This is a genomic window from Rhodospirillaceae bacterium, from assembly GCA_018660465.1.
GTDB lineage: Bacteria > Pseudomonadota > Alphaproteobacteria > Rhodospirillales > JABJKH01 > JABJKH01.
In genome coordinates this window covers 1-47,060 of sequence record JABJKH010000104.1, presented here as the reverse complement: position 1 = coordinate 47,060, position 47,060 = coordinate 1, and the positions used below count along the sequence as shown (strand labels likewise).

40 protein-coding genes are annotated in these 47,060 nt (G+C 50.9%); 21 read left to right on the top strand and 19 right to left on the bottom strand.

The features are described from left to right. Positions 1-37 precede the first annotated feature (37 nt). Positions 38-787, bottom strand: coding sequence for a serine O-acetyltransferase (gene cysE / locus HOM51_18190; GenBank protein ID MBT5036448.1), 750 nt, complete (start codon positions 785-787; stop codon positions 38-40). A gap of 237 nt (positions 788-1,024) precedes the next feature. Between cysE and HOM51_18185 the strand changes: the two genes are divergently transcribed. Genes HOM51_18185 through HOM51_18175 form a run of 3 tightly spaced genes read left to right on the top strand, consistent with a single transcriptional unit; the run spans position 1,025 to position 2,965 of the window. Next, positions 1,025-1,672, top strand: a complete 648-nt coding sequence (locus HOM51_18185) for an alpha/beta hydrolase (protein ID MBT5036447.1) — start codon at positions 1,025-1,027, stop codon at positions 1,670-1,672. A gap of 36 nt (positions 1,673-1,708) precedes the next feature. Beyond that, a complete protein-coding gene (locus tag HOM51_18180; GenBank protein ID MBT5036446.1) occupies positions 1,709-2,173 on the top strand; it encodes a selenoprotein B glycine/betaine/sarcosine/D-proline reductase in 465 nt (154 codons plus the stop codon). Positions 2,174-2,191: 18 nt separating this feature from the next. After that, positions 2,192-2,965 (top strand): hypothetical protein, encoded by a 774-nt coding sequence (locus tag HOM51_18175; GenBank protein MBT5036445.1) that lies wholly within the window; start codon positions 2,192-2,194, stop codon positions 2,963-2,965. Between the two features lie 32 nt (positions 2,966-2,997). Here the strand turns inward: HOM51_18175 and HOM51_18170 are convergent, their stop codons facing one another. Continuing rightward, positions 2,998-3,978, bottom strand: a complete 981-nt coding sequence (locus HOM51_18170) for a glycosyltransferase (protein MBT5036444.1) — start codon at positions 3,976-3,978, stop codon at positions 2,998-3,000. Between the two features lie 59 nt (positions 3,979-4,037). Further along, a complete protein-coding gene (locus HOM51_18165) occupies positions 4,038-5,159 on the bottom strand; it encodes an anhydro-N-acetylmuramic acid kinase (protein MBT5036443.1) in 1,122 nt (373 codons plus the stop codon). A 116-nt stretch (positions 5,160-5,275) separates the two neighbouring features. On the opposite strand from HOM51_18165, the gene HOM51_18160 reads away from it, so the two are divergent. After that, positions 5,276-6,529, top strand: a complete 1,254-nt coding sequence (locus tag HOM51_18160) for a tyrosine--tRNA ligase (GenBank protein ID MBT5036442.1) — start codon at positions 5,276-5,278, stop codon at positions 6,527-6,529. Between the two features lie 11 nt (positions 6,530-6,540). Here HOM51_18160 and HOM51_18155 read toward each other — a convergent pair whose 3' ends face one another. Continuing rightward, positions 6,541-9,840, bottom strand: a complete 3,300-nt coding sequence (locus HOM51_18155) for a hypothetical protein (GenBank protein ID MBT5036441.1) — start codon at positions 9,838-9,840, stop codon at positions 6,541-6,543. A gap of 80 nt (positions 9,841-9,920) precedes the next feature. Here HOM51_18155 and HOM51_18150 point away from each other — a divergent pair, with 80 nt between their 5' ends. After that, a complete protein-coding gene (locus HOM51_18150) occupies positions 9,921-12,929 on the top strand; it encodes a bifunctional [glutamine synthetase] adenylyltransferase/[glutamine synthetase]-adenylyl-L-tyrosine phosphorylase (GenBank protein ID MBT5036440.1) in 3,009 nt (1,002 codons plus the stop codon). A 1-nt stretch (position 12,930) separates the two neighbouring features. After that, positions 12,931-13,443 carry a hypothetical protein gene (locus tag HOM51_18145; GenBank protein MBT5036439.1) on the top strand — a complete coding sequence of 171 codons (513 nt, stop codon included), beginning with the start codon at positions 12,931-12,933 and terminating at the stop codon, positions 13,441-13,443. Position 13,444: 1 nt separating this feature from the next. Here the strand turns inward: HOM51_18145 and HOM51_18140 are convergent. The 3 genes from HOM51_18140 to HOM51_18130 all read right to left on the bottom strand — a co-directional run bounded on the left by HOM51_18140 (position 13,445) and on the right by HOM51_18130 (position 18,443). Beyond that, positions 13,445-14,573, bottom strand: a protein-coding gene (locus HOM51_18140; GenBank protein ID MBT5036438.1) for a peptide chain release factor 2 whose coding sequence is annotated in 2 segments (ribosomal slippage) — positions 13,445-14,503 and positions 14,505-14,573 — 1,128 coding nt in all. Because the reading frame shifts where the segments join, the coding sequence is not laid out codon by codon here. A gap of 64 nt (positions 14,574-14,637) precedes the next feature. After that, a complete protein-coding gene (locus HOM51_18135; GenBank protein MBT5036437.1) occupies positions 14,638-17,052 on the bottom strand; it encodes a penicillin-binding protein 1A in 2,415 nt (804 codons plus the stop codon). Between the two features lie 146 nt (positions 17,053-17,198). Beyond that, complete coding sequence (locus tag HOM51_18130) at positions 17,199-18,443, bottom strand: N-acetylmuramoyl-L-alanine amidase (protein ID MBT5036436.1); 1,245 nt, start codon at positions 18,441-18,443, stop codon at positions 17,199-17,201. Between the two features lie 502 nt (positions 18,444-18,945). On the opposite strand from HOM51_18130, the gene HOM51_18125 reads away from it, so the two are divergent. Next, on the top strand, positions 18,946-21,522 hold the full coding sequence (locus HOM51_18125) for an Rne/Rng family ribonuclease (protein ID MBT5036435.1): 2,577 nt from the start codon (positions 18,946-18,948) through the stop codon (positions 21,520-21,522). A gap of 145 nt (positions 21,523-21,667) precedes the next feature. Here HOM51_18125 and HOM51_18120 read toward each other — a convergent pair whose 3' ends face one another. Further along, a complete protein-coding gene (locus HOM51_18120) occupies positions 21,668-22,816 on the bottom strand; it encodes a pyridoxal phosphate-dependent aminotransferase (GenBank protein ID MBT5036434.1) in 1,149 nt (382 codons plus the stop codon). 114 nt (positions 22,817-22,930) lie between these two features. Here HOM51_18120 and HOM51_18115 point away from each other — a divergent pair, with 114 nt between their 5' ends. The 3 genes from HOM51_18115 (at position 22,931) to HOM51_18105 (ending at position 25,988) form a co-directional block, all read left to right on the top strand. Next, on the top strand, positions 22,931-24,283 hold the full coding sequence (locus HOM51_18115; GenBank protein ID MBT5036433.1) for a M48 family metalloprotease: 1,353 nt from the start codon (positions 22,931-22,933) through the stop codon (positions 24,281-24,283). Between the two features lie 22 nt (positions 24,284-24,305). Beyond that, positions 24,306-25,091: a DUF3047 domain-containing protein gene (locus HOM51_18110; protein MBT5036432.1), complete on the top strand. Its 786-nt coding sequence runs from the start codon at positions 24,306-24,308 to the stop codon at positions 25,089-25,091. Between the two features lie 108 nt (positions 25,092-25,199). After that, entirely contained in the window at positions 25,200-25,988 is a 789-nt protein-coding gene (locus HOM51_18105; protein MBT5036431.1) for a DsbA family protein, read from the top strand. A gap of 19 nt (positions 25,989-26,007) precedes the next feature. On the opposite strand, the gene HOM51_18100 is transcribed toward HOM51_18105, so the two are convergent. Together HOM51_18100 and HOM51_18095 are read right to left on the bottom strand one after the other, a co-directional pair. Beyond that, complete coding sequence (locus HOM51_18100) at positions 26,008-26,739, bottom strand: PDZ domain-containing protein (GenBank protein ID MBT5036430.1); 732 nt, start codon at positions 26,737-26,739, stop codon at positions 26,008-26,010. Positions 26,740-26,858: 119 nt separating this feature from the next. Then, positions 26,859-27,674, bottom strand: coding sequence for a DUF1849 family protein (locus HOM51_18095; GenBank protein ID MBT5036429.1), 816 nt, complete (start codon positions 27,672-27,674; stop codon positions 26,859-26,861). 112 nt (positions 27,675-27,786) lie between these two features. Here HOM51_18095 and wecB point away from each other — a divergent pair, with 112 nt between their 5' ends. From wecB to HOM51_18080, 3 genes are read left to right on the top strand one after another with little or no spacing between them, the layout of a single operon-like run. Further along, a complete protein-coding gene (gene wecB, locus HOM51_18090; protein MBT5036428.1) occupies positions 27,787-28,902 on the top strand; it encodes a UDP-N-acetylglucosamine 2-epimerase (non-hydrolyzing) in 1,116 nt (371 codons plus the stop codon). Then, positions 28,841-30,136, top strand: coding sequence for a UDP-N-acetyl-D-mannosamine dehydrogenase (gene wecC / locus HOM51_18085; GenBank protein ID MBT5036427.1), 1,296 nt, complete (start codon positions 28,841-28,843; stop codon positions 30,134-30,136). Before wecB ends, wecC begins: the two co-directional genes overlap by 62 nt. 3 nt (positions 30,137-30,139) lie before the next feature. Further along, the gene (locus tag HOM51_18080) at positions 30,140-30,865 is read left to right on the top strand and encodes a hypothetical protein (protein ID MBT5036426.1); all 726 of its coding nucleotides are present in this window, start codon (positions 30,140-30,142) and stop codon (positions 30,863-30,865) included. Here the strand turns inward: HOM51_18080 and HOM51_18075 are convergent. The 3 genes from HOM51_18075 to HOM51_18065 all read right to left on the bottom strand — a co-directional run bounded on the left by HOM51_18075 (position 30,862) and on the right by HOM51_18065 (position 34,599). Next, positions 30,862-32,364 (bottom strand): M81 family metallopeptidase, encoded by a 1,503-nt coding sequence (locus tag HOM51_18075; GenBank protein ID MBT5036425.1) that lies wholly within the window; start codon positions 32,362-32,364, stop codon positions 30,862-30,864. The two genes, HOM51_18080 and HOM51_18075, sit on opposite strands and share 4 nt — an antisense overlap. Next, entirely contained in the window at positions 32,357-33,106 is a 750-nt protein-coding gene (locus HOM51_18070) for a DUF4126 family protein (protein MBT5036424.1), read from the bottom strand. The genes HOM51_18075 and HOM51_18070 overlap by 8 nt, the downstream gene beginning before the upstream one ends. A gap of 83 nt (positions 33,107-33,189) precedes the next feature. Further along, positions 33,190-34,599, bottom strand: a complete 1,410-nt coding sequence (locus HOM51_18065; GenBank protein MBT5036423.1) for a hypothetical protein — start codon at positions 34,597-34,599, stop codon at positions 33,190-33,192. Between the two features lie 240 nt (positions 34,600-34,839). On the opposite strand from HOM51_18065, the gene HOM51_18060 reads away from it, so the two are divergent. Continuing rightward, positions 34,840-35,301 (top strand): hypothetical protein, encoded by a 462-nt coding sequence (locus HOM51_18060; protein ID MBT5036422.1) that lies wholly within the window; start codon positions 34,840-34,842, stop codon positions 35,299-35,301. A gap of 59 nt (positions 35,302-35,360) precedes the next feature. Here the strand turns inward: HOM51_18060 and HOM51_18055 are convergent, their stop codons facing one another. Continuing rightward, on the bottom strand, positions 35,361-35,876 hold the full coding sequence (locus tag HOM51_18055; protein ID MBT5036421.1) for a heme-binding protein: 516 nt from the start codon (positions 35,874-35,876) through the stop codon (positions 35,361-35,363). 11 nt (positions 35,877-35,887) lie between these two features. After that, positions 35,888-36,262 carry a hypothetical protein gene (locus tag HOM51_18050; GenBank protein ID MBT5036420.1) on the bottom strand — a complete coding sequence of 125 codons (375 nt, stop codon included), beginning with the start codon at positions 36,260-36,262 and terminating at the stop codon, positions 35,888-35,890. A gap of 178 nt (positions 36,263-36,440) precedes the next feature. On the opposite strand from HOM51_18050, the gene HOM51_18045 reads away from it, so the two are divergent. Beyond that, positions 36,441-37,544 (top strand): YeeE/YedE family protein, encoded by a 1,104-nt coding sequence (locus tag HOM51_18045; GenBank protein MBT5036419.1) that lies wholly within the window; start codon positions 36,441-36,443, stop codon positions 37,542-37,544. Between the two features lie 8 nt (positions 37,545-37,552). Here the strand turns inward: HOM51_18045 and HOM51_18040 are convergent, their stop codons facing one another. Further along, the gene (locus tag HOM51_18040) at positions 37,553-38,134 is read right to left on the bottom strand and encodes a thioredoxin fold domain-containing protein (GenBank protein ID MBT5036418.1); all 582 of its coding nucleotides are present in this window, start codon (positions 38,132-38,134) and stop codon (positions 37,553-37,555) included. Positions 38,135-38,734: 600 nt separating this feature from the next. Here HOM51_18040 and soxX point away from each other — a divergent pair. From soxX to HOM51_18010, 6 genes are all read left to right on the top strand, one after another. Continuing rightward, entirely contained in the window at positions 38,735-39,241 is a 507-nt protein-coding gene (gene soxX, locus HOM51_18035; protein ID MBT5036417.1) for a sulfur oxidation c-type cytochrome SoxX, read from the top strand. A 55-nt stretch (positions 39,242-39,296) separates the two neighbouring features. After that, on the top strand, positions 39,297-39,785 hold the full coding sequence (gene soxY / locus HOM51_18030) for a thiosulfate oxidation carrier protein SoxY (GenBank protein ID MBT5036416.1): 489 nt from the start codon (positions 39,297-39,299) through the stop codon (positions 39,783-39,785). Between the two features lie 25 nt (positions 39,786-39,810). Then, positions 39,811-40,137 (top strand): thiosulfate oxidation carrier complex protein SoxZ, encoded by a 327-nt coding sequence (gene soxZ, locus HOM51_18025; GenBank protein MBT5036415.1) that lies wholly within the window; start codon positions 39,811-39,813, stop codon positions 40,135-40,137. Between the two features lie 30 nt (positions 40,138-40,167). After that, entirely contained in the window at positions 40,168-41,019 is an 852-nt protein-coding gene (gene soxA, locus HOM51_18020) for a sulfur oxidation c-type cytochrome SoxA (GenBank protein MBT5036414.1), read from the top strand. An 85-nt stretch (positions 41,020-41,104) separates the two neighbouring features. Next, positions 41,105-42,790, top strand: coding sequence for a thiosulfohydrolase SoxB (soxB, locus tag HOM51_18015; GenBank protein MBT5036413.1), 1,686 nt, complete (start codon positions 41,105-41,107; stop codon positions 42,788-42,790). 14 nt (positions 42,791-42,804) lie between these two features. Further along, positions 42,805-43,545, top strand: coding sequence for a cytochrome c biogenesis protein CcdA (locus HOM51_18010; protein MBT5036412.1), 741 nt, complete (start codon positions 42,805-42,807; stop codon positions 43,543-43,545). Here the strand turns inward: HOM51_18010 and HOM51_18005 are convergent. The 3 genes from HOM51_18005 to HOM51_17995 all read right to left on the bottom strand — a co-directional run bounded on the left by HOM51_18005 (position 43,542) and on the right by HOM51_17995 (position 47,060). Continuing rightward, on the bottom strand, positions 43,542-44,168 hold the full coding sequence (locus HOM51_18005; protein MBT5036411.1) for a thioredoxin fold domain-containing protein: 627 nt from the start codon (positions 44,166-44,168) through the stop codon (positions 43,542-43,544). The two genes, HOM51_18010 and HOM51_18005, sit on opposite strands and share 4 nt — an antisense overlap. A 123-nt stretch (positions 44,169-44,291) precedes the next feature. After that, on the bottom strand, positions 44,292-45,617 hold the full coding sequence (locus tag HOM51_18000; protein MBT5036410.1) for an FAD-dependent oxidoreductase: 1,326 nt from the start codon (positions 45,615-45,617) through the stop codon (positions 44,292-44,294). A gap of 21 nt (positions 45,618-45,638) precedes the next feature. Further along, the gene (locus HOM51_17995; GenBank protein ID MBT5036409.1) at positions 45,639-47,060 is read right to left on the bottom strand and encodes a cobyrinate a,c-diamide synthase; all 1,422 of its coding nucleotides are present in this window, start codon (positions 47,058-47,060) and stop codon (positions 45,639-45,641) included.

Here is a 47,060-nt window from a genome sequence, read left to right as displayed (position 1 = left end):
TTCCATGCATCTGGCGATAATGCCTGTAGCCGATAGATCAGGACTTACCGCCGGATACGATTTTGTTTTGTTTGTCACCGTCCGAAGGTTCTTCTCCGTCAAATTCTTGCAGCCTGCTCTCAAGTTCACCGACCTTGCCAATTAAAGACGCGACCTGACCCCGTAGTTCTTCGATGGTCGTCAGCACCACATCAGGGCAGCCATCAGCCGGTTCGCCATAGGCAACGAACTCATGAGATTTTGATTTATCCTTTGGCATTACAACTCGCGCCGGAATGCCAACCGCCGTCATGCCATTAGGCACATCTTTGGTCACCACAGCGTTAGAGCCGACACGGGCTTCTTTGCCCACCGTGATGGGGCCTAAAATCTGCGCGCCTGATCCGACGATAGCACCATCCATCAGGGTCGGATGGCGCTTCACATTGACCTGCGAGGCAGAGTCCACAGAAGGGGCAATTCCGCCTAGGGTCACGTCGTGATAGATCGTAACATCATCACCGACTTCAGACGTTTCACCAATGACGACACCTGTGCCATGATCGATAACAAACCGCCGCCCGATCTTGGCTGCTGGATGAATCTCAATTGCAGTAAATACTTTCCCAATATGCGAGACCAACCGCCCCAACACGCGCCAACCGCGCCGCCATAATCCGTGAGACAGCCGGTAATACATCAAGGCGTGTAGACCCGGATAACACAAAACCACCTCTAACTTAGAGTGTGCGGCAGGGTCACGGGCCATAAAGGCATCTATATCTTCTCGAATCCGCTTGAAAATCATGGGCTCTGCTATATCTTACTGAAACACATAAAAATTTTGCGCCTGAAGGCTTTCCGCGCGAGAGTTCGTTTGCGAATACCTTCAGTCACTCTATGCGGTATATAGGATGTCCGACTTAATTGGTCAAGTATCGCACTTAAATCTTCGGAAAATTAACGTATTTATATCCTAGTGAGAAAATCAGGTATTCACCCCCAATGGTTTCAATACCATTCCTTTAGAAAACAGTAGAGAAACATGCCGGAAGTCATATTTAACGGCCCTGAAGGGCGCTTAGAAGGTCGCTATCACCACTCTAAGGTTGCGAACGCACCCATTGCCTTGCTTCTTCACCCGCACCCACAGCACGGCGGGACCATGAACAACAAGGTCGTCCACACAATGTTCCAGACCTTTGTAAAACGGGGTTTCTCGGTTCTTCGGTTTAATTTCCGCGGCGTCGGTCGGTCGCAAGGACGATTCGATAACGGTCAGGGCGAATTAAGCGATGCCGCTGCCGCAATTGATTGGATGCAAACCCACAACGCCAATGCGTCAGATTGCTGGACCGGTGGATTTTCGTTTGGCGCTTGGATTTCCATGCAGCTGATGATGCGTCGGCCTGAAATCAACGGCTTCATTTCCATTGCACCGCCGGCGAGCTTGCACGATTTTTCATTTCTGGCACCTTGCCCGTCGTCTGGCATGATCATCCACGGGTCGACCGATGATATTATCCCCATAGAATCCGTCGATAAACTGGCGCAAAAAGTCTCGGCTCAGAAGAACATCAAAATCGATTACCGCGTCATTGACGGCGGCGATCATTTCTTTGCCGAACACATTGATGTTCTGAGTGAACACGTGGAAGATTATCTGGATAAGGCGTTGAAGACGGCAGCTTAGGGCGTACCGTATCGCAAACCAAATTCGGGGCATTCAATGGCGCGTTTAGACTCCATACCGGGTGGCGAAAAAAAGATGATGATCGAACTTGACTGCTCCGGGTTCGAAAATAGACGGCCTTTTGTTGCACCCAAGCCCCTAAAAGATCGTCGGATCTCGATCCTCTCCACCGCCGCCTTAAACATGAGAGATGATGCGGTCTATCAGCGGGGTGCTACGGATTTCCGCGTCATCCCGGGTGATGTCGATCCCGGCGACGTCGTCATGAGCCATGTTTCGGTGAATTTTGATCGGACTGGTTTTCAGCAAGATATTAACATCTGTTTTCCAATTGAACGCCTGCACGAAATGGCCGGCGATGGCATCATTGGTTCGGTCGCGAATTTTCATTTTACCGTATCCGGTGCGGCGCACCCGCTTGAATTGGAAGACTCCGCACACGCCATAGCTCAGACAATGAAGGCGGATGCAGTTGATACCGTCTTGCTTGTTCCCATCTGACCAAAATGCACGCGCGCCGTGGGCGGGCTGGCAACAATTTTTGAAGAAGAAGGGTTGGCGACCACCCAGATCAGCTTAATTCGCCTCCATACTGAAAAAACAAATCCACCACGCGCTCTATGGGTTCCCTTTGAGTTGGGGCGTCCCCTCGGTGTCCCCAATGACGCCGCCTTTCAAACCCGCGTTCTCACGGCCGCGTTTGAACTTTTGGACGCAGATTCTGGCCCATTATTAACCGATTATTTGGAAGAAGCCCCAGAAGGCGATCCGGAAACTGATGAGGAGGCAATGACCGGCATGGTTTGTCCGATTAGCCTTCCCAAAGTGGAAGGTGCCGGCGCATTAATGAATGAGCTCAGCCAGTCCCTAACAAGAGAAATCAACAGTCTGGCACCCTGGTATGACCTCGCGGTTCGGAAACGTGGGCGGACAACCATTGGGCCAAGTGGTTTGGAAATTGAGGATGCCGCTAAGTTCTTCGCGGCATTTATCGAAAACCAGCAGGCGCCCGCGCCACGGGACGACTTGGCTAAAGGCCGGGTCTTAAAGCTCGCGTACGAAGATTTGAAGGCATACTACACAGAGGCGATCACGGCACAGCCGGGATACGGTGCCAGTCTCCGCGTGGAAAACTGGCTTTTCAATGAAACCGTTTTCGGTCAAGCCTTGTGGAAATTGCGGGAAATCTGCCGCGCCAGTGATGATGAATACTACATTTATCTTGGTCGCAATTCTATTATCCCAGATCGGCAGATCAATGCCCCAGAAGATTCTACTGAACGAGCTGGGTAAAACAGGAAAGCCTGCGGCTTAAGCTCGCGGGCTCAACTTATTTTCGGCTTGCCAAGCGGAACGTCTGGTTGGACGCGAAGAGACTCATTAAGTTCTTTTTTCTCGCGTTCTTGTTTATCGATCCATGTTGGGGAAAAACCTGCCAAATCCAGTGATACCCGGCACCGTGTCCATCGTAGAGTTAGCTCCATAATTGCCGTTTCCAGATCGCGGTTTATCAGGCCCATTTGCTTAGAATCATTTTGCCCTTTTCTAAACTGAGCAAATTCCTCGGCCATATAAATAAGTGCTCCGACGTCATAGGCGATGCTGGTTTCAGAGAACATCAGCTCTGAGCCTGTTTTATCGGCCACCCGATCCGTGCCGTTATTTTCATGTTTACGCCACTGAATTAAGGGCTCCTCCAAATAATATATACCTTCAAGCAATGCGGCGCGGAATGGCAAGATGTGATCATCCGCGCCGGTGATTCTTTTCCCATCAATCGCATCGAACTGAGAAAATACATTTCTATCCCACCCAAACGTCGCACCAAGCCGTGTATTATCCCAAGTTATATAAATAACTTTCTTCAGGGGAACCTCTCTGTCTGTATCTTCCTTACTCAATTTACCGAGGGGTTGGGATTTCGAATCAACAATAATGGCGTTGGAGGACACCAGAGACACCTTCTTATCAATCCATGTTTCAACCATTCTGGAGGTTCTGTTTGGCAAGGACACATCATCGCCATGTGCAATTATGACGAAGTCCCCACTCGCCAGCGACATAACTTTGTTTAAATGTTCGATGCCGAGGTTGGTAGAATTTCGATTGGTAATAACTTTATGTGGGCCTGAGTATTTTACGCTTTCCTCTTCGATTATTGAGAAAGTGGAATCTGTTGAGCAATCGTCTGAAAGTATAATTTCGAGCGGTTCGTATTCTTGCGCGAAGGCCGCAAGAATGGCCTCCCGAACATAACTTTCCTGTTGATAGCAAATCATTGCAAATGAGACTTTCGGCTGAGGCAATATCAAATCTCCTGACTTAAAAAAGCGCGCCCTTAATTATAAACAACTCGGTTTGAAAATTAGAATTCACCTATGTGCCCTGGCGGGAGATGTAATCTGCCACCCGTTGCCGGACGCGCCACCCCGGTCGTTGTCGGCACACTAAGAGGAAGACCAGCTACAGAGCGGACGCCGAGGAAAGCAAAGGCCTGAGCTTCTAGGTTATCGCCATCCCAACCAACCTGCTCTACAGGTTCGACGGACACACCCACTTCATCGGCGATGAGTTTCATCATTGTCGGATTCTTTCGTCCACCCCCAGTGACCACCCATTGCTTGGCAGGCTGGGGGAAATGAGCCCGGGCCGCGGCCACGGACTTGGCGGTAAAAGCGGTTAACGTTGCGGCCCCATCAGCTGCATTTAAAGGTCTTACTCGGTCTAGATTAAAGTCTCCTCGATCCAAAGATTTTGGCGGCTTTTTAGCAAAGTAAGACTGATCCAACATTTTAGATAGGACCGCATGGTCGACAGTTCCCGATGCTGCCAGCTTTCCATCGACATCCATGGATTGGCCTAGTTTTTGGGCGACCCAATCATCAATCAAGGCGCTGGCGGGGCCGGTATCGAAAGCGAGAATGTCCTCGCCTGCACCAATCCCCCCACCAACCCAAGTCACGTTCGCAACCCCCCCGAGGTTGAGAATAACAGTCGGTTTATCCAACTCATGTGCCAAAGCCTGATGGTACAGCGATGCGAAAGGAGCACCTTCGCCGCCACGGGCAACATCATTAGAGCGGAAGTCATTCACCACGGGGATGCCCGTTTCCAAGGCCAGCCGCGCACCGTCACCAATTTGGAGCGTAATGCCTTCATTGGGTCGGTGGTCAAGGGTCTGGCCATGAAAGCCGATGAGATCAATTGTATCGGTCGCGATCTCGTTTTCCATTATCAAACGTTCGACCACGCGGGCATGCAAATCCGTGAGATCAAGTTCAATATCAATGAGGCGCGGGTCGGAAGCATCGCATCGTAGAACGCTGCGAAGGCGGTCTCTAAACGCCTCATCATAGTCGAAGCTCAGGCAGGGGCCGAATTCTTTGATGGTTTGACCGTCAGTTCGGATTAATGCCGCATCAATCCCATCCATGGATGTCCCGCTCATCAAGCCAATCGCCGTTCGTACTTTCTGATCCAGCGCCATTGTGGGTTTACCTAACTGAGCGTTGTCGCAACGTGCACGATTGTGATAAGACATCGCCCTTCCTGCAAGGCTTCGCGGAATTAAGTTGAATACACCCAATGGGACCGAATTTAGGCATGACAACGTACCAATCTGATTTCATCCGTACCGTCGTCGAACGCGGCTATCTGCACCAGTGCACAGATGCCGACGCGCTCGACACCTTAGCAACGGAAAAGACCCTTACCGCCTATATCGGTTTTGACTGCACAGCCCCAAGCCTGCATGCCGGCAGCTTGGTGCCAATCATGCTGCTGCGCATCCTGCAACAAAACGGCCATAAGCCAATCGTCCTGATGGGCGGGGGTACGTCGATGGTGGGCGACCCGTCCGGTAAAGATGAAAGCCGCCAATTGCTGACTGAGGAAACCATCAATCAGAATATGGCGGGCATAAAACAAATATTCTCCAAGTTCCTAACCTTTGGCGACGGCCCAACGGATGCCGTCATGGTCAACAATGCCGACTGGCTGAAAGGCTTGGAATACATCGAATTTCTACGTGACTATGGGCAGCATTTTTCGATTAACCGAATGCTCGCATTTGACAGCGTGAAATTGCGCTTGGGTCGCGAGCATCATCTGTCATTTCTGGAATTCAATTATATGATTCTCCAGGCCTACGACTTCCTGGAATTATCCAGGCGGCACACCTGTGAATTGCAGATGGGCGGTTCCGACCAATGGGGCAACATCGTAAATGGTGTCGAACTGGGTCGGCGGATCGATGGGACGGCGCTGTTCGGATTGACCACACCGCTGTTGACCACCGCATCTGGTGCGAAAATGGGCAAGACGGCGGAAGGCGCTGTTTGGCTCAATGCAGATAAATTATCGGCGTACGATTACTGGCAGTACTGGCGCAACACCGAAGATGCAGACGTGGCCCGGTTCCTAAAATTATTTACCGACTTGCCCCTGGATGAAATCGCCAGACTGGAACAATTGCAAGATTCAGATATCAACGAAGCCAAAAAAATCCTCGCCAACGAAGCAACCAAGCTTTGCCATGGTGAAGAAGCTGCATTGGCCGCAGCGGAAACCGCTGCCAAGACATTTGAGCAAGGCAAGGTCGGCGATCAGCTTCCGGTCATTGAGCTTGCCAAAGGTGACCTCGACGCTGGTATTCCGGCTTTTGAAATCTTGTGTCGAGCCGGCCTCGCCAATAGCAACGGCGAAGCCAGGCGCCTGATTAAGGGCGGCGGAGGTCGCGTCAACGACAAGGCATTTGAGAATGAAAAGCAGATTGTCGGCAATAGCGACATGACGGATGACGGCGTTATAAAGTTATCAGCGGGGAAAAAGCGTCACGTGCTGGTACGTGCGGTTTAAGCATTAAAGAATTACAAGCTATCCGGTTTTTCCGAGGGGTCATCGTCAGGATTCCCCAGCACATCAGGCAGGCGTGCGCCGGGTTTGAAAATTTTAAAAATGTTCCTGAAAAACCCTGGAGCGAAGACCGTCAAAGGATTGATACCAACGTCTGGTTCTTTTACCGGCCCCTTCAATGTATAACTTACAGCAAAGACTCCCCCGTCTTTTTCACCGCCCGAAAGAAGTTTTCCGAGGACGGGTATATTTGAGAAGAAGCTGTTGACGATGTACATCGGCACGAAAGTGCCTTCAATATTTACTTTGTCCGTCTTCATTGAAATATTGCCTGACGCGGTCAGGCCCAATGATATGCTCTTGGCGCTGGCATCTTTTAGTGTCAGCAGACCTTCGTTCAACTTGAACGGAAGCTCCAAGGATAAAAATCGCAGGCCCTTGCCACTCAAATTCTCGAGTATTCCTACAATGGAAGCCACACTGGCCAATTTCGCCAGCACGGGGGCTTTTACAATTCGATAATTCTCAATATAGAGTCGGCCCTTTAGAGGACGAGACGGTAATGAGTCATTGTACTCAGCTTTAAGGTCTAAGGACCCATTGAGCATATTTTCATAATAATCGAATAGCTTAAGGGTTGACCCCGCATCGTCTGCTTTAATAACCAATCGTCGGTTGCCGTTTTTGCCTGGGCGGATATCAAGACTAAATGCGTTCTTGCCTGGTGTGCCAATTTTACTGGTTAGATTGGCGCGGGTCCATATATCCCCTTCCCGAGTAAAATTACTCTTCACATCTGGAAGCGACCGTTCATCATCCAACCACACGCGCTCAAAATTTGCGGAGAGCTGAATTTTGGGGCCGTCCTTCGCTTTTTCTTTTTCTTCTTCGGTATCCGTCTTGTTTCTATTTTCCCAATGAGAGGATAGGTCGAAGCTTTTACCACCGAAGCTCGCCGCCCAAGCGCCTCGTGGAAGAGGCTTCATAATACCCGTCATGTCGGTTTTACCGACCTTCACCTTGCTAAAGACAATATGCTTCAAATCACCGCCAGGTGCTTTAAATTCAACCGTTCCATCAACGGCTAAGTCGCCAGCCCCAACGGTAAACTTGGAAATTTTTGCAAGCTCTCCATCCTTGAGAACCATGAAGACACGACCGGTGCCAGGATCACCGCCCGCTTTCTCCCAGCCCAACGGTGCCACGGCAAACGTGGTTCGGGTCAGATCTGCAGAAATTTCCACCACACTGGTGCCATCGATGAAGTCCGTCAGGTTGACTTCTGTATCGATCGGGCCGTTAAGGTATTCGTTGGTGAAAGGTGCGAAATTAAGCCGCAGTTGACCGGTGCGATGATGATCGTCTACCCGACCTTTAAGCGCAAACTTTTGGCGGAACGACGACTTGTCTTTAAAATTGGAACGCCAATTCAACGTTGCTGGTATCACCCCATATTTTACCAACCCGACGACGTCCATCCCGGTCTTATCCAACTTCAGATCAAGCTGCCCCTCTGAAATATCTCCGCGGGACCCACCAGGCAGAGCAACCTCGCGCAGCTTTGCCGTCACCAGTACATCGATATCGTCTCTCTTTAGAGTTTCTTCCATGGGGAATGTGAGCTTAAGGTGGGTCGTTGCATCACCGCTGGTTTTTTCCGGATTGATCCCCTGCTGCGTGGAAAAGCCCAACGGCTGATGATCAATCAGTCGCAAGTGATTCTGCAGTCCCCCTTCGATGGAGAGATCAATATCCGCACGTTGATCAGGTTCATCCAGACCGCTCATCAGGATAACGCCCTTGGTAATGCGCAGCCCTTCGGTCTTGCCTTTCTCAACAAATATATCAAACCGTTCGCGGTTGAACTTTGCCGTGCCACTCACCGCTTTCACGAGCGGCATGCCTTCCATATAGCGGACGTCGATATTTTTGAGTTGCATATCCCCGGTGAGTGATTCGACTTTCACCTTCCCGGCTTTCGAAATACGCAGGACAACATCTGCCAAAGTTTCTTTCACGATCCCTTTGGAAAGATGGGTCGTCGTCCATTTCCAGGGTACGGTCCCCATCGCTCTCGGCCAATATCGACGAAAATCATCAATTTTTAAGTTATGGACAATACCCCTGGACATCACAATGGTTTCCCCTCCGATGCCATCAATCAAAGAGGTCAGATTGACCTTGGGACCATCCAAATCAAACTTTAGGGACGAGAGGTTCAGCCGTCTTCGCTCGGCTGTATAGTGGCCCTTGGCCCGCACCGAGGCGATCGGCATTTCATGGCTGATGGGGGCTGGCAAAAAAACCGTCTGCCCGTGACCAAAATCGACGAACAGATTGTCGATATTAATTTCCTGCGCTGTCCCGTCGAACTGTCCCCTTATCTCAAGTTTTCGAACACCGAGATACTGATCAAACGGCGGCGGGACAACCACATGACCGATACCACCGTTGATATCAAAACCCATGGCGAGCACGGTACCACTGGCCAGCATGCTCATGGTTATTGTCCCCTGAAGGGGCATATTAACCGACTTCAGGACCGCGACTTTTTCCGACAGATTTGAAAACAAAGCCGGGCGAATTTCATTAAAGCTGAGTCCAATTTCAATGCGTTTTTTAACTGCCTGATATTCGCCTTCGATGTTAAATTGCGCCTGCTGACCATCAATATTGAGGTTCAGCTCCATCGCGCCTTTGATATCTTGACCTACTCTATTTAGCTGCACCTGTGTCGCAGGTGCCGACCAGGAGGTTCCGAGAGTCTCATCAACAATCGTCAGACCCGCGTCTACAATGCTGATCCGAGACAGATAGGCCATGACGTCTGATTTATCTGAATCTCCGCCAAACTCATCGAGAAGATTTTGTAAGGATCGCATCTTGGTTTTCGAACCGTCAGCAAACCCGACACTGAATGTTCTATCCTTATTGCGAACCAAATGAATGTTTGGGCGGAACAGTTCAATACTTCGCGGTGCCACCTTACCTTTCAACATCGCCTTCACGCTTAACGATAGCGAGACTTCAGGCACACTGGCGATCACCTTTCCATCGCCCCCCAAAGCGCGCACATTAACCACGCGGATGTCCAGTGTCCGGTCCCACCCAGCCCACGTCAGGACCGTGTCGTCCAGGCGCACATCGACGACGGCTTGAAAACTTCGAAACGCGGATTCAATGTGGGGGGAGAGGAAGGCCAGGGATACCGGCCCCGCGGACAATCGCCACGACAATAGAACGACGACGATCACCAAACCGGCGACCAGTCCGCCCAAAATATGTAATATGCCTCTAAAGGTCCTTTTTAACACAAAATTTCCCTTTGGAGCAGACGCATTGTCACGCCACACTGCAATTTCGTACAGTGTGGGCTAGAAATAGTAAATTTGAAATGAACCATTTGGATTATTCGTTGGAAACTAAAGGCCTTCCCGCACCGGCGGACCTGGATTTATGCGCACGCGGCCACGAACGATGGATCGAGGCGCTTCATTCAACAGGAGATAGCGATTGCCAAGCCTTTGCGCAAGGAACCCCTGAAAATCCTTCCGTCAGCACATTACTTGATGCCCTTTTCGGCAACAGTCCCTATTTGACCCAGTGCGCGATTTCCAATCCAAAATTTATCCTTGAAGTAATAAACCAGGGTCCAGAATGGGCCTGCGCTGACATACAGGACCGCCTCACACATCTCAGGAGTGATCTTAATGCGGACGAGGTGCGCGTGATGTGCGACCTCAGACAAGCCAAACGCGATCTTTCCCTAGCTGTCGCAATTGCTGATATCACCAATATTTGGTCTGTCGAACAGATTACCCATGCACTTTCTGATTTTGCCGACAAAACACTCTCTTGCGCGGCATCTTACGCCCTTCGAAAAGCGGCAGACTCGGGAGCCATCACACTTGCCTATGAAGATGATCCCGAACGCGACTCCGGGTACATCATCTTAGGCATGGGGAAACTCGGTGCGGGCGAATTAAATTACTCAAGCGACATTGATTTGATCATTTTATTCGATCCGGAAGTGATCCAAAGCGAAAAGCCCGCCGACCTGCAGCGCCAATTTGTTCGCATTACCCGTAATCTCGTGAAGGTAATGGATGAGCGCACGGCTGACGGGTATGTCTTTCGAACTGATCTCAGACTTCGCCCCGACCCCAGTGCAACACCAATCGCCGTATCTGTCCAAGCAGCGGAAGTTTACTACGAAAGCCTGGGGCAAAATTGGGAGCGCGCCGCCATGATTAAGGCCCGCCCCGTTGCTGGCGATCTCAAAGCAGGGACGGCACTCATCGATTGGCTGACGTCTTTTGTCTGGCGGAAGAACCTCGACTTCGAAGCGATCCGAGATATTCATTCCATCAAGCGCCAAATCAACGCACACCGGGGCGGCAATACCATCGCACTGGCGGGTCATAACATTAAACTCGGACGCGGCGGCATTCGAGAAATAGAATTTTTCACTCAAACTCAGCAACTTATCTGGGGCGGACGAACCCAAGAGCTGCGAAAAATAAAAACCGTGGACGCATTGGCAACTCTGGCTGAACACGAACGAATTGATCCTTCGGTCGCAACCGAAATGACGACGTCCTATCGCTTTCTGCGGCGCGTTGAACATAGATTGCAAATGGTCAATGATGCCCAAACCCACACCCTTCCGGCAGACCACGAGGGGCTCAATAAAATCGCTATTTTCTTGGGTTATGAGAATACCGAGATGTTTGGTGAAGACCTCCTCCGTCATTTGCGTAATGTTGAGACGCACTACGCCGCTTTGTTTGAAGAGTCTGAGCCTCTCAGCATCCAAGGAGATGTCCGTGGAAACCTTGTCTTTACCGGTGCCGACACGGACCCAGAAACACTGAGCACACTGGAAAACCTGGGCTTCGAAAATCCGCAGGCTGTCGATTCAATGGTGCGTGTCTGGCATCACGGGCGTTACCGTTCCACCCACAACACCCGCGCGCGCCAGCTGCTGACAGAACTAATGCCGGTGCTGTTAAAATCACTCGCCGATACGGCAAATCCAGATCAAGCCTTCCTACGGTTCAACGAGTTTTTGGCTGGCCTTCCGGCTGGCATCCAGCTTTTTTCCATGTTTCATTCAAATCCCCATCTATTGAATTTGGTTGCGGAAATCATGGGGGAAGCACCAAAACTTGCACGCCACCTCAGCCACAAGCCGTCTGTCTTGGACAGCGTATTAGACCCAGGTTTCTTCGATGCACCACCCAACCCGGATGAGTTACACAAAGAGCTAGAAGCCATTTTACATCAGACGGAGTTTGTGGAAGATACGTTAGACGCGACCCGCCGCTGGGCTAACGATCGTTGGTTCCAAATCGGTGTCCAATCCCTCAGAGGTCATCAACACCCACAGACCACCGCCGAAGCCCTTAGTGACATTGCCGAATGTTCGGTCGATTTATTGAATTCGGCGATGGCGAAGGAATTCACCCACCGTCATGGGGTCGTCCCGGGCTCGGAAATGGTTGTTCTGGCGCTTGGCAAACTTGGCGGGCGCGAAATGACCTCAACATCTGATCTGGATATGATTTTTGTCTATAAGGCTCCCGCCGACGCAAAAAGTTCAGACGGACCTAAACCGCTCGTCCTTACCCAATATTTTGCCCGTCTTAGCCAACGGGTGATCAATTCAATAACGGCTCAAACCTCTGAAGGCCGTCTGTTTGAAGTCGATATGCGGCTCCGGCCGTCTGGAAACGCCGGGCCAATTGCCTCCAGCCTGCAAGCGTTCGTGCAGTATCACAATGATCTTTCTTGGACTTGGGAACATATGGCCATGACCCGGGCTAGGGTTATTGCTGGTCCTCCCGATTTACGCCGCGAAGTCGAAAGCGTGATCGCCGAAGTTCTCACCCGACCGCGCGACGGCTCTAAACTCTTAGCCGATGTCGCCAGCATGCGGTCTCGCATGGATGACGAACACCACACTGAGAACCCCCTCGCCATAAAACATTTGCGGGGTGGCTTGGTCGATATCGAATTCATCAGCCAATACCTACAACTCAGACATGCGCACGAGCATCCGGAAATTCTTTCGCCGAACACCCACAAAGCCTTAGAAAGCCTTATAAAATATGGCCTGCTGAACAGCAAAGACGGTCATAACTTAATCGATGCATTGGAACTCTGGCAGGGTGTTCAGGGGCTGTTTCGTCTAACCATGGAAGAAAATATCCCCGAGAACTTGGATCACGATATTCCAAAAGGTTTACAGGAAGACTTGGCCACACTGGCTCAAGTTGATAATTTCACATCATTGCTGGATAAAATTTCGATCAGGGCCGGTGCCGTGCAACAAATTTTCACGGCACTTATTGAAGCCCCAGCGAGCCAAATAAATATGGGCCAAATAAAATCAGGAGACTAAAATGGCGGATGAGAACGATGAAAGTGACGACTTTGATGATGAAGACGAAGAATCATCTGGAAACAAAAGTCGAAAGATTATTTTTATCTTTGGAGGCGTTGTCGCTCTTCTAATTCTTGGTGGATCGGCCGCATTCTTTATGGGCTATATGGACTCCCTGTTGGGCCGACCGTCAACAAACGCTGAGGTTGAACTGCCGCCCCCACCTGCGCCACCCGTCCTCTACGAATTGCAAAAAAAGAAGGCCGACCTAAAGACAGGCACGTGTCGCGCACCCTTTTTACAGTATCAACTTACGCTTGAGGTGAGCGAAGATTATGCCAACGAGATACGAGAACTCGAGCCGAAACTCATGGATGCGTACCAAGTCTTTCTGCGCGATCAGCGACGTGAGGATTTATCGGGCGCGAAGGGAGCCGAAATGTTGCGCCGAGAACTCGCCAACATCACCAATGAAATGATTAAACCTCACCGGATTGAAAGCGTGATTTTTAAGCAGTTTATTTTGCAGTAGACTAGGGCGTATTGGCACCATCTTCCGTGGAGCCCTTGACCCGTGCGGCCAAGGCCGCCGCCATGAAGTCATCTAGGTCGCCGTCCAAGACCCCTTGGGTATTGCTGGTTTCGACGTTGGTGCGTAGGTCCTTGACCATTTGGTAGGGCTGCAAGACGTAGGAGCGGATTTGATGCCCCCAACCGATGTCGGTCTTCGCGTCGTGTTCGGCCTGTGCGTCATCTTCGCGCCTTTGCAGTTCCAATTCATAAAGACGCGCTTTTAACATTGAGTTCGCAGCGGCCCTATTTTTGTGCTGAGACCGATCATTTTGACATTGCACAACAATACCTGTCGGAATGTGGGTCATGCGTACCGCACTATCGGTTTTATTGACGTGCTGCCCCCCCGCACCAGACGCCCGGTAGGTATCAACACGAACGTCTTTCTCCTGAATCTCAATGTCGATATCGTCATCAATCACCGGGTAAATCCATAACGACGCGAAACTAGTGTGACGCCGAGCACTTGAATCAAACGGAGATATTCGCACCAGCCGATGCACGCCGCTTTCTGTTTTGAGCCATCCGTATGCATCCTTGCCGATAATTTTCAAAGTCGCCGATTTAATTCCCGCCTCTTCGCCAGCGCTTTCTTCCAGCCATTCGATTTTATGGCCGTGCTGTTCCGCCCAGCGGGTATACATGCGCAGCAACATCTGCGTCCAATCCTGCGCCTCTGTCCCCCCGGCACCGGCATGAACTTCCAGATAGCAATCGTTGCCATCGGCCTCACCAGACAGCAGAGTCTGTAATTCTTCCTTGGCAGCAAATTTATGAAGTTCTTCAAGCGCCTTTTCAGCCTCGCTCACCACGTCGGCGTCATCTTCGCTCTCACCCATTTCCAGAAGTTCGATATTATCGGACAAATCCCGTCCAACGTCTTCCACGGCCTTAATGCCGCTTTCAAGCTGGGTGCGTTCTCGCATCAGGCTCTGCGCCTTGGTGGGATCGTCCCAGAGGGTGGGGTCTTCAGCCTGAGCGTTTAATTCTTCCAGTCGGCGGACGGCATTATCATAGTCAAAGATGCCTCCTCAGCAGTTCCAGAGACTGCTTGATTTCTTGAACAGTAGATTCAATTTCGGCACGCATGACGTAAAATAACCTCTTCCGACGATGTTGTCTTAGCGCCGGTCTTTTACCCTGTATGTTGGTATTAATAAAGCCCGCCGGTCCCCGTTGACGGTGTCCCGGAATCTACGGTCACGCCTTCCAGCACCTGGGCACGGCCTGACGGAACAGTCCCCGGCTTAAAGGCTTCCAGAATGACCCCCCTTTCCCCCGGTACAGCCAGTTGCCCGGTTTTGCCGTTTACTCTGACCAATCGAATGCCGGGTGGAATTCTGAAGGGAATTTCTGGCTTGCCTTCCAAGGCTTCGGCCATGAAATCTTTAAAAATAGGGACTGCGACTGACGCCCCCTGCTCAAGCCTGCCTAGGGAACGCGGATTATCAAACCCGGTATAGACACCCAAGGCCATATCCGGTGAGAACCCAACGAACCAAGCATCCCGGGAGTCATTGGTCGTGCCGGTTTTTCCACCCAACGGCTTGCCGATTTTCTTGATCCGCCTGCCGGTGCCGCGCTCAACGACCCCCTGTAACATGGAGGTAATCTGGTAGGCACTGGCGGGATTGGCCACCCGTTGACGGATATCCGGAACTTGCGGCACCGTCTGCTGCGTCCATGCCGTCTGACGACAGGGCCGACAGCGACGCTGATCGTGCTGGAATACGGTCCGGCCTTGGCGGTCTTGAATTCTGTCGATCAGGGTCGGCTTAATTTGCAGCCCGCCGTTGACCAGCATGCCATAAGCAGCCGTTAGTCGAAGCAGCGTGGTTTCGCTTGAGCCCAACGAATTTGCCAGTGTTTCAGGCATTTTATCAACGATCCCCATGCGTTCCGCATATTCGGAGATCTTAGACATTCCGACGGTCTGGGCCAGTCGCACCGTCATCAAATTGCGCGACTTTTCGATCCCCAACCGCATGGTACTGGGGCCATAGAACTTTTTGGTATAGTTCCCCGGTCGCCATTTCGGCAGTCCGGGACCTTGGTCAATAACGAAGGGCGCATCCAGGATTAACGTCGCCGGGGTGTATCCTTCATCCAATGCAGCCAAATAGACAAATGGCTTGAAGGCTGAACCCGGCTGGCGTTTGGCCTGGGTCACACGATTGAACTTTGATCGCTCATGACTGTAGCCGCCTGACATGGCAAAGACTCTGCCGGTATGCGGATCAAGGGCGACCAAGGCACCTTCGATTTCCGGCATCTGACGAAGCGCGAAGGAGCCTTCAGGGTAGTCTTCATCCTTGGCTGATTTGAGTGCCGATTCGACTAAAATAACATCGCCCACGACCAAAACATCGGTCGGTGTTTTGGGTCTTGGACCTACTTTCTGCTTTTCCTTCCACGGCCGAGCCCATTTGATTTCGGCGAAGGGCACGCGTCCTCTTGTGCCATCTGAAAATCCAATGTCTGCGCCTTCTGCGTCCATGTTCAGCACAACCGATAACAGCCAGCTTTCTGACCCTTTGGGGGGCTTGAGGGCCGACAACTGGCGCGGCCAATCTTCCATGCCCTCAAATTTGCTGACAGGACCACGCCAACCATGACGGCGATCGTAAGCAATCAATCCCTTGCGAAGCACCCGATCTGCGATTTCCTGCAATCTCGGATCAAGTGTCGTGCGAACGGAAAGCCCGCCTTTATAAAGACCATCCTCACCATAGCGTTCCTGGAGTTCGCGGCGAACTTCCTCACTGAAGAAATTTGCCTGAACGTATTCAGTTTTTGACCGGCGCTCCAGTGTTAGCGGTTCCGCCTGTGCTGCAGTCGCTTCAGCCGGGGTGATAAAATCGTCTTTTGCCATCTGGCCAATGACCCAGTCCCGCCGGACTCTGGCCGCACCTGGGTGCTTCACCGGGTTATAGTTATTGGGTGCCTTGGGCAGTGCCGCCAAAAAACCGGCTTCAGCGATGCTCAGTTCATCCAACGATTTGTCGAAATAGTTCAATGCGGCTGCGGCGACCCCATAGGATCTAAAACCGAGGTAAATTTCATTGAGGTAGAGTTCAAGAATTCTGCTCTTGGAAAAAGCGCGTTCCATTCGGAAGGCGAGAATGGCTTCTTTAACCTTGCGTTCCCATGAAACCTCATTGGTCAAAAGGAAGTTCTTTGCCACCTGTTGGGTAATGGTCGATGCCCCAACCATGCGGCGTCCTCGTCCAATGTTCTTGATGTTAACCACAATAGCCCGCAGAACACTGGTGAAATCAATTCCTGGATGGCTGTAAAAATTCTTATCTTCAGCGGCTAAGAACGCATTCACCACCCGCCTGGGCATCGCCCGAATGGGAACAAACACGCGCTTTTCGATAGCATATTCAGCCAGCAAACGACCATCGCCAGCATGTACCCGGGTCATGACAGGCGGTTTGTAATCGGCTAACTGAAGGTAATCAGGTAAAGACTTGCCATAGTGCTGAAGCACGAACAGGACTCCGCCTACGCCGACGAAAGCGCAAATCAGCAGAACACCCAATATTGTTGCCAGCGCCCTTACCATTTTCCGGTCATTTCTTAAGCACCAATCCCCAGCACCAACACCCAGGGCAATGAATTACCCTGACCCCCAAGCCCTAACGTAGAGCTACAGCCCTATAGCTGCAACGAGCAATACTGAATAATTATGGCAAGGTCAGGGCAAAAATTCTATTTGCGAATTGCTTCTTCAATGCGCGTGAAATAGCTGTTGACCGCTTCGACGATGGCCCGACCGAGCTTGGCCCGGTACGGCTTCCGCGTCAGCGCCTTTTCATCCCGCCTGTTCGATAAAAACCCTAATTCGATCAAGACAGACGGCACGTCAGGGGCTTTTAGTACGACAAATCCTGCGAACCTGTGAGTATTGCGGAGAAGCTTGGTCTTGCGGGCCAATTCTTTAACCAATCCCTCGGCAAATCGGGCAGACTGATTCATGGATTCGCGTTGCGTTAGATCAATCAGAATGTTGGCAACCTCTGGGGTTTTGTCACTTAGGTCGATGCCTGCGATCAGGTCCGACTTGTTTTCTTTCTCAGCAAGTCCGGCAGCTTCCTTATCTGAGGCGCGCTCCGATAGGGTATAAACCGAAAGCCCCCTGATCTTGCGGTTCTTAATCGCATCCGCGTGCAGGGAAATAAACAGATCAGCCCCTGCATCCCGGGCAATGGAAATACGATCGCGAAGCCGGATAAAAATATCCCGGTTGCGCGTTAGCAACACCCGATAGCGGCCTGATTTCTCCAACATGGCCTTGAATTCTCGGGCCGCAGATAGGGTGATGTGTTTTTCGTAGATGCCGCTCCGACCGTGGGTGCCAGGGTCAACCCCGCCATGCCCAGGATCCAAGACGATCAGCGGTCGTTCTTTCGTTTTTCTCGGCGCAGAGGCTGTCATCACCTGAACCGTTGGCGCCCTCGAATTCAGAATTGGGGCTGGCGCATTAGACGGCGGCGTCAACATACCCTTACGTGCTTGATGGACCACTGGCACACCAACAGAGGTAACCCTTAACGGTGGCTGGCCAACCCGCGCCATGAAGGTTTGCTGAGAGACCGCCGTCAAATCAACGACCAAGCGATAACCAGCGCCGCCCTCGGGTCCCAAAAGGAACGTTTTTTCAACGACTGCTGTGCCTTTAACGTCCAAAACAATGCGCGATGTACCGGCCTTAAACAATCCATACCTGAATTGGTTCAGCAGTCCCGTGTTGGTAGGCAAGGGACGCGGTGGCAAACGCCAGCCGACTTCGGGTAGGTCGATCACGACCCGATATGGATTCGCCAGCATGAATACGCTAAATTCGACCTTATGGTCCAATTCCAGGACAAAACGGGTCGATTGAGCATGTTCGCCAACACGGACATCGGTCACAACCGCAGTTGCTGCCAAGGCATGAGAGCCAAAAGGCATCATCGCCACGAACAAAAATATCGGGCCAAACCGGCGTATCAAACGCTGCATATAGTACACATTCAAACTCTTAACCCCAATATAATCCCCCAATAGAATACGTCCTTAGCACCTTTGCAGCGCAATGTGAATCCGTATTCTGTCATTTAATTGTCTAATTAATTCACAAAGGCGATTGTAGAATACCTTTCCTATGGTTATGTTAACGCGGTGGGAGAGGGATTTAGGCTGAAAGTTACCGGGATTGTGTTTGCCGGAACCGCCTGAAACCATTACCCCATACACAGGTTGTTTGACTCCGTTAACCGGACGACTGCAGCCATTAGATTATTAATCCGAGGATTTTTCATGCCGGATAGAGCAGCGCGAACATATATTTCGAGGACTCCGCTTCAAAAAGCGGCGAGCCTTGCGTTCGCAAGCGCCACCGGCTTTACCCATACATGCATCCCCTTTGTCCCATCTCGTTATGGTGCAAGGCAGGTGCATTGGAGCCACGAAGTACATGCCTACCAAAAGAATGTTAATCGATGCCACCCACCCGGAAGAGACCCGGGTTGTTGTGCTCAACGGAAACCGAATTGAAAATTTTGACGTAGAAGTAGATTCCAGAAGACAACTCAAAGGAAATATCTACCTCGCAAAAGTAACCAGGGTCGAACCCTCCCTGCAGGCGGCGTTCATCGAATACGGTGGAAATCGTCACGGTTTCCTTGCTTTCAACGAAATTCATCCCGACTACTACCAAATTCCGGTCGCCGACCGCGAAGCCCTGTTGGCTGAGCAAGCCGCAGAAAAAATCGAGGTGGAGCCTGAAGACGAAGCCGATCAGAACGACGAGACCAGCGCTGAGCATGAAAGCGAAGAAGCCGAGGGTGAAAAAATTCCTGAGCAATCAGAGGAGCCAGCCGCTGTAGAAGCAACGCCTGATGCTGGCGATGATGCTGGCGATGATGCTGGCGACGACAACGGGGACATAGAAGGCGGGGTCGAAGAGGTTGCAACGTCTGAGGAAAAGCCTGAGAACCTGGAAACGCTGGCTGGCGAAGACGAAGCAGAAGAACCCGTCCGCCGCCCGTCCATGCCAAGTCGGCGCCATTACAAAATTCAAGAAGTCATCAAACGCCGGCAAATTCTGCTGGTGCAAGTGGTCAAGGAAGAGCGCGGCAACAAGGGTGCGGCGCTTACCACATACATTTCGCTGGCGGGGCGGTATTGCGTCCTCATGCCGAACACGGCACGGGGCGGTGGAATTTCTCGAAAAATTACCAACGGCACGGATCGTAAGCGCCTGAAGACAATCGTCAACAGCCTCGGCATTCCCGAAGGCATGGCGGTTATTATGCGCACAGCAGGGACCAAACAAACCAAGCCGCAAATCAAACGCGATTACGACTATTTGCTGCGCCTGTGGAGCACTGTCCGCGAATTGACCCTGGAATCAATCGCACCTTGCCTTGTCTATGAAGAGGGCAACCTCATCAAAAGATCGATCCGAGATTTGTACAGCAAGGACATTGACGAAATCGTTGTCGAAGGTGACACCAGCTACCGTATGGCCAAGGATTTCATGAAGATGTTCATCCCCAGTCACGCGAAGCGGGTTCAGCCCTATAGCGATTCGATCATGCCCCTGATGCACCGTTTTCAGGTCGAGGGTCAATTGGATGCAATGCACAGCCCCGAAGTTCAGTTGAGATCCGGCGGCTATATTGTCATCAATCCGACCGAGGCATTGGTCGCCATCGACGTGAACTCAGGCCGCTCGACCAAAGAGCGAAACATCGAGGAAACGGCGTTCAAGACCAACTTGGAAGCCGCCGAAGAAATTGCTTTGCAACTGCGGCTGAGAGATTTAGCCGGGTTGATCGTCATCGATTTCATCGACATGGAAATCAACAGAAACAACGCCCAAGTTGAGCGCAAACTAAAAGACTGCATGCGGGAAGATCGGGCGCGTATTCAAATTGGACGGATCAGCGGCTTTGGCTTGCTGGAACTTTCCCGCCAGCGGCTGCGCCCCAGTATCATTGAAAGCACGTCAGAATCTTGCCCGCACTGCGAAGGCACAGGCATTCGCCGGTCCACAGAATCCACCGCGCTTAACATTCTGCGCGCGATCGAAGAAGAAGGAACGCGGAAGCGCTTGGGTGCGATTACGGTTTATGTACCGACCGCCGTGGCACTTTATATCCTCAACCAAAAACGCCAGATGCTCGCTGATATCGAAGGTCGCTATGAGTTTGCTGTAACGCTGGAAGCTGATGACGCCCTCATTCCGCCCAATCATAGAATTGAGCGCACCGAAAGCGGCGTTTCACGTCCCGAGGCTAAGGCGAAACAAGCTCCTCAACAGCCAGCTGAAAAAACCACTGACTCCCAAAGTGGCGAACAATCTGGCGATGGAAGCGAAGAAGCACCACGGAAACGCCGTCGCCGCCGCGGGCGTCGCCGCAAGTCGAGCCAAAACGCGGCAACTGAAACACCCAACGTTTCTTCAGAGACGACAGCAACGACGGAAGAATCGAGCGGCGACGGTGAAACGAGCCAAGTCGCTGCCTCAAGCACTGAAGAAGGCGAAGCAGCACCCAAACGTCGTCGCCGGGGTCGCCGGGGCGGACGCAAGCGTCGCCCTGCCAATGAGGCGGCAAATGAAGAGACTGGCAACGTGGCAGTAGAGGCGACCGATGGCGCACCTGCTTCCGACGGAAACGAAGCCACAGCTGACGCGGCCACCACAGAACCGGCTAAAGAAGCTCCCACAGAAGCTGCTGCAAGTGATGAAAACTCTGCAGAAAAGAAACCCCGTCGCCGCCGTCGTAGAAGCCCGAAAAAAGCTGATGAAGGCTCTGATAGTAATACGGCGAGTGTCGCGACAAAGACAGATGAGACGAAAGAAGAAGCACCTAAAGTTCAGACCGATATTCCGGTGGCAGCGGCCCCCGATGTCAAAGAACCGGCACCGGTTAGTAGTGGTGCCTCAACTGGTGGAAACGTCGTGAATGTCGGCGGCACCGCAGAGAACAGCGAAGAAGAAGACGCCCCCCGTCGGCGCGGCTGGTGGCAGCGACTGACGGAATAGAGGCAATCCGCTCAGTGTCCTTCGAGACAGCCACTTCGTGGCCTCCTCAGGATGAAGTTTATTTTTAAATCAAACAGAACTCTTCATCCTGAGGAGCGCGAGAATCGCACGTCTCGAAGGACGCTGAGTAGAGCTCAAATCGACGTTACGCCCGCCACGCCTTAATGCGTTTAACCGCTTCTTCCATATGTTCATAAGGACCGGCGAAGGAGAAACGCATGTATCGGCTGCCTCTGTCCGGATCGAAATCTACCCCCGGTGTTGTCGCCACGCCTGTTTCCGCTAGTAACCGACGGCAGTAGGCTTCGCTGTCGTTGGTGAGTTCGGTGACATCGGCATAGAGATAAAAGGCGCCTTCCGCGGGTGCCAGTTTATCAAATCCTGCTTTTGGTAGTTCTTCTAACAACAGCGCGCGGCTTTTTGCATAGGCGGCAACATTGGCATCCAATTCGTCGCGACAATCAAACGCCGCCGCTGCTGCATACTGTGATAAAGTCGGCGGCGAAATAAAGAGGTTTTGAGCCAGGCACTCCGCCGCCCGCAACATATCTTCTGGCAAGATCATCCAGCCCAGTCGCCATCCGGTCATGGAAAAATATTTGGAAAAGCTGTTCACCACGATAGAATTTTCAGTGAAGGCCAAGGCAGTCTCCGCCTTCTCGCCAAACGTGATGCCATGATAAATTTCGTCTGAGATCAGGCGAATTTCTTTGCGGTCACAGTATGCGATCAATTCCTTGAATTTATCACTGTGAATGATTGTCCCTGTGGGGTTCGATGGACTGGCGACGATCAGGCCATCGAGCTTCCCCTCTACCCGATCAAGTGCCTCCGGCGAAGGTTGGAAGTTGGTTTCCGGCCCGGTTAACAAAAGCACCGGCTCGACGCCCAATGCAGTCAAGATGTTGCGGTAACAGGGATAGCCCGGACTTGCCAATGCGACCCGGTCACCAGGCTCGAACGCGCCCAAAAACGCCAAGACAAAGGCACCGGATGACCCTGTCGTCACGACGACTCGAGCGGAATCCACCTTTACCCCGTACTGAGCGCTGTAATGGTCGGCGATATTCTGGCGGAGGATCGGCAACCCGAACGCATCCGTATAGCCCAGCACATCCTCGTCCAAGGCGCGTTTTGCCGCATCTCTAATGGCTTTTGGTGCAGATGTTCCCGGTTGACCCAATTCCAAATGAAACACGGCTTTTCCTGAGGCGGCCTGTTCATTGGCCGCCCTGAGGACATCCATCACGATAAACGGCGGCACTGCGGCCCGCTTTGCAATCTTTAACGCCATAACCTATTTAACCCAATACTTACGATAACCCGATTTGACGATAGCCATTTGACGATAGCCATTTGACGATAGAACGACGCGCGAGTAACGTCTAATACCGATAGGAGAACCTGTTTGAAAAGCATTTTCCGATTTTTGTGTATTCTTGTTCTCACGATTCTCGTCGGGAATGATTTCGCGTATGCACAAGGGCAACGCAAAATTTCGTTCATCCGGGATGCCGAAATCGAATCAGCGCTGCGGCTCTATGCCACTCCCCTATTTCAGGCGGCTGGCCTGTCACCTGAAGCGGTCAAGATTTTCCTGGTCAAGGATAAGAGCCTGAACGCATTTGTCGCTGGTGGACAAAAACTGTTCATGAATACCGGACTGCTGATGGAAGCCAAAAATGCCGGTCAGGTTATCGGTGTCATCGCCCACGAAACAGGCCATATCGCAGGTGGGCACCTATCACGCATTCAAGCGGCCTTGGACAAAAGCTCTGCACAATCGATTGCGGCTTTTATACTTGGTGGTGCCGCAGCTGTCCTGGGACAGGGGGATTTGGCCCAGGCTATTATAATCGGCGGGCAAACTTTAGGGACAAATAGTTTCCTTCGTTTTACCCGCACCCAAGAGAACTCAGCCGATCAAGCAGCCATGCGATTGTTGGAAGGGACACATCAATCGGCGCAAGGCCTGTACGAATTCATGGCGATTTTGGAAGAGCAGGAATTGGTGAGCCCACAATACCAGGACGCCTACATGCGCACTCACCCGGTTACGCGATCTCGGATGACAGCGCTCAGGGCACATATGGCAAATTCAGCCTATTCTAGGACCCCAGTCGCCCCCGAACTTCAGGCAATCCACCGCCGCTTACGCGCCAAGCTTTACGCATTTTTAGAGCCGACATCGCGAACGATGCGTCGCTATAAAAAATCTGATCGCAGCATCGAAGCGCGATACGCGCGCGCCGTGGCATATCACAAAAGCGCTAAATTGGATAAAGCCCTAAAGACCATGTCTGGTCTGCTGACAGAACATCCAAAAGACCCCTATTTTCTAGAATTGATGGGACAGATTCTGTTTGAAAGTGGCCGCGTTCGCGATTCGATTCCCTACTACACCGCTGCTGTCAAAGTAGCACCGTCGTCAGCCCTTATAAGAGGCGAATTGGCCCACGCCCAAATTGAGACCAACAACCCCGCCCTGCTGCAATCCGCAATCTCTAATTTACGGGCGGCGCTTCGTGTGGAGCGGGAAATTCCAAGCACCTGGCGGGCCTTGGCTACCGCCTATGGCCGACAGAAAAATAACCTGCAAGCATCTTTGGCACTGGCAGAAGAAGCGCTGCTACTGAATAAGAAAACCGACGCGATTCATTTTGCGACGCGCGCCAAAAAGGGAGCGAAAGAGGGCACGCCGGCATGGCTTCAAGCCGATGATATTTTGGCTGCGGCAAAGCGGCTCAAAGCTCCCCAGTAGATAACCGGTAAATAGCATCTTCATGCAATCCAGCGCTCGATTAATTCCTCAAGTAAATGTTTATCGCACCCCCGTAATTCTTTTTCTTTTATTGTTCTGCTTAGGCGCTTGTGCCGAACAAAAGCAAACAACCACCGTTGAGCCAGAGGGTCGATTGCCGGTGCTTGATACCGGCGGGGCTCTTACGTCCGGGTTGGCTGTGGGTGTTCTTCCGAAAGATTGGGTCGCCACTGGCCCCACCGGTATCGTTAAAAAGCGCGTTTCTGTCGTTGTTCAAGACGGGGTCAAGGCACTCAAAATTATCACCGGCTCGGAGAAATTCTCCATCGTTCGGCGCACCCGCGCCATGCTGCTGGCGACTCCTTATCTGAATTGGTCTTGGAACCTCTCAACCCATGGCCCGGGAACGCATCCGATCCGGTTGATCATCGGGTTCCGGGGTGGACTCCGGGACGGCGCAAAAATAGAAAAAACCTGGCGGCAAAAGGTCTTTGCAGACATTGGAGAAAAACTTCCAGAGTTTGATCGCTCCCTCTCAGTAACTTGGGAGGACTCGGCCCTTCAACGCGGAACTCTTTTCCTACCAGCCCCCAAAGAGGGCAAGCTCATGCCTCGCTATATTGTCCGTGGCGGCAGGGAAAACTATGGCAAGTGGTGGCCGGAATTTATCGACCTAGGAGACCTCTATAACCAAGTCTGGCCTGATGACGACATGAGCCGAGTTCAAGTGACCTTTATCGGCGTTGCTGCCTCAGGCGGTCAAGTGCCAACGACCGGTTTCCTTTCAGAAGTAACCCTTACCCGTTGAAGTTTGTTCACATATACGCGAGTCTGCCCTGTTATTGCCATGGTAAGTCTGTACATTCTCATATCGCCCATCGCATGATCGGCCCGCCCTGAATTAAAGGTTAGTTAGATGAAGTTAATGAAAATTTTTACCCGTGTCGCTACGCTGCTACTTATCACAGTATTTTTTGGAACAGTGACCCACGCTGCGGACAAGCAGAGCACCCCTGCGTCCGCCCTGTCGACGCAAATGACCGTCCAACAAAAGCTCGCCTTTGAAAAATTAATTCGAGATTACCTGCTCCGAAATCCGGAAATCATCGTCGAGGCCATGCAGGTCTTGCGCGGTCGTGAAAAGGCCGAAACCCGCCTTCAGCAGGAAAAAATCTTGGCGCATATGAAGCAAGATATTTACGAAGACCCCTCTGCACCAATTGGGGGGAACCCAAAGGGTGACGTCACCATTGTTGAATTTTTCGACTACAATTGCGGCTACTGTAAAAAAGTCCACCCGACGGTCGTAAAGTTGCTAAAATCTGACAGCAAAATTCGCTACGTCTACAAGGAGTTTCCAATCCTAGGCAATAGTTCAGTGATCGCCGCCCGGATCGCCCTCGCCGCATGGGACTTAGATAAATCCAAGTACTCTGATTTCCACGCCGCCCTCATGCAATCACAGGGTGGGTTATCGGAAAGTAAAATATTACGCATAGCAAAAAAATTCGGATTCGACGAAGCCAAGCTAAAGATTGCGATGAAGGACCCGAAAATTGAGGCCAGTATTCGAAAGAATCACGCCATTGCACAGGCACTTAATATTACCGGCACACCGGCCTTTATCATCGGAAATCAGGTCATCCCAGGCGCGATCAGTGCGGAAACCATGAAAAAAATTATTTCTGAGGTACGGGGCGGCTAAACAGTGTTCTCGTCGGCTTTTACTTCTTTGGAATAATCGGCAAGACAGAGAAGCGAAATCCTCTCTTCCCTTCGATCAATAAAAGCATAGACGGTCGCTTGGCTTTTTTAGCGGCAATATATTTGCGCACAACTTGAGTTGGTAGCCAAACTTTTTCCTGATCAACCTGCAAAATAAGATCGCCCTGCTTAAGGTCCATTAATCGACTAAGCCCGGCGACAGTATCTTTGTCGAGGAGCGTCACCAAGACGCCGATGGAGCCCCATTTAACGCCAAAGTTCTTACGCACCGATCTGGTTGTTGCCGACATGGTCAGACCCAATTCTTGGATATTACCAAAATCGCCCTTCATGATCTTCCAGGCCGCTGGCCACGAGCCCGCCTTCAGCTTCAACTGAACTTTTTTACCTCGGCTGCGAGATACCAATACGGGAACTGTCTGGCCGGCCTTAATTTTCTGAACCGCAGCCACCAGGTCAGCAAACTTTCCGATGGTCTTACCATTGAATTTTAAGATCAGGTCGCCGCGCTGAAATCCAGCTAAATTACCGGGTCCATTTAGCGCCACATCTCGGACAAGAACGCCTTTGACGGAACTCATGCCAAGCGAGCCCGCGACTTCTTTTGTGATCCCCTGAACTTGAAGACCAACAAATCCAGCGCTGTCCCCGCGCGCCAAAGGAATGCTTAAAAAAATAGAAAGACCAACAGCGGCAATGCCAACAATGGAATTTCCAAAGAAGCGCTTCATGCGTCTAGCCCTCTGCGGTTCAAGGACCCTTAACCCTCACTAGTTAAACAACTTTAGCGACTTGCGAGGATACAGGCAACCATGCTCAAGCTATGGTCTTTTTGGCCCAATTTTAGAAATTAGCAACTGGGCGCCGGCAATTTCTCAATTTTCTTAAGGTCAATAACAAGATTGAAAGTGGGAAACACCTGGGTCAAATGAGGAACGACTCCATTGTCCAGTTGCAAAAGCTCGATTTCGAACTCTGGCGTAGACGACTTGCTATCCGCGTTATAATAGCCCATCCGCATTTTCCAGCCAGAACGATCCATAAGCGGCCCTTTTTCATGCCACCCATGTTTCTTCGGTCCAATCCGCGACCCAATGAAGGCTGATACTGTTTGATGTCCCTTGCCTTCCGTTCCCTCAAATATTGGGCGCGTAACTTGGTTATCCCCGGCCTGAGCCCGATCGATCAGCAGCACCATATGGTTAATGGGAAAAAGCGTATTCCCAGGCAACTTCAGGTCCTTTTTCTCAGGTACCGTATAGGATGCACGCCCTGACTTTCCGTCACCAGAAAGCCGAGCCTTGCCTTTATAATTCTCATTATTACCTGCCATTTTGCTTTGAACGGCAAAGCGGTAGTTTTTTCCATCAAAAGATTCCCAGCCAGCGAACCGGTAATCTTGGTTAAGTTCCTTCCCCTCCGACGTTTGAAGGGCCATGTTCATTTGCTGAGATACGATCCACCCGGCACAGGATTTTTCCAATGATATGGTCATAAGCCCCCGCGCCGCTTCTAAACCAGCCCCTGAGCGAACGGCCCCAAGCTTCATAGAATAGACGGCGCGGTGCGCGACCAAGTTCGCGGCATCCCCAGGGCTGGCCGCCAAGATCGCGCTCAAAAGAACAGATAAGGCAACAGAAAATCGAACAAGACTTAGCTTTGTCATAGGGCAATATCCAAATTTAGAGTTACAAATAATATATCGCCTCAGACCGGATTGGTAAAAGCCGTTCTTGCGAAACATCGGCAACCGGGATATCCAGACAGCCATGCGAGTCCTGTGCGTATTTGGAACCCGACCTGAGGCCATCAAGATGGCCCCCGTCGTCAAGGCCCTGAGAGAAGCGTCCGAGGTTGAGGGGCTGGTCTGTGTTACGGCCCAGCACCGTCAAATGCTGGACCAGGTTCTCAATCTGTTTGAAATCACCCCAGACGTTGACTTGGACATCATGCGGCCGAATCAGGATCTCGCACACATCACAACCGCAGTGCTGGAAGGTGTCGGCAGCGTACTCGACAATTTAAAACCAGATCGAGTTTTGGTTCACGGCGATACCACGACCACGTTTGCCGCGGCGCTTGCGGCCTATTACCGGCAAATTCCTGTGGGTCATGTGGAGGCAGGATTAAGGACCGGCGACATCTACGCGCCGTTTCCTGAAGAAATCAACCGCCGCTTGGCAGACGTCATCACCGATATGCATTTCGCCCCAACCGAAGGAGCGCGGGACAATTTGCTGCGGGAAGGTGCGCCTGCCGAAAATATCTTTGTTACTGGCAACACCGTAATCGATTCGCTGCTTCACATTACCAGCAAGTTGGAAAGCGACAAAAAGAGTCGAACCGACCTTGATGCTGAGTTTCCTTTCTTAGATTCAGAGCGACGGCTTATCCTGGTCACCGGTCACCGCCGCGAAAATTTTGGGGATGGGTTCGAGAATATTTGCCACGCTCTTACAGCCCTTGGCGACCGAGAGGACGTTCAAGTCGTCTACCCGGTTCATTTAAATCCCAACGTCCGCGAACCGGTCATGCGAATTTTAGGCGGCCACGATAATGTCCATTTGACTGAGCCCGCTGAATATCTGCCCTTTGTTCGGTTGATGCAGCGGAGCCACCTTGTCATCACTGATTCCGGGGGAATACAGGAAGAGGCGCCATCGCTTGGTAAACCTGTACTAGTCATGCGGACTGTAACCGAACGCCCTGAGGCCGTGGAAGCGGGTACGGTCAAATTGGTTGGAACCAACACAGATAAGATTGTTTCAGAATGCACGCGCTTGTTGGATGACAACGCGGCCTATGAAACAATGAGTCGGGCACACAACCCCTATGGTGACGGGAACGCCGCCAACCGAATTGTCGAGGAGATCATCGGTGCCGCGAAAGTTTAAAGATATTTGCGTGATTGGTCTGGGCTATGTAGGGCTGCCCACCGCCGCCGTTATGGCAAGCCGCGGATTTAACGTTACCGGCGTTGATGTCAACCCAGATACGGTCTCCCTGATCAACCAAGGCAAAATCCATATCTTCGAGCCGAACTTAGAAACGATGGTTCATGATGTGGTTGAAGCCGGGATGCTTTCAGCCACCACTGAACCCGTATCAGCGGACGCCTTTATCGTCGCCGTGCCCACACCTTTTACCGATGGCAACAAACCTGATCTAAAATATATCGAGGCCGCAACCAAGAGTTTGGCACCTATTCTCAAGAAGGGTGATTTGGTAATCATTGAATCTACCTCACCGGTCGGGGCGACGGAACAAGTCAGCCAATGGCTTGCTGGTCTTCGATCCGATTTGAGCTTCCCTCACGATGCGGGCGAAGATGCCGAAGTGCAGGTTTCACACAGTCCCGAACGGGTCTTGCCTGGCCGCGTGCTGATTGAGTTAGCTCGCAATGATCGGGTCATTGGCGGCATCACCCGCCATTGCGCCGACAGAACCGCAGAACTTTATCGCACCATCACCGACGGGGTCTGTCATGTCACCACGGCGCGGACGGCAGAATTGGTCAAGCTGATGGAGAATGCCTACCGCGATGTCAATATTGCCTTCGCCAATGAGATGTCCCTGGTCAGCGACCGCCTCGACATCAATGTCTGGGAAGCCATCGACATGGCCAATCACCATCCGAGGGTTAACATCCTAAAACCGGGGCCAGGTGTCGGTGGGCATTGCATTGCTGTTGATCCTTGGTTCATCGTTGATGGCGCCCCCGAAGACACCGCTTTGATCCAGGCTGCGCGGGGCGTAAATGATTCAAAACCAGGACACGTTGTCGGCCAAATCCTTGACGCTGCCAAACATCACGACGCACCAACGATTGCCTGCCTCGGTCTCGCCTACAAAGCCAATATCGATGACCTTCGGGAAAGTCCCGCAATAGAAATCGTGCGCCTTCTGGCCGAGGCCAAAGTGGGCGATATTCTTGTGGTTGAACCGAATGTCAAAACCTTGCCGGAAGAACTCGCAGGAGGAGAACGAACATCCCTCGTCAGCCTGAACGACGCTTTGAACAATTCTGATATTGTCGTCCTGCTGGTCGACCACAGCCCATTCTTGGCCGTCAACCGGGCGCGATTGGAAGACAAAACCGTATTCGACACACGTGGCATTTGGCGGTGACTTATGAACAATGAAAAAGACGAATTTGATCTTGGAATAGATGATACGGATGATGGTTTCGACGACCTGCTCACGGATGTCAAAGACACGACCCCAGAGGTCACGTCACTGCTGTGGGAACTGCGGCAAATGGTGGAAGCCAGTGATGCTGCATCGCTGAAGGCATTTTTTGACTCAGTAGGACCAGATCAAAGCTCGCGCATGGCGGCCTTGATACAAGCCTGCCCCGTTGAGACTTTAGCCGAAGTCGCCCAAGCCATGAACAAGGACGTCGGCAAGAAACTTGCTGAAATCGCAGGGCAAGACTACGACCTAACATATCCAGATGCCTTGGCTCTGGTGTCTGATTTCAGAATCTTCCGGAGCACATCTAAGGCCATTCATGGAGATGAAGAAAAGGCTGCGGCTCTGCTTGGCAACGCACAGTCTCAACCGGAAGAAGATACCGACCTACCTGCGTTCGACTCGCTTAAAGATCTCAGCGAATCTGATCTACAGAAAATTCTAAAAATGGTCGGACATGACGCCTTGATCGTTGCATTTGCAGAAGGTGCTGACGCGGTATGCGATGCCTTTACCGCCGCCATGAACAAGCGCGCCGCGAACATGCTTTTAGAAGATATTGACGATGCCAAGAATATCGACCCCGGCCTGATCGAAGATGCACGCCGAACAATAAGAGAAGCCGCCAAGAGTCTTTCAGTCATGGAAGAAATTGACTTGAGCTAATTTTTCCAGATTGTATCCGGGTCGAGAGGATAGATTGGCCTCGGCAAACCATCAAAATTATAATTCTCAAAAATTGGCGAGACCAATCCTGGGGCGTCGACCTCAATGACTTGTTCATGGGGAAAGAACTCATCAAACCCGGCCCGGAAATGCCCTCGGGATTTAACGACCACCGCACGCGCTTTGCCAATATCGAGGCCGAACATCTCAAAGAATATGGGGTCCGCGCACTGCTTTCGAACACTACCAACGACGATCTTGATGCCGCCAATTTGCAGAAGCGCACAGGCGCCCAAATCAAGCGAGCGGCCGGCCCAAATGCCCCGGCGTCCAACGCATGTGCCGTCGTGCAGAGCGAGTACTTTTGCCGAAACTTCAAAACGTTTTGAAAATTCGCTTTCCGTTCTAGCGTTGAAGATTGCCTGAAATTCGCTCCCCTCACCTACGGTCTTCGCCGCTACAGCGAGTGCGGGATCATTAAACACGCCCATCAACACACCTTCAGCCCTAGCATTTACCAATGCCTCAATGATCCACGTTGTATTGCCGCTGCCGCCACCGCCCGGATTATCGGCAACATCAGCGAGGATAACCGCAGGACCCGTCTTCATCGCGGCAGCAACCGCATCATCTATGGATGTCAGATGCGCACGAAAACGATCGCGGTCTGACCACGCTCGCGCTGCGAGGTCAGCGGCAAGTTCACGGGCAGGTTCAACATCATCCCTGGCAGTCACAACAACAGCGATGCCATTTTGGGGGGTGTTGCTGTAGACAAAACCAGGGACCACAGAAACATTAGCAATTTTCTCTGTCACTTGAGACTGACCATAATTTACCAAATCTGCGTAGGGCCCCAGCGCGGTCAGGAGCGATACCGTTGGCGCAACTAAAGGCAACCGAATGAAGGTGGTCTGGGGACTCATACCTGCGAACATTTCCGACATCAGCCGCGCCGACTCTGCCGCCCGCTCATACTGATCCACATGCGGGTTGGTAATGTAAGAGACCAGCACATCTGTATTCTCAACCATGCGCTCGGAAACATTGGCGTGCAGGTCCAGGGTCGCAATGAAAGGAACATCAGGCCCAACGACGCCCCTGATCATTTGAAACAAATCACCGTCTGGGTCCGGTGCCTTGGTCGAGGTCATGGCCCCATGCGCGCACATGTAGACGCCATCAAGTGGCAGTGCGGCTTCCAGGCGCTGTTTCATTTCCGCCATGGTTCGAAGAAAGAAATCATGATCTACCGGGCCACCGGGTTCGGCAGCCGTGATGACGGTCGGCACCAATTCGCAGTCTTCGCCAAGGCGGTCCATTTCGTCTTGAAATCCAGAGACTTCTGCAGGCAAGCTGGGGTGCGGTCGCCTAAGGTCTTCTATAACCTCGTCCCCGACCATGTAACACAGTCGCCTGTAATCGGCCTCCATCGTCGGCGGCGAAAACGAATTGCTTTCCAGAATCATGCCCAATAGGGCGATACGTTTTTTACTCATTTGCGTTTGGATTAAGGATCTTCGCTTTTTCCCGATTAAATTCCTCTTCGGTCAAAGCCCCTGAATCGAGGAGTTCCTTAAGTCGTGCAAGCTTATCGAGATCACCCTCATCCGTGGGCTCATCCGGCAGAGGCTCACTTTGGGGACCTTCCGCTGCGAGTTCCAGCGCCGGTGGGGTGCCCCCACCAAACAGCCGCCCCAACCAAGAAAAGACTGTTTTGATGGCTGACCAAATCTTCGGCAGGACCCAAATCACAAACAAGATGAAAAAGATCAGAAGAGCCAGGAACAACCAAGGATGATGTAAGGCAGCCCACAAACCACCAAATACAGCAACGTCTTCGGAAATGGATGCCGCCCAATTGGTGAACGGTTCAGGCGACGAATTTATGACGATCCGGCTTCCGGCCTTGGTCGCGTGAGATGCTGCCGCCAAACCACCGCCCATAAATGCTGCTGACACTTCCATGACCGGACCAATGTCACCAACCGCCCCATATGCCATCAGTGCGCCTGCGGGAATTCGGACGAAGGTATGAATGGTATCCCAAGTGGTATCGACGCCGGGGATTTTATCGGCAAAGAATTCGACTACGTACATGAGAGCCGCCATGCCGATAACAATTGGGTTTTCAAGAACCTCCAATCCTGGCGGCAGTTCGGCTCCGCCCGTGGCGGCGCTCAACCCGAGCATCACCATTGCGGCGTATAAGTTGATTCCGCTGGCCCACGAAGCCCCCATGGTCAGCGCGATGATGCTGGCGATATCCGCGTAATTATCCAAGTGACTGTCTCTCTTTTTGTTTCGTCAAAAAATTGAATTTGTCAGTTTATACCAAGGGTCCCATGGCGGATAGCGATAACGTAAACACCGATCAAGGTCGCCGCGATGAAAACCGGCGAAGGTGTCCAACGCCAGGCGATCATTGGCGAAGGCACACCTGTTACCCGCGACATAAACAGGGTGGTTGCAGAAAATGGCGAAATCAAGGTCGCCAATCCCCAGCATCCAAGATAAGTCAGACCTACGACCCAATCCTCAAGCCCGAGCACTTCGGGGGGCAAAACAGCACTAACGAATATGACCACAACGACAGGATGCAGGCCAATTAACCCACATACCATAAACCCAATAATCATCGCGATGATCTTTATATCCGCATTCGGAATTAAATCATTAACGACGGTGCCAACGCTTTCCGCCGGGATTGCACTCGCGACCCCCACGCCTAAAACATTCGCGCCTACAAACACAAGCGCCTCGCTCCGCAATGTTGGCAGCCAGCCCATGACTTTATGAGCCAATTGTTTGGCCCTGGGAATTCGGTTCCTGGGACCGGTCCCCATTGCCGCCGCCCACGCCAAGGCAAAAGGTGGACCGACGATCCCGAGTGCTACCGGGATGGTCACGCCAACGCCTTCGACAAGGAGCAGCACCAATCCAGCTAAAAGCCCCAAAATGGTCACCACCCGAACAAGGTCATCACGGGCAAGCGGTACGGGATTGATGACATCTCTGGAGTCTGATTTACGCCGCACGATTAGACGGTCATACGCCCAACCGCTGAGGATAATGATCACCGCCAATCCCATGCCGAGCGGCCCCACATCGCGCCATGCCAACGTCGGCAGGGCGACCAAAACAACCACCATCCCAACATAAAACGGCGACCAGCAGGAGGCACTGGTAAACCCTTGCATCAAGGCCACCGTCAATCGACGTTGCAGCCGCGGGTCTTTTTGCCCTTCGACCATGGACGAAAGCAAACTCAGTCCGGCCAAATTAAGCACCGAGCCTAAGCCGTGAACACCGAATGAAAGATACAGGTACCTGCGACCCGGCGGTTGACTGACAATGGTTGTCCGGGCGGCGCGAAGGGATGGGCTCTCCCCTGCCGGGTGTTGCAGCCAAGAGACCGCGAAAAATAACAACAGAAACGTTTTTGATCTGGCGACTCCATCAATTAAGACCGCTTCCCACTGACCTGAAATCGCCGCCCCGGCAACGCCCAAACTTATCAAAACAAAGCCCGTCGCCAGTTGCGCCCGCGAAATAGAGGGAATTTCCAGAATGATGAACAACACAATCAACGCCGCTACGGCAGGCTTTAACACCGCCACGTCAACGAAAGCCCCTAATAGAGTTATGATGGCGACGGACAGGTAAATCCAAGCAGATACCGGAATTCGGGTTCGGGTCGCAAGAGACGGATCACTTGATTTCTGATTAGGCAATGGACGTAACTCAGCTTAAGAAATTTTTTTGTCGATAACGAACGGGAACCGAACTGCCTATTCAGAATCCTCCGATTAGCCGGAAAAAGACAGGGATATTTTTCGCAACATCTCGCTCACGGAGAATTGACTAGAGTTAATTAGGATAGGTTTGATCGCCACTGTTACATTACATGCTTCTAATGTGAGGAGCTTTGGATTGGTTTTTCACAAATTATAAATCTAAGGGAGCAACCGCTTATGTTAAACCGCGCTGTAATTACATCTTTGGCCGCATTTGCTATTTTTGCATCAGCAATGTTGGCAACGCCGGCAATTGCCGCAATGAAGGATAAAGTTCACCGTGTCGTACTTCACGTGGATGACAACGATGCCAAACGCATGAACATGGTTCTGAACAACGCCTCTAACGTCGATGCGTACTACAAGAAAAAAGGCGAAGAGGTTCAAATTGAGATCGTTACCTATGGCCCCGGGCTAATCATGCTTCACGCTAAGAAGTCCCCCGTTAAAAAGCGTATCAAGAGTTTTGGTGAGAATTTCGACAACATCTCATTCCGGTCATGTGGTAATACGCACCGGAAAATGAGCAAGAAAGCCGGCAAGACGGTAAAACTATTGCCACAGGCAAAGATGGTGCCCTCTGGTGTTATTCACCTGATCCAACGCCAAGAAGAAGGCTGGGCTTACGTTCGTCCGTAACGCTTTTTGTGTCTTACGAAAAAGCAGCGGCTTGAATAATCAGACTGCTGCTTTTTTATTTAAAAATCCAAATCGTCCTGGATCGCTTCGATTCCCTTTAGCGCACATTCATCGTCGGCCTTTCCGCCAGGTGCTCCTGAGACGCCGATGGCACCAACCAACTGGCCACCCGCTCTTATCATAATGCCGCCTCCCAGCATCAAGGCCCCAGATACGTGCCGCACCCCAGAGGGTTCTTTGCCCGCCTGAGAATTTTCCGCCATGTCCGTTGTATTGGTCCTAAAACTAAGCGCCGTCCATGCTTTGCGCCGTGCCGTCTCCGGGGTGTGCGGGCCGGCAAACCGATCCCGAATCATAACCTGCATATTGCCCCCCCGGTCAACAACCGCGACGGCCGCTTGGTAACCCGCCTTGCGGCATGCTGCTAACGAAGCTTGAGCCAACACCAACGCAGTTTCCGGCGTGAGCGACTTCATCTGGAATGTCGGACTAGGAGCATCTTTGGCAGCAAGCGGCGTTATTGAAATCGAAGCAAAAAGCGCCGCGGCCACTAAGGTGTGAACGCGATTAAACATGTGGCAGTTCCTTATTTCAGAGCATTACTTTGGAGTTCGTTTTTTTCATCTTTAAATCCTGCTTTCTTCAAAATCTGCGTCAACAGCGGCCAGAAGAAGTTATCACCCGGATGTCCGATAATACGACCAACCTCCTGGCCTTGCTCAACCACCACAAATGTTGGGGTAAAAGCGGCCGCACGAAGATGCTTGAGATCGGCTGGCGATTCATTGGCAATTTCAACCCGGCGAAGCGGTGCAAATTTTCCTTCCGGTGTTTTCGCATAGATCACGCCGATATTCTCATGCCACTGTTCGCACCATTCACAGCCTTCCGTCTCAAACAAAACCAACTCGGCAGCTGCAACGACCCGACCCGCCCCTGAGACCAGCAAAAATAGTGCCAGCGCAGATAGGACAAGTTTAACTTTGAATATGGACAAAGGCATCATTTAAATTACAATTCTCTAATATTTAAGGTTGCTCGAATTATAAAGTCATATTATTGCTAAAAAAGCCAGTGGATAGACCCACTGGACAGGCCCAGTGGATAAACCCAGTGGATAAACTGAGGAAAGCAAAGTCATGGAAGAGCTACCGATCGGCATCGTTGTCGCCTCTTTAGGATTTGGGTTAGGAATAATCTTCGGTGCCACGGCCCAGCGCACAAATTTTTGCACCATGGGCGCATTATCCGACATCGTCTTCATGGGCAATTGGGATCGGTTCCGTGCGTGGCTGCTGGCCATTGCGGTCGCAATTCTTTGCAGTCAGATGCTTCACCTGACCGAAACTGTTGACCTCAACAAAGCGATTTACCTGACAACCAATTTAGGATGGGGTGGCGCGGTCTTGGGTGGCCTATTGTTTGGCTTCGGTATGACCATGGCCAGCGGATGCGGCAACAAAACACTCGTTCGGCTGGGTGCTGGAAATATGAAATCGTTGGTCGTCTTCATGTTCATGGGCATTTTCGCCTACATGACCTTGCGCGGCTTTATTGGTCCGGCGCGGGTTGAACTTGAAGGCGCGACCGTAATTGACCTGAAAGCCAGCGGGTATTCATCGCAGGGTATGCCTGAACTTTTTGCCTCGATCATCGGTGTCTCTGAAAATGCCATGCGGTGGGTTCTTTCCATCGGCGTTGCTGGCGGATTGGTAATATTTTGCTTCAAAGATAAAGAGTTTCGATCTCAACCATTGCACATTGCAGCAGGCGTTATCATCGGATTTCTGGTCCCGGCGGCTTGGTACTTGACTGGCGTCATTGGCAACGATGATTTTGACCCAACGCCACTGGCCTCATTTTCCTTCATCGCACCAACAGGTGACAGCATTCAGTACTTAATGACCTTCACCGGTGCGACCATCAACTTTGGCATCGCCACGGTTGGCGGGGTTATCGTTGGCGCGTTCCTCATGGCCAAGGCGCGGGGACAATTTAAGATCGAATCGTTCACGACAACTGATGACTTCGTTCGCCACCTGATCGGTGCTGCAATGATGGGGATCGGTGGGGTAATGGCTTTGGGGTGCACTATTGGCCAGGGAATTACCGGAATCTCGACCTTGGCCATCGGCTCCTTAATTGCAATCTTATCGATTATATTTGGCGCCGTTTGGGGTCTCAAGTATGTGGAAGAAGACAGCGTTGTCGGGGCCCTAAAGGAAATTTTCTCGCCCAGCTGAGGTAACTGTTAAGCGCCCTTATCGGCTTTAAGTTTCTTCATACGATCTCGTGACCACCGGGGAAATAGAATTTTCCGTTGTGGCCCCCGGTCAATGACATATTCAACCGCGCGCTTATAAAACTTCGGCTTTAGATATCCGGGAATACGAAATACTTCTTTGCCAGACTCATCAAAAAAGGCGGTCGTCGGCGTAAAATTAACCGCCATCTTTTCGGCAAAGGCGCGTTCGTCTATCACGGCACCGCCCATGTCGGTGACTTCACTGCTGCCATACATGTTGATTTGTAAAACGTCAAAATTTGTGGTGATCAGTTTAACCAAGGGCTTGTTATTAAAATTGACCTCGTGAAGTTTCTTGCAGCTGCCACACCCAGGTTGTTCAAAGATAACAACCAGGCCTATTTTCTTGCTCCCCAGCGCCTCCTTTAAATCTTCCTTCAAATCCAGGAAAGAAATGTTCTTTATCCACGGCTGATAATGGATGCCGTCGTCGCGCTTTTTGACCTCCCCAGCCTGTACGGGTGATACCAAAATTCCGAGAAATACGGCGACGAAAAAAATACGACAAACGTGTTTAAAATTTTTCATTTCAATACAATTTCCCAATCCAACTAACAATTAGCAACAACGGCGATACTAAGTATACTCGACTTCACCCCCTCAGGGTAAATAGTAAAGGATCATTTTCAAGGATTTTTATTTCACTCTAAAGATGGAACACATACAAATATTATACAGTATTAATTTGCACAAATAACGGCTTATAAATCAATTTATTTTTAACTTTATGTGAAATGATTATTAATCACAAATAGAAAATGTTATTTAGTTTATTTTAGAATTCTCTAATAAACTGGTATAATTTTGCGATATACGCTAAATTATTCCGAATTTATTATTTTAACACTTTGATATTGCAATATATTTTAAAAATATAATATTTTTCGTAATTTAACCAAAAACCCTATATTGACATTATAATTCGATTCCGGTCACAATCATGTTACTAATAACTAGAATAATAAAATTGCGAACTTTGTAATTAAATTTTGACACGAAACCGGCCTTGCGGATTTTTTACTGAGGCGGGAATGGGCTCAATTTCAAAAGACTGAATCCAGACCGTGTAGGGTCTCAGAAAAATACTGTAAGAATGGAAAATACGGGAAGGCAAAGGAATGTTATCAAATGAGAATCCTTAAACCAGTCGCCTTTAAAACAGGCGCTAAACTAGCCGGTGCGCTTTTAGTTGTCGGAATGGCCTTTGGGGCCGCTTCGGGAGTTGATGCCGCAGGCCATAAAATGAAGTCCGGCATTAATCCGGCAAAAATGAAAGTCGATGATGGGTTACCCAAGTCCTTGACTGGTAAACCTGGCAACGCAAAAAAGGGCGAAAAAACAGCAGCTCACCGTAAAAAGGGGAATTGTTTGGCCTGCCACGCGTTACCAATTAAAGGTCAGGCAGACCCTGGAGATATCGGCCCAGACCTAGCCGGAATCGGTAGTCGCATGTCGGCCGCCGAAATGCGGTTGCGGATCGTTGATCCCAAGGCAGTTAATCCTGACACCATCATGCCGTCATTCTACAAGTCGGTCGGCTTCCACCGAGTACAAAAGAAGTGGAAGGGTAAAACCGTCATTGGCGCGCAGGATGTCGAGGACATCATCGCTTATCTATTAACGCTTAAGGAATAGTTGGGCTCATCAAACTTTGGATATTGCCCAACTAACCTTATGGAGAAATAAAACCATGACAAAAACGATCAGTGCTCAACGTGAGCATTCACTAAACCGCCGGGATGCTTTAAGGCTCCTGGGTTTCGGTACTGTGGCTGCGGCAGGGGGGGCTTTTGCTCCAACACCTGCGGCTGCAACACCGGATTCGGCTGCTGCTCATATGCAAAAACTCAGCGGTACGTCGAACTTTAAATCTGGCAAGATATCGATAAAACTGCCAGAAATTGCGGAAAATGGCGCGACTGTTCCTTTAACGGTCACCGTAGACAGCCCAATGTCGTCCAGCAGCTATGTTAAGACAATTCACATAGCGGCAGACGCCAATCCAAACCCGGAAGTGATAACTTTTAATCTGAGCCCCGCAATGGGCAAGGCAGAAGTTTCCACTCGGTTACGTCTTGCAAAAACGCAGAACGTTATTGCCGTCGCTGTAATGAACGATGGCTCTGTCTACAAGTCAGCTAAGCAAGTCAAAGTCACCATTGGCGGCTGCGGCGGCTGACACTACGTATAAGGAGTTACTTAAGATGGCTAGAAAACCTCGCGTTAAAGTCCCTAAGTCTGCAAAGAAAGGGGACGTGATCCAGATCAAAACGTTGGCACCTCATAAGATGGAGACCGGCCAGCGGAAAAATAAAAAAACAGGTAAAAAAATCCCACGTCTGATCATTAACAAGATCACCGTTACCTTTAATGGTAAGGAAGTTGTTAGTGCCGACCTGCATCCGGCAATTGCTGCGAACCCCTATTTCGCATTCAATTATAAGGTTGTCGAAAGCGGTACGTTCAAGTTCATGTGGACGGACGATAAGGGCAAAACCGTAACCGTAGAAAAATCTTTAAAAGCCGGTTGACCCAAATTGGGAGGCATTAGGAGAAAACAGATGAGACATAGTTTAACAGTCACGTTCATGGCGTTATTCGGTTTCGGTTTAGTCCTCACGGGCTGTATCGCCACCGGAGACAAAGCGGGCATGGAAAAGATGACGGAAGCCGACAAAAGAGCGGCAGACCCTCGGAACGTAAACTTTCGGGTCGGAGATAAGGCGAGTGGTTACGTCTACATGACGAAGCAAACTCGTGACATGCAAGACGATGATTTTTCAAATCCAGCATTCACCTGGGTCGACCTTGGTGAGGATATGTGGAACAAAAAACAAGGGACGACAGGCAACTCGTGCGCTTCGTGCCACGGCGACGAATCATCTATGAAGGGCGTTGCCAACAATTACCCAAAATATGATCCCAATCGCAAAAAGATGATTTCGCTTCAGGTCAAAGTTAATGATGAACTGACGAAACGGATGGGTGCTAAAAAGTGGAAATGGGAATCCACCAACATGCTGGGAATGGCTGCTTTTATTAAGTCGCAGTCCCGTGGTATGCCTGTTGCCGTAAAGATTGACGGGGTGAACAAGCCCTTCTTCGAAAAAGGCAAGAAGTTCTTTAACCAGCGCCGTGGATTGCTGGATATGGCTTGCAAACACTGCCACGTCGATAACGCCGGTAATATGGCGCGCTCGAACGTGCTCAGTGAAGCGCAGGTAAATGGCTTCCCGACCTATCGCTTTAAATGGCAAAAACCTGGATCTCTTCATCGCCGCTTCATCGGGTGTAACAAGAATATCCGGGCGAAGCCTTACAAGCGTGGTTCGGACGAATACACCAACCTTGAACTGTACATGGCTTGGCGGTCTAACGGCCTCAAGTGGGAAACTCCCGCAGTTCGTAACTAAGAGCTAATTTATGGCGGCAGCGATTTTAAAGCTGCCGCCATTTTTTTATCTTTTTTTAGCCTCAATCACAGGTCAATTTTAATCCATGCTGACACGTAGAGATTTCTTACAAGTATCTTCCGCAACTGCAGCTTTGCTGGGCGGCGGGTCGTTGGCCACGGCGGCCTCAAAAAATACCCTTACCCAAGAAAAAATTCTTGAGTTTGACTCGGTCGGTCAAGTCACGTTGCTTAACTTCACTGACTGCCACGCGCAGTTGATGCCGCTGTATTTTCGTGAGCCCTCTATTAACATAGGTGTTGGTGGTGTGGCTGGCTTGCCGCCACATATTACCGGCAAACAGATGCTGGATCATTTCGGGCTTAAAGCAGGATCACCTGAAGCTTACGCTTTCTCCAGCCATGACTTCGCCACCCTCGGCCGTGAATATGGCCGGATCGGCGGCATGGCCCAAATGGCGACCCTGGTTAACGCTGTCCGCGCCGAACGCGACGGAAAAACCCTGCTAGTTGACTGTGGCGACACCTGGCAGGGGTCCTATACATCTCTTCAAACCCGCGGCGAAGACATGGTCGAAGTCATGAACGAGATGGGCGTTGACGTTATGACCGGTCACTGGGAATTTACCTACGGCACCAAAAGGGTTAAAGAACTTATCGAAAAGCTTAAGTTTCCCTTCCTCGCCGGAAACGTTATCGATACAGAATGGGAAGAACCTGTCTTCGAACCAATCAAATATTTTGAGCGCGGCGGCGTGAAGATCGGCGTGATTGGACAGGCTTTTCCCTATACGCCAATTGCCAACCCCCGCCACCTTATGCCCAATTGGTCATTTGGAATCCGCGAAGATTTTGTTCGTAAAAGCGTAAAAAAGGTTAAAGCCGCAGGCGCTGATCTTGTGGTGCTGATGAGTCACAACGGTTTCGATGTCGACCGAAAGCTCGCTTCGCGCATACCCGGAATCGACGTTATCTTGACGGGCCACACCCACGATGCGGTGCCGTCAGCCATTCAGGTAAAAGATACGTTGCTAATTGCCACAGGGTCTCACGGTAAGTTCCTGGGTCGTCTGGACTTAGAAGTTAAGAATAAAAAGGTCACCAACTATCGCTTCAAACTGATGCCCGTATTTTCTGATGCTATTAGACCTGACCCTAAAATTGCAGCAGTGATTAAAAAAGTTCGGGCACCCTACGAGAAAACCATTTCCAAAGTATTGGGAAAAACCGAAAGCCTTCTGTACCGCCGGGGTAATTTCGCCGGCACTTTTGATGATCTGATTTGCCAGGCCATCATAGAAGAACGTGACACTCAAATCGCCCTGTCGCCTGGGTTTAGATGGGGTGCGACCTTACTACCGGGCCAGGATATTCGGGCTGAGGAAGTCTATTCACAAACGGCCATCACCTACCCTTCCTGCTATCGTCAAGAAATGACCGGCCAACAGCTCAAAGAAATTCTTGAAGACGTCGGCGACAACCTGTTCAACCCTGATCCTTATTATCAACAAGGCGGTGACATGGTCCGTGTCGGTGGCATGGGCTACAAGTTTGAAATCAATCAAAAAATTGGATCACGAATTTCTGATATGACTCTTCTGTCCTCCGGTGAGAATATAGAAGCGACGAAAAAATACGTCGTTGGCGGTTGGGCGTCGGTTAATCCCGCCGTACAAGGCCCGCCAATTTATGATGTCGTTAGTCAATATGTCTCCCGTAAAAAGGTGGTGAAGCTACCACCAAACAGGGCAATTAAGATCGTCGGCGGCTAAAAAGGGCTAAATTTTTGCTTACGGAAATCACTTATTTTGGGGCGCTCGTTGCTGGGATTTTAAGCTTTGCGTCTCCCTGCGTGTTGCCGTTGATACCTGCCTATATTAGTTTCCTTGGCGGCGCCTCAATGGACCAACTGACGGCCGAAGATGGCGTCGATAAGGCCACAGCCCGACGCATCTTTTATGCGGCTCTCGCCTTCGTCCTTGGCTTCTCCACAGTATTTATAAGTTTAGGCGCAACAGCGACGGCGGTCAGTGGTGTGCTGGCTCGAAACTCTATCCTTCTGGGGCAGATTGCAGGCGTCGTTATTGTGATCTTTGGCCTTCATTTCATGGGCGTCTTCCGCATCAGTTTCTTAAATTTTGAGAAGCGTTTTAACATCCAAAACAAGCCTGCTGGGGTGGTGGGGTCCTACATCCTGGGACTTGCCTTCGCGTTTGGCTGGACGCCATGTGTGGGGCCGATCCTGGCTTCTGTTCTGATGGTCGCAGCGTCCGGGGACTCAGTTTTATACGGCACATCTTTACTAGCGGTTTATGCCGCCGGGTTGGGGATTCCGTTCTTGATTGCAGCACTCGCGGTAAAACCCTTCATGAACTTCATGAAACGCTTCCGCCAACACATGCATAAAGTTGAAATTGCCGTCGGCAGCTTATTGGTCGTCACCGGCGTCGTCATCTTTACCGGCGACATTAACCAAGTTGCCAACTGGTTGCTGGAAACCTTCCCGGTCTTTTCAGACTTCGGTTAATCGAACTCTAATTTATCGGACCACAAGGCCTTATTGATATCGACCCCTTGCTCGCGCAGCTTGTCGCCTTCGCCAATCAGCCACCGTTGGAAGTTGGGTTCTTTGTCATAGCCCTTGGTCGAAACGTATCTGAACAACATGTAAAAATGGAACGGCTTGAAATACCCAGGCACGCGCACAAGCTCAGCATCGTTTCCCGCCTTCGCACCAATTTTTTTCACGTCATCTGGGAAAAATTGGATCGTTGGTGTAAAGCGCACGCCCCATTTTTGCGCCAAATCTTTTTCCTTTAAGACTTTGCCATCAAAGTCAGTAACTTCCCGATCCCCCCATAAATTTAACTGCACGACAGTAAATTTACTTTTGATCAGATTAACGATCTTGGGAATACGGAAATTCACCTCATGGGTTCGTTTGCAATAGGGACAGCCCCGTTGCTCCCAGATAATGACGTAATTCTTTTTAGCTGCCGCGGCCTCTTCAACGTCTTCTTTAAGATTCAGAAAACTTTCCAGAAACCAAGGCTGCTTATGCAACCCGTCCTCGCCCACAACAACTGGAGCCTTGTCCTTTTCCGAAGCCTGCGTGCTGACAGAAACCGATAAAAAGAATACCGGCACCATAACCAACATAAAGAATTTAATCATTTTCATATCTGAAGCCTCTGACCTTATTTGTCTTTAAATACTAGAATAATTCTACATAAGTTTGATGGAAATGTCAGCGCCCAAGCGGTCACATTTGCGTCAAGAGAATAGATCCCTAAATTGACTCTCGCCCCACGCGAGTGTCTTCTTGCCCAGGTCATTTGACCGCTCATCGATTGAGTTAGTTTCCGGTGCAAATTCCCACTGCTTGGTAACTTGACTAAATTGGTAATACGACTTTGAGACGATGGCCAATTTAGCATCAGGATCGACCATTGAATAACACACAGACTCAGGCGTAACCCACGTCGCCGACTTCCCCTTGGCTCGGGCAGCAATGACTTTGGCAACGTGAACCCCTTCCCCGCGTGCCACGCTGGCACTTTTGGAAAACGGCATCGGGCGGCTATCGCCCGCTACATAAGTATGTTCGTCGCCAATAATATTGTAGTTGAACGGGTCTATGTGAGCTTCCATCTGAGCACTTTTCGGATCAGACAGACCAAAATCCTCGATCATTCGCGCTGCCCGAACCCGCGGGTAGATCGCCCCATCCGCGAACTTGATGTCATCAAATTCCGTATGAATTGTCTTCGCCTCAGGATCAATACGCTGAATGGGCGAGGACGGCATATATTCCAGATGATCTTTATATAACTCGTTAAATGCCGCGAGGAAGCCGGCGGAATTAACGCCAGGTACATTTCTCGAATCAATCAGCAGCACTTTCGCCGACAGTTTCCGTCGCTTGAACGTCGCCGCCAAGATACAGGCGCGTTCGTAAACTGACGCTGTACAACGGAAAATTCCCGGCGGTGCCGTGAGAATAAAAATTCCCTTTTCAAATTCCTCAACCTTGCGCTTCAAGGTGATATGTTCTGAGCCCGACACGAACCCGGCCGGATACTGAGTTTTTAACATTTGAACTGCCGCAGGGTCCTTAACACCCATTGAGGCGTAGTTGTAATCGATCCCCGGTGCCAACGCGATGTAATCGTAATCGATATAACCTTGGTCGGTAAAAGCGCGATGTTTCTCTCTGTCCAGATCAACGAGAGACGCATTTAAATACGCATAGTCGCCTGCTTTTGCCGCATCTAGAAAGCTATGGGTTAGGGTGTCCAAATTGACTACACCACCAAGCCAAAGGTTGCTCAAAGGATGTGAAATAAAAGTCGACCGCCGCTCTATCAGAATTACATCAAAATCAACACTTTGACGTCTTAGACTTTGCGCTATGCTGAGCCCAGCCCAGCCGCCGCCGACAACAACGACTCTAGGCTTTTTCGTTTTAGGTAAATCTGCGGGACGCGAAATTGGACCAGAAGGCTTCGCACTGGCGGCACCTGCATTGCTCGCGACCAAAGAGCCTGCAACACTTCCCGCTGTTAGTTTCCCAAAACCCCGCCGGGAAATTTTCTTCATGATTGCGTCCTGTAAATTCTCTTAAGCCGTTAAGGCTGCCTTCTCGACAGCGAGAGGCTCATCCTGCAATTTACACTGTGCAATGAAATCGACAAAATTTTCAGCCCATCGGTTGGAACCAAGGTCTCGTTGGTGCGCGAAACACGCAGTGAGATTATGAATGATCAACCCATCATGCGCACCATCTATGCCATGACCGCGCTTCACCTTATAGGCAAACCGTTGATCACTCGATAATCCGTCGAGAGATGCATAATGGAATTCATGGGCAGGGAAATCTTGATCTTGCTCACGCGGTGTAGACCAAAGCCCATCGCCAGTTTCTTGCAGTTGGACATAGCCCCGTCCAATCGGTCGATCATGCATAACGCCATCGCCAGGAATTATGCCCACCATATCAAATTTATCGCCTTGCCAACTCAGGCTCTGGGACAAATAAAGCAAGCCGCCGCATTCAACGTAAGCGGGCATGCCGCTCTCAATGGCCGTGCGAATGTCATGCTTTAATGTGGTGTTCTCCGACAGAGTTTGCATGTGAACTTCTGGGAACCCACCACCGATGAACAGCCCATCAACATCGGGCAAGCGCCGATCATGAAGGGCATCGAAGGGCACGAGTTCCGCCCCTGCCCTTGTTAGCGCTTCTAGGTCGTCCTGATAGTAAAAACCAAATGCTGGGTCTCGAGCAATGGCAATGCGAACACTTGGAGTCGTAACAACGTTCGGTATAATTTTCCCAGCCGTCAATGCTGGCTTCGCTTTTCCCGACAAGGCCCGAACTGCATCGATATCAACTTCAGACTCAATTATCCGCGCGGTCCGAACAATATGCGAATCAGCAGCCGGTAATTCGTTTGCCGGAATTAACCCTAAATGGCGTTCGACAATTTTCATTTCCGGGCGGCGACCAATCGCGCCAACGACTTTTAAGTCCGTATAATGCTCAATAGCCGCACGCATTTTTGTTTCATGCCGGGCACCGCCAACTTTGTTGAGAATGACACCAGCGATTTTAATATCCGATTCAAATGACTGATAGCCTTGCAGCAGTGGCGCCACACCCCGTGTCATGCCATAGGTATCAACGACCAAAACAATCGGCACACCAAGCAATCGAGCCAAGGCCGAATTACTATCCGAGCCTTCAGGATCAAGACCGTCAAACAGGCCTTTATTTCCCTCTATAAATACAGCATCAGCGGGCTCACTAAACTGGGTGAAGGCGGTGACGATTTCCTGATGGCTCATGGTATAGAAATCAAGATTTCGGCACGGCTTTCGCGCCGCCTGACTGAGCCATATCGGATCAATATAGTCGGGCCCTTTTTTAAAAGGCTGGACCGCAACGCCCCTTTGCCGCAACGCCGCGCATAGACCCATGGTTACCGTGGTTTTACCGGATGATTTAAGCGCCGCTGAAATGAGCAAACTGTTTGCCGTCAT

Coding starts and splice junctions, on each gene's coding strand:
- cysE (MBT5036448.1), bottom strand. CDS start 787: ATGATTTTCAAGCGGATTCGAGAAGATATAGATGCCTTTATGGCCCGT.
- HOM51_18185 (MBT5036447.1), top strand. CDS start 1,025: ATGCCGGAAGTCATATTTAACGGCCCTGAAGGGCGCTTAGAAGGTCGC.
- HOM51_18180 (MBT5036446.1), top strand. CDS start 1,709: ATGGCGCGTTTAGACTCCATACCGGGTGGCGAAAAAAAGATGATGATC.
- HOM51_18165 (MBT5036443.1), bottom strand. CDS start 5,159: ATGGCGCTGGATCAGAAAGTACGAACGGCGATTGGCTTGATGAGCGGG.
- HOM51_18160 (MBT5036442.1), top strand. CDS start 5,276: ATGACAACGTACCAATCTGATTTCATCCGTACCGTCGTCGAACGCGGC.
- HOM51_18150 (MBT5036440.1), top strand. CDS start 9,921: ATGAACCATTTGGATTATTCGTTGGAAACTAAAGGCCTTCCCGCACCG.
- HOM51_18145 (MBT5036439.1), top strand. CDS start 12,931: ATGGCGGATGAGAACGATGAAAGTGACGACTTTGATGATGAAGACGAA.
- HOM51_18135 (MBT5036437.1), bottom strand. CDS start 17,052: ATGGTAAGGGCGCTGGCAACAATATTGGGTGTTCTGCTGATTTGCGCT.
- HOM51_18130 (MBT5036436.1), bottom strand. CDS start 18,443: ATGATGCCTTTTGGCTCTCATGCCTTGGCAGCAACTGCGGTTGTGACC.
- HOM51_18125 (MBT5036435.1), top strand. CDS start 18,946: ATGCCTACCAAAAGAATGTTAATCGATGCCACCCACCCGGAAGAGACC.
- HOM51_18120 (MBT5036434.1), bottom strand. CDS start 22,816: ATGGCGTTAAAGATTGCAAAGCGGGCCGCAGTGCCGCCGTTTATCGTG.
- HOM51_18110 (MBT5036432.1), top strand. CDS start 24,306: ATGCAATCCAGCGCTCGATTAATTCCTCAAGTAAATGTTTATCGCACC.
- HOM51_18105 (MBT5036431.1), top strand. CDS start 25,200: ATGAAGTTAATGAAAATTTTTACCCGTGTCGCTACGCTGCTACTTATC.
- HOM51_18100 (MBT5036430.1), bottom strand. CDS start 26,739: ATGAAGCGCTTCTTTGGAAATTCCATTGTTGGCATTGCCGCTGTTGGT.
- HOM51_18095 (MBT5036429.1), bottom strand. CDS start 27,674: ATGACAAAGCTAAGTCTTGTTCGATTTTCTGTTGCCTTATCTGTTCTT.
- wecC (MBT5036427.1), top strand. CDS start 28,841: ATGGTGACGGGAACGCCGCCAACCGAATTGTCGAGGAGATCATCGGTG.
- HOM51_18080 (MBT5036426.1), top strand. CDS start 30,140: ATGAACAATGAAAAAGACGAATTTGATCTTGGAATAGATGATACGGAT.
- HOM51_18075 (MBT5036425.1), bottom strand. CDS start 32,364: ATGAGTAAAAAACGTATCGCCCTATTGGGCATGATTCTGGAAAGCAAT.
- HOM51_18070 (MBT5036424.1), bottom strand. CDS start 33,106: ATGGGGGCTTCGTGGGCCAGCGGAATCAACTTATACGCCGCAATGGTG.
- HOM51_18060 (MBT5036422.1), top strand. CDS start 34,840: ATGTTAAACCGCGCTGTAATTACATCTTTGGCCGCATTTGCTATTTTT.
- HOM51_18055 (MBT5036421.1), bottom strand. CDS start 35,876: ATGTTTAATCGCGTTCACACCTTAGTGGCCGCGGCGCTTTTTGCTTCG.
- HOM51_18045 (MBT5036419.1), top strand. CDS start 36,441: ATGGAAGAGCTACCGATCGGCATCGTTGTCGCCTCTTTAGGATTTGGG.
- HOM51_18040 (MBT5036418.1), bottom strand. CDS start 38,134: ATGAAAAATTTTAAACACGTTTGTCGTATTTTTTTCGTCGCCGTATTT.
- soxX (MBT5036417.1), top strand. CDS start 38,735: ATGAGAATCCTTAAACCAGTCGCCTTTAAAACAGGCGCTAAACTAGCC.
- soxY (MBT5036416.1), top strand. CDS start 39,297: ATGACAAAAACGATCAGTGCTCAACGTGAGCATTCACTAAACCGCCGG.
- soxZ (MBT5036415.1), top strand. CDS start 39,811: ATGGCTAGAAAACCTCGCGTTAAAGTCCCTAAGTCTGCAAAGAAAGGG.
- soxA (MBT5036414.1), top strand. CDS start 40,168: ATGAGACATAGTTTAACAGTCACGTTCATGGCGTTATTCGGTTTCGGT.
- soxB (MBT5036413.1), top strand. CDS start 41,105: ATGCTGACACGTAGAGATTTCTTACAAGTATCTTCCGCAACTGCAGCT.
- HOM51_18005 (MBT5036411.1), bottom strand. CDS start 44,168: ATGGTGCCGGTATTCTTTTTATCGGTTTCTGTCAGCACGCAGGCTTCG.
- HOM51_18000 (MBT5036410.1), bottom strand. CDS start 45,617: ATGAAGAAAATTTCCCGGCGGGGTTTTGGGAAACTAACAGCGGGAAGT.
- HOM51_17995 (MBT5036409.1), bottom strand. CDS start 47,060: ATGACGGCAAACAGTTTGCTCATTTCAGCGGCGCTTAAATCATCCGGT.